This window comes from Pseudoxanthomonas sp. CCNWLW251 (genome assembly GCF_037402255.1).
Taxonomy (GTDB): domain Bacteria; phylum Pseudomonadota; class Gammaproteobacteria; order Xanthomonadales; family Xanthomonadaceae; genus Pseudoxanthomonas_A.
Genome location: NZ_JBBEGA010000002.1, coordinates 506144 through 562184 on the forward strand (window position 1 = coordinate 506144; position 56041 = coordinate 562184).

59 protein-coding genes and 5 tRNA genes (2 of these 64 cut by a window edge) are annotated in these 56041 nt (G+C 65.2%); 5 read left to right on the plus strand and 59 right to left on the minus strand.

What is annotated here, in order from left to right; translation table 11 throughout:
- Positions 1-1164, plus strand: partial view of a M14 family zinc carboxypeptidase gene (locus WBN46_RS09310; RefSeq protein ID WP_337731284.1) — the 3' portion only. 234 nt of this gene lie to the left of the window's left edge; the window shows 1164 of its 1398 coding nt (coding positions 235-1398); its start codon lies beyond the left edge, outside the window; the stop codon is at positions 1162-1164.
- 6 nt (positions 1165-1170) lie between these two features.
- Here the strand turns inward: WBN46_RS09310 and prpE are convergent, their stop codons facing one another.
- The 5 genes from prpE to WBN46_RS09335 form a co-directional block, all read right to left on the minus strand.
- Complete coding sequence (prpE, locus tag WBN46_RS09315; RefSeq protein WP_337731285.1) at positions 1171-3072, minus strand: propionate--CoA ligase; 1902 nt, start codon at positions 3070-3072, stop codon at positions 1171-1173.
- Between the two features lie 150 nt (positions 3073-3222).
- Complete coding sequence (locus WBN46_RS09320; protein WP_337731286.1) at positions 3223-4209, minus strand: malate dehydrogenase; 987 nt, start codon at positions 4207-4209, stop codon at positions 3223-3225.
- A gap of 79 nt (positions 4210-4288) precedes the next feature.
- On the minus strand, positions 4289-5491 hold the full coding sequence (locus tag WBN46_RS09325; protein ID WP_337731287.1) for a pyridoxal phosphate-dependent aminotransferase: 1203 nt from the start codon (positions 5489-5491) through the stop codon (positions 4289-4291).
- Positions 5492-5619: 128 nt separating this feature from the next.
- Positions 5620-6399, minus strand: a complete 780-nt coding sequence (locus WBN46_RS09330) for a hypothetical protein (RefSeq protein ID WP_337731288.1) — start codon at positions 6397-6399, stop codon at positions 5620-5622.
- Positions 6400-6453: 54 nt separating this feature from the next.
- Entirely contained in the window at positions 6454-6951 is a 498-nt protein-coding gene (locus WBN46_RS09335; RefSeq protein ID WP_298126628.1) for a peptidylprolyl isomerase, read from the minus strand.
- A 344-nt stretch (positions 6952-7295) separates the two neighbouring features.
- Here WBN46_RS09335 and typA point away from each other — a divergent pair, with 344 nt between their 5' ends.
- From typA to WBN46_RS09355, 4 genes are all read left to right on the plus strand, one after another.
- Positions 7296-9125 carry a translational GTPase TypA gene (gene typA / locus WBN46_RS09340; protein WP_192201761.1) on the plus strand — a complete coding sequence of 610 codons (1830 nt, stop codon included), beginning with the start codon at positions 7296-7298 and terminating at the stop codon, positions 9123-9125.
- Between the two features lie 15 nt (positions 9126-9140).
- On the plus strand, positions 9141-9611 hold the full coding sequence (locus WBN46_RS09345; RefSeq protein WP_337731289.1) for a DUF2127 domain-containing protein: 471 nt from the start codon (positions 9141-9143) through the stop codon (positions 9609-9611).
- 51 nt (positions 9612-9662) lie between these two features.
- Positions 9663-11264: an amidase gene (locus WBN46_RS09350; RefSeq protein WP_337731290.1), complete on the plus strand. Its 1602-nt coding sequence runs from the start codon at positions 9663-9665 to the stop codon at positions 11262-11264.
- Between the two features lie 102 nt (positions 11265-11366).
- Positions 11367-14888 carry an EAL domain-containing protein gene (locus WBN46_RS09355; RefSeq protein WP_337731291.1) on the plus strand — a complete coding sequence of 1174 codons (3522 nt, stop codon included), beginning with the start codon at positions 11367-11369 and terminating at the stop codon, positions 14886-14888.
- A 21-nt stretch (positions 14889-14909) separates the two neighbouring features.
- Here WBN46_RS09355 and WBN46_RS09360 read toward each other — a convergent pair whose 3' ends face one another.
- The 54 genes from WBN46_RS09360 to WBN46_RS09625 all read right to left on the minus strand — a co-directional run.
- A complete protein-coding gene (locus WBN46_RS09360; RefSeq protein ID WP_337731292.1) occupies positions 14910-16304 on the minus strand; it encodes a 3-deoxy-7-phosphoheptulonate synthase class II in 1395 nt (464 codons plus the stop codon).
- Positions 16305-16355: 51 nt separating this feature from the next.
- Positions 16356-16871, minus strand: a complete 516-nt coding sequence (locus WBN46_RS09365) for a disulfide bond formation protein B (RefSeq protein WP_337731293.1) — start codon at positions 16869-16871, stop codon at positions 16356-16358.
- Between the two features lie 161 nt (positions 16872-17032).
- Positions 17033-17407, minus strand: a complete 375-nt coding sequence (gene rplQ / locus WBN46_RS09370; RefSeq protein ID WP_192201773.1) for a 50S ribosomal protein L17 — start codon at positions 17405-17407, stop codon at positions 17033-17035.
- A 188-nt stretch (positions 17408-17595) separates the two neighbouring features.
- Positions 17596-18594, minus strand: a complete 999-nt coding sequence (gene rpoA / locus WBN46_RS09375; RefSeq protein ID WP_142124588.1) for a DNA-directed RNA polymerase subunit alpha — start codon at positions 18592-18594, stop codon at positions 17596-17598.
- A gap of 50 nt (positions 18595-18644) precedes the next feature.
- Entirely contained in the window at positions 18645-19274 is a 630-nt protein-coding gene (gene rpsD, locus WBN46_RS09380; protein ID WP_055941309.1) for a 30S ribosomal protein S4, read from the minus strand.
- 15 nt (positions 19275-19289) lie between these two features.
- The gene (rpsK, locus tag WBN46_RS09385; protein WP_055941307.1) at positions 19290-19682 is read right to left on the minus strand and encodes a 30S ribosomal protein S11; all 393 of its coding nucleotides are present in this window, start codon (positions 19680-19682) and stop codon (positions 19290-19292) included.
- A gap of 12 nt (positions 19683-19694) precedes the next feature.
- The gene (rpsM, locus tag WBN46_RS09390; RefSeq protein WP_062352394.1) at positions 19695-20051 is read right to left on the minus strand and encodes a 30S ribosomal protein S13; all 357 of its coding nucleotides are present in this window, start codon (positions 20049-20051) and stop codon (positions 19695-19697) included.
- Between the two features lie 342 nt (positions 20052-20393).
- On the minus strand, positions 20394-21755 hold the full coding sequence (gene secY / locus WBN46_RS09395; protein WP_192201776.1) for a preprotein translocase subunit SecY: 1362 nt from the start codon (positions 21753-21755) through the stop codon (positions 20394-20396).
- Positions 21756-21762: 7 nt separating this feature from the next.
- Positions 21763-22206 (minus strand): 50S ribosomal protein L15, encoded by a 444-nt coding sequence (gene rplO / locus WBN46_RS09400; protein WP_185742067.1) that lies wholly within the window; start codon positions 22204-22206, stop codon positions 21763-21765.
- A complete protein-coding gene (gene rpmD / locus WBN46_RS09405; protein WP_142124590.1) occupies positions 22206-22397 on the minus strand; it encodes a 50S ribosomal protein L30 in 192 nt (63 codons plus the stop codon). The genes rplO and rpmD overlap by 1 nt, the downstream gene beginning before the upstream one ends.
- Positions 22390-22932 (minus strand): 30S ribosomal protein S5, encoded by a 543-nt coding sequence (rpsE, locus tag WBN46_RS09410; RefSeq protein WP_055941300.1) that lies wholly within the window; start codon positions 22930-22932, stop codon positions 22390-22392. The genes rpmD and rpsE overlap by 8 nt, the downstream gene beginning before the upstream one ends.
- Positions 22933-23088: 156 nt before the next feature.
- Positions 23089-23445, minus strand: coding sequence for a 50S ribosomal protein L18 (rplR, locus tag WBN46_RS09415; RefSeq protein ID WP_192201777.1), 357 nt, complete (start codon positions 23443-23445; stop codon positions 23089-23091).
- A gap of 29 nt (positions 23446-23474) precedes the next feature.
- Entirely contained in the window at positions 23475-24002 is a 528-nt protein-coding gene (gene rplF, locus WBN46_RS09420; protein WP_192201780.1) for a 50S ribosomal protein L6, read from the minus strand.
- A 16-nt stretch (positions 24003-24018) separates the two neighbouring features.
- On the minus strand, positions 24019-24417 hold the full coding sequence (gene rpsH, locus WBN46_RS09425; RefSeq protein ID WP_162109785.1) for a 30S ribosomal protein S8: 399 nt from the start codon (positions 24415-24417) through the stop codon (positions 24019-24021).
- A gap of 206 nt (positions 24418-24623) precedes the next feature.
- Entirely contained in the window at positions 24624-24929 is a 306-nt protein-coding gene (rpsN, locus tag WBN46_RS09430; protein ID WP_192201782.1) for a 30S ribosomal protein S14, read from the minus strand.
- Between the two features lie 20 nt (positions 24930-24949).
- Positions 24950-25492 (minus strand): 50S ribosomal protein L5, encoded by a 543-nt coding sequence (rplE, locus tag WBN46_RS09435; RefSeq protein WP_055941290.1) that lies wholly within the window; start codon positions 25490-25492, stop codon positions 24950-24952.
- Positions 25493-25500: 8 nt separating this feature from the next.
- Entirely contained in the window at positions 25501-25818 is a 318-nt protein-coding gene (gene rplX, locus WBN46_RS09440; protein WP_142124593.1) for a 50S ribosomal protein L24, read from the minus strand.
- A 15-nt stretch (positions 25819-25833) separates the two neighbouring features.
- On the minus strand, positions 25834-26202 hold the full coding sequence (gene rplN, locus WBN46_RS09445) for a 50S ribosomal protein L14 (protein ID WP_013535986.1): 369 nt from the start codon (positions 26200-26202) through the stop codon (positions 25834-25836).
- 15 nt (positions 26203-26217) lie between these two features.
- The gene (gene rpsQ, locus WBN46_RS09450) at positions 26218-26484 is read right to left on the minus strand and encodes a 30S ribosomal protein S17 (RefSeq protein WP_055941286.1); all 267 of its coding nucleotides are present in this window, start codon (positions 26482-26484) and stop codon (positions 26218-26220) included.
- 12 nt (positions 26485-26496) lie between these two features.
- A complete protein-coding gene (gene rpmC / locus WBN46_RS09455; RefSeq protein ID WP_055941284.1) occupies positions 26497-26682 on the minus strand; it encodes a 50S ribosomal protein L29 in 186 nt (61 codons plus the stop codon).
- Complete coding sequence (rplP, locus tag WBN46_RS09460) at positions 26682-27095, minus strand: 50S ribosomal protein L16 (protein WP_056878822.1); 414 nt, start codon at positions 27093-27095, stop codon at positions 26682-26684. Before rplP ends, rpmC begins: the two co-directional genes overlap by 1 nt.
- A 6-nt stretch (positions 27096-27101) precedes the next feature.
- Positions 27102-27821, minus strand: a complete 720-nt coding sequence (rpsC, locus tag WBN46_RS09465) for a 30S ribosomal protein S3 (protein WP_142124596.1) — start codon at positions 27819-27821, stop codon at positions 27102-27104.
- Positions 27822-27823: 2 nt separating this feature from the next.
- The gene (rplV, locus tag WBN46_RS09470) at positions 27824-28159 is read right to left on the minus strand and encodes a 50S ribosomal protein L22 (protein ID WP_055943295.1); all 336 of its coding nucleotides are present in this window, start codon (positions 28157-28159) and stop codon (positions 27824-27826) included.
- A gap of 11 nt (positions 28160-28170) precedes the next feature.
- Positions 28171-28446 (minus strand): 30S ribosomal protein S19, encoded by a 276-nt coding sequence (rpsS, locus tag WBN46_RS09475; protein WP_055941277.1) that lies wholly within the window; start codon positions 28444-28446, stop codon positions 28171-28173.
- Positions 28447-28452: 6 nt separating this feature from the next.
- A complete protein-coding gene (rplB, locus tag WBN46_RS09480; protein WP_093296347.1) occupies positions 28453-29280 on the minus strand; it encodes a 50S ribosomal protein L2 in 828 nt (275 codons plus the stop codon).
- Between the two features lie 11 nt (positions 29281-29291).
- Entirely contained in the window at positions 29292-29591 is a 300-nt protein-coding gene (gene rplW / locus WBN46_RS09485) for a 50S ribosomal protein L23 (protein ID WP_192201784.1), read from the minus strand.
- The gene (gene rplD / locus WBN46_RS09490; protein ID WP_093296344.1) at positions 29588-30193 is read right to left on the minus strand and encodes a 50S ribosomal protein L4; all 606 of its coding nucleotides are present in this window, start codon (positions 30191-30193) and stop codon (positions 29588-29590) included. Before rplD ends, rplW begins: the two co-directional genes overlap by 4 nt.
- 11 nt (positions 30194-30204) lie before the next feature.
- On the minus strand, positions 30205-30858 hold the full coding sequence (rplC, locus tag WBN46_RS09495) for a 50S ribosomal protein L3 (RefSeq protein ID WP_192201786.1): 654 nt from the start codon (positions 30856-30858) through the stop codon (positions 30205-30207).
- An 11-nt stretch (positions 30859-30869) separates the two neighbouring features.
- The gene (rpsJ, locus tag WBN46_RS09500; protein WP_027070119.1) at positions 30870-31181 is read right to left on the minus strand and encodes a 30S ribosomal protein S10; all 312 of its coding nucleotides are present in this window, start codon (positions 31179-31181) and stop codon (positions 30870-30872) included.
- 521 nt (positions 31182-31702) lie between these two features.
- Positions 31703-32893 (minus strand): elongation factor Tu, encoded by a 1191-nt coding sequence (gene tuf, locus WBN46_RS09505; protein ID WP_056879796.1) that lies wholly within the window; start codon positions 32891-32893, stop codon positions 31703-31705.
- A 100-nt stretch (positions 32894-32993) separates the two neighbouring features.
- Positions 32994-35084 carry an elongation factor G gene (gene fusA, locus WBN46_RS09510; RefSeq protein WP_337731294.1) on the minus strand — a complete coding sequence of 697 codons (2091 nt, stop codon included), beginning with the start codon at positions 35082-35084 and terminating at the stop codon, positions 32994-32996.
- A gap of 175 nt (positions 35085-35259) precedes the next feature.
- Positions 35260-35727 (minus strand): 30S ribosomal protein S7, encoded by a 468-nt coding sequence (gene rpsG / locus WBN46_RS09515; RefSeq protein WP_192201789.1) that lies wholly within the window; start codon positions 35725-35727, stop codon positions 35260-35262.
- Positions 35728-35739: 12 nt separating this feature from the next.
- Positions 35740-36114: a 30S ribosomal protein S12 gene (rpsL, locus tag WBN46_RS09520; RefSeq protein ID WP_055945224.1), complete on the minus strand. Its 375-nt coding sequence runs from the start codon at positions 36112-36114 to the stop codon at positions 35740-35742.
- A 234-nt stretch (positions 36115-36348) separates the two neighbouring features.
- Complete coding sequence (rpoC, locus tag WBN46_RS09525; RefSeq protein WP_337731295.1) at positions 36349-40581, minus strand: DNA-directed RNA polymerase subunit beta'; 4233 nt, start codon at positions 40579-40581, stop codon at positions 36349-36351.
- 92 nt (positions 40582-40673) lie between these two features.
- Positions 40674-44825, minus strand: a complete 4152-nt coding sequence (gene rpoB / locus WBN46_RS09530) for a DNA-directed RNA polymerase subunit beta (RefSeq protein ID WP_337731296.1) — start codon at positions 44823-44825, stop codon at positions 40674-40676.
- A 236-nt stretch (positions 44826-45061) separates the two neighbouring features.
- Positions 45062-45433 carry a 50S ribosomal protein L7/L12 gene (rplL, locus tag WBN46_RS09535; RefSeq protein WP_142126299.1) on the minus strand — a complete coding sequence of 124 codons (372 nt, stop codon included), beginning with the start codon at positions 45431-45433 and terminating at the stop codon, positions 45062-45064.
- 60 nt (positions 45434-45493) lie between these two features.
- A complete protein-coding gene (rplJ, locus tag WBN46_RS09540; RefSeq protein ID WP_192201795.1) occupies positions 45494-46030 on the minus strand; it encodes a 50S ribosomal protein L10 in 537 nt (178 codons plus the stop codon).
- Positions 46031-46399: 369 nt separating this feature from the next.
- Positions 46400-47098, minus strand: a complete 699-nt coding sequence (rplA, locus tag WBN46_RS09545) for a 50S ribosomal protein L1 (RefSeq protein WP_142126301.1) — start codon at positions 47096-47098, stop codon at positions 46400-46402.
- Between the two features lie 3 nt (positions 47099-47101).
- The gene (gene rplK / locus WBN46_RS09550) at positions 47102-47530 is read right to left on the minus strand and encodes a 50S ribosomal protein L11 (protein WP_055945202.1); all 429 of its coding nucleotides are present in this window, start codon (positions 47528-47530) and stop codon (positions 47102-47104) included.
- Positions 47531-47730: 200 nt separating this feature from the next.
- Entirely contained in the window at positions 47731-48288 is a 558-nt protein-coding gene (gene nusG / locus WBN46_RS09555) for a transcription termination/antitermination protein NusG (RefSeq protein ID WP_142126302.1), read from the minus strand.
- Positions 48289-48301: 13 nt separating this feature from the next.
- Positions 48302-48691 carry a preprotein translocase subunit SecE gene (gene secE / locus WBN46_RS09560; protein WP_337731297.1) on the minus strand — a complete coding sequence of 130 codons (390 nt, stop codon included), beginning with the start codon at positions 48689-48691 and terminating at the stop codon, positions 48302-48304.
- Positions 48692-48751: 60 nt separating this feature from the next.
- Positions 48752-48827, minus strand: a tRNA-Trp gene (locus WBN46_RS09565).
- A 99-nt stretch (positions 48828-48926) separates the two neighbouring features.
- Positions 48927-50117: an elongation factor Tu gene (tuf, locus tag WBN46_RS09570; protein WP_056879796.1), complete on the minus strand. Its 1191-nt coding sequence runs from the start codon at positions 50115-50117 to the stop codon at positions 48927-48929.
- Between the two features lie 35 nt (positions 50118-50152).
- Positions 50153-50228: transfer RNA gene (locus WBN46_RS09575), tRNA-Thr, on the minus strand.
- A gap of 52 nt (positions 50229-50280) precedes the next feature.
- Positions 50281-50354, minus strand: a tRNA-Gly gene (locus WBN46_RS09580).
- A 39-nt stretch (positions 50355-50393) separates the two neighbouring features.
- A tRNA-Tyr gene (locus tag WBN46_RS09585) sits at positions 50394-50479 on the minus strand.
- 108 nt (positions 50480-50587) lie between these two features.
- Entirely contained in the window at positions 50588-51679 is a 1092-nt protein-coding gene (ychF, locus tag WBN46_RS09590; RefSeq protein ID WP_337731298.1) for a redox-regulated ATPase YchF, read from the minus strand.
- 76 nt (positions 51680-51755) lie between these two features.
- Positions 51756-52337 carry an aminoacyl-tRNA hydrolase gene (gene pth, locus WBN46_RS09595; protein ID WP_337731299.1) on the minus strand — a complete coding sequence of 194 codons (582 nt, stop codon included), beginning with the start codon at positions 52335-52337 and terminating at the stop codon, positions 51756-51758.
- A gap of 51 nt (positions 52338-52388) precedes the next feature.
- Entirely contained in the window at positions 52389-53042 is a 654-nt protein-coding gene (locus WBN46_RS09600) for a 50S ribosomal protein L25/general stress protein Ctc (protein ID WP_337731300.1), read from the minus strand.
- A gap of 111 nt (positions 53043-53153) precedes the next feature.
- Positions 53154-54113 (minus strand): ribose-phosphate diphosphokinase, encoded by a 960-nt coding sequence (locus tag WBN46_RS09605; RefSeq protein ID WP_192201803.1) that lies wholly within the window; start codon positions 54111-54113, stop codon positions 53154-53156.
- A gap of 36 nt (positions 54114-54149) precedes the next feature.
- Positions 54150-54225 (minus strand) — tRNA-Gln (locus tag WBN46_RS09610).
- Positions 54224-55114, minus strand: a complete 891-nt coding sequence (gene ispE, locus WBN46_RS09615; RefSeq protein WP_337731301.1) for a 4-(cytidine 5'-diphospho)-2-C-methyl-D-erythritol kinase — start codon at positions 55112-55114, stop codon at positions 54224-54226. Before ispE ends, WBN46_RS09610 begins: the two co-directional genes overlap by 2 nt.
- A complete protein-coding gene (lolB, locus tag WBN46_RS09620) occupies positions 55111-55761 on the minus strand; it encodes a lipoprotein insertase outer membrane protein LolB (protein WP_337731302.1) in 651 nt (216 codons plus the stop codon). Before lolB ends, ispE begins: the two co-directional genes overlap by 4 nt.
- Positions 55758-56041: the 3' portion of a hypothetical protein gene (locus tag WBN46_RS09625; RefSeq protein ID WP_337731303.1), read on the minus strand. Its footprint extends 1399 nt past the window's final position; the window shows 284 of its 1683 coding nt (coding positions 1400-1683); its start codon lies off the right edge, out of view; its stop codon occupies positions 55758-55760. The genes lolB and WBN46_RS09625 overlap by 4 nt, the downstream gene beginning before the upstream one ends.

Here is a 56041-nt window from a genome sequence, read left to right on the forward strand (position 1 = left end):
CGGCGACGCGGCTTCCGCGTGGACGGGATCGGCCGCAGCGTGGAGGACCGTCCGCTGCAACATGTTCGTTGGGGCCAGGGCAAGAAGACGGTACTGCTGTGGTCGCAGATGCACGGCGACGAGAGCACGGCGTCGATGGCGCTCGCAGACCTGTTCCGCTTCCTCGGCGAACACCCCGACCATCCGTTGGTGAAGCAGCTGCAGGCGAATACCACGCTGCACGTCTTTCCCATCGTCAATCCCGATGGTGCCGCCCGCTTCCAGCGCCGCAACGTACAGGGCATCGACATCAACCGTGATGCGCGGATGCTGGCAACACCCGAAGCGCGCGCGCTGAAGGCGCTGCACGACCAGGTGAGGCCGATGTACGGCTTCAACCTGCACGACCAGCGCGTGGGCTATCGTGCCGGCGATTCCGACCGCGGCACCGCCATCGCGCTGCTGTCGCCGCCGTACAACCACGCAGCCGATGTCAACGATGTGCGTACGCGCGCCATCGAGGTGGCCGGCGTCATCCGCTCCGCGCTGGAGCCCTATCTCGCCGGCCACATCGCGCGCTGGGATGAAACGTTCGATCCACGGGCGTTCGGCGACCTCACCACGCAGTGGGGCACCAGCACCGTGCTGATCGAGGCCGGCGGCATCGAAGGCGATGTGCAGAAGCAGCGCCTGCGCAAGCTGTACTTCCTCGGCCTGGTCGCGGCATTGGACAGCATCGCCAGCGGCAGCCATGCCGGCGTGCCGCCCGCGCTGTACCGCGACCTGCCGGAGAATGGCGATGTATGGCCGGACCTGCTGGTGCGCGGCGGTACGTTATCCGTACCGGGACGCCCACCCGCCCGCGCCGACCTGCTGGTCAATTTCCGCAATCCCCTGACGGAAACCGACGGTGCCGTTGCCGATGTGGGCGACCTCGGCACGAAGAAGGCACGTCGCAGCATCGACGCGCGCGGGCTGTTCATCGTGCCGATCCCGGGGCATGCCGGCGACCGCACGGTCATCGAAGCCAACGACGACGATGCCGAAGAGGCGCGGTCACCGTTGCCGCTCACGCCCGGCGCGACCGCACGCTTCGTGCTGAGTCGCGACCCGCAGGGCCGCGACGTGGTGTGGACACTGGATGGCAGCGTGGATCCGGCGACGCCTGCGCCGCCGGCCCGCTGACCTGCATCAGCTGCCGACCTCGGGCCCGCGCAGCAGCGCGCGCTTCACCTCTTCCAGCGCATTCGGGTCATCCAGCGTGGAAAGATCGCCGGGATCGGCGCCCTGCGCCAGCGCCTGCAGCGAGCGCCGCAACAACTTGCCCGACCGTGTCTTCGGCAACGCGTTGACGATGTAGACCCGCGCCGGACGCGCGACCGCGCCGAGGCTCTGCTCCACCATGCGACGCATGCCGTCGGCCGCCTGCACGCGCTCGTGCGGCTCGTCGGTGGCCTGCCGCAGCGTGGCGAACACCACCGGCACCTGCCCTTTCAGTTCATCCGCGACACCGATCACCGCAGCCTCCGCGACCGCGTGGAACCCGGAGACGGACTCCTCGATCTCGCGCGTGCCCAGCCGATGGCCAGCCACGTTGATGACATCGTCGGTGCGGCCAAGGATGAAGGTGTAGCCGTCCTCATCGCGGATCGCCCAGTCCAGCGAGCTGTACAACAGTTCCTTGAAATGACTGAAGTAGCTGGACAGGAATCGCGCGTCGTCGTTCCAGATCGTCGTCATGCACCCCGGCGGCAGCGGGGGTTGCATCACCAGCACGCCCTTCTGGCCCGGCCCCACTTCTTCCCCCGTGGCCTCGTCGATCACCTTCATCCTGTAGCCGAGGTTCGGGAACCCGGGCGAACCGAAACGCACCGGTCTCATGTCCAGCCCGGGCAGCAACGTCAGCGCCGGCCAGCCGGTTTCGGTCTGCCAGTAGTTGTCGATCACCGGCTTGCCGATCGCATCGGTGATCCAGTGCGCCGTCGGCTCGTCCAGCGGCTCGCCCGCCAGGAACAGGTACTTCAGCTCGGACAGGTCGTGCCGCTTGATGAAGTCGATGTCGTGCTTCTTCAGCACGCGCACTGCCGTCGGCGATGAGAACATCGTGCGTACACCGTACTGTTCGCACAAGGCCCACCAGATGCCGGCGTCGGGATTGATCGGCAGGCCTTCGTAGAGCACCGAGGTGGCGCCTACGATCAGGGGACCATACACGTTGTAGGAATGGCCGACGGCCCAGCCGACATCGGAGGTGGAGAACATCACCTGTCCCGGCCCGACATCGAACACGGTACGCATCGACAACGCCATCGCCACCGCATAGCCACCCACATCGCGCTGCACGCCCTTCGGCTTGCCGGTCGTGCCGGAGGTGTACAGCAGGTAGCTCGGCTCGTTCGACTCCAGCCACTCCACCGGTACGTCGACGTCGCCGACCTCGGCGCGCAACACGGCGTAGTCTTCGTCGCGGCCCGCCACCTTCGGTTCGGCGGCATCCAGCCCGCGCGAGACGATCAGCACCTTGGCCGGCGGCGTGGCCGCCTTCGCGCAGGCTTCATCGACCAGCGCCTTGTACGGAATGACCTTGCCACCGCGGCTGCCGGCATCGGCGGCGATCAACAGCCTGGGGCGCGCGTCGTCGATCCGCAGCGCCAGGTTATGCGCGGCGAATCCTCCGAACACCACCGAATGCACCGCGCCGATACGTGCGCACGCCAGCATCGCGAAGACCGCTTCAGCCATGTTGGGCATGTAGATGACCACGCGATCGCCACGCCCGACTTCGAGCCTCTTCAGCACGGCGGCGAACGCGTTCACTTCGCGATGCAGTTCGCGATAGGTCAGTTCACGCGTGACATCGGTTTCGGTGGACACCGCCACCAGCGCCAGCTGGTCGCCACGCTCGGCGAGATGCCGGTCCACCGCGTTGTAGCAGAGGTTGGTCTGCCCGCCGACGAACCAGCTCCGGAATGGCGGACGGGAATAGTCGAGGATCTGCTGCGGCGGCACGTGCCAATGGATGGCCTTCGCCTCCTCGCCCCAGAAGGCCTCGGGCTGCTCGATCGAGCGCCGGTAGACGTCTTCGTATGCCATGCGATCCTCCCAGATCCGACAGCCGGGACCAGCATAGACCCGCCCTGCCGCGGCCACCTTCCTACCTTGGTCGCATGGGACATTCCGTCGCATCCAAAAGAAAACGCCGGGCATGGGCCCGGCGTTTTCGGCACTGCGTGCGGCCTGCGGTCAGCCCAGCAGGTGCGCCACGCCGCTGCGCTCTTCTTCCAGCTCGCCCAGCGTCTTGTCGATGGCGGCCTGGCTGAAAGCGTCGACCGGCAGGTCCTTCACCATGGTGTACTTGCCGTTCTCGGTGGTGACGGCGAAGCCGAACATCACGCCTTCCGGGATGCCGTAGCTGCCGTCGGACGGGATGCCCATCGTCACCCACTTGCCGTTGCTGCCCAGTACCCAGTCGCGCACGTGGTCGATGGCGGCGTTGGCGGCCGAGGCGGCCGACGACAGGCCGCGCGCTTCGATGATCGCGGCGCCGCGCTTGCCGACCTGCGGGATGAAGGTGTTCGCGTTCCAGTCGGCGTCGTTGATCTTGTCCTTCAGCGACTGGCCGTTGACGGTCGCGAAGCGGTAGTCCGGGTACATGGTCGGGCTGTGGTTGCCCCACACGACCAGCTTGTCGATGTCGCCGACGGCCACGCCGGCCTTGTTGGCCAGCTGCGACAACGCGCGGTTGTGATCCAGGCGCAACATGGCGGTGAAGTTCTTCGACGGCAGGTCCGGCGCGGACTTCATCGCGATGTAGGCGTTGGTGTTGGCCGGGTTGCCGACCACCAGCACCTTGACGTTGCGGCTGGCGACCTTGTTCAGCGCGGCGCCCTGGGCAGTGAAGATCTTGGCGTTCTCCAGCAGCAGGTCCTTGCGCTCCATGCCCGGGCCGCGCGGACGCGCGCCGACCAGCAGGGCCACGTCGACGTCCTTGAACGCGACCTCCGGATCGTCGGTGCCGACGACGCCGGCCAGCAGCGGGAACGCGCAGTCTTCCAGCTCCATGATCACGCCCTTCAGCGCGGCCTGGGCCTTCTCCAGCGGCAGCTCGAGCAGCTGCAGGATGACCGGCTGGTCCTTGCCCAGCATTTCGCCGGAAGCGATGCGGAACAGCAGCGCGTAGCCGATCTGGCCAGCAGCGCCGGTGACGGCAACACGGACGGGGGTTTTCATGATGCGGATCCTCGGGGTTACGTAGGGCGGGCCCAGGCCCGCCGCGTGGGGAAAGGGTGGGCCAAGGCCCACGCGACGATTACTTCAGTTCGGCAAAGAATTCCTGGAAGCGTTGCAGGCCCGGCGCCAGCTGCGGCGTCGGGCAGGTGTAGCTGATGCGCAGCGCGCGCGGCTCGCCGAACGCCGAGCCCGGCACGCAGGCCACGCCCTTGGCGTCGAGCAGCGCGTTGCAGAAGTCGACATCGTTCTCGATCTTCACGCCGTTGTGCGATTTGCCGAACGCGCAGCTGATGTCCGGGAACACGTAGAACGCGCCCTGCGGACGCGGGCAGACCACGCCCGGGATCGCTTCCATCGCCGCCAGCACCTGGTCGCGCTTGGCCTGGAACTCGGCGTTCTTTGCGACCGGCACGTCCTGCGGACCGGTCAGCGCGGCGATCGCCGCGGCGGTGACGACTTCCGGCACGTTGGTGATGTGGTTGGAGTTCATGGTCGTCAGCGCCTTGGCGACCGCTTCGGGGCCGGCCATGAAGCCGACGCGCCAGCCCGGCATGCCGTACGTCTTCGACAGCGAATCCACGAACACCGTGCGCTCGCGCAGTTCCGGCCGCGCCTGCACGAAATTGGTATAGGCCAGTCCGTCGAACAGCATGCGGTTGTAGATGTCGTCGGTGACGATCCAGGTGTCCGGATACTTCACCAGCACGTCGGCCAGCGCGGCCACTTCCTCGCGCGTGTAGACCATGCCCGTCGGGTTGGACGGGTTGTTGAACAGGAACACCTTGGGCGCGTGGACCGTCAGCGCTTCGTCGAGCTGCGCGGGCGTCAGCTTGTAGTCCTGGCTGGCCGGGCACGGCAGCGGCACCGCCTTCGCGTTGACGATGTCGGCGATGTCGGCATACGTGGTCCAGTACGGGGACGGATAGACGATGGTGTCGCCCTCGTCCAGCAGCGACTCGGCCAGGTTGTACAGGATGTGCTTGGCACCGATGCCGGTGGACACGTTGGCGCGCGTGTAGCCGGTCAGGCCCAGTGCTTCGATGTGCTGCAGGAAGGCGTCGAGCAGCGCATCGGTGCCGCGGTTGCTGCCGTACTGTCCGGAGTCTTTCGCCAGCGCATCGCGTGCGGCCTGATAGACATGGTCGCCGGGCAGGAAATTGGGGACGCCGATCGAGAAGCTGATGATGTCGCGGCCTTCGGCCTTGAGCTTCTTGGCCTTCTCGGCCACCGCCATGATCGCACTTGGCTTGGCGCGACCGATGCGCCGGGCAAGCAGGGGCATTGCACAACCTCGCGTGGAAACGGTTAGGGAGCGTCGCCGCCGTCTTTTTGCGGCGCAAAATGGTATCACGCCACCCCACTTTGACCGACTAGCCCATGGTCTACGTCGGCCGGGTCAGCACCCCGGCGTCATTGGTAGTCCACCACGTCGCCCAGGTCGTAGTTCTCGTCGAAATAGGCCTGCCACTGCGCGTAGGCGCCGCGCAGGCAGGCGGGGGTCTGGCAGGCGTCGAGTTGCCGGGTGGCGGCTTGGACCGTGCGGTCGCCGTCGGGGTAGCGATCGGCCAACTCCTTGAACTGCCGGCGCATGCCGGCATCCAGGGCACCGAACTCCTCGTGCCCGCAGACCAGCGCAGCGCGGACACTGCCGGCCGACGCGTCGGTATCGCACTCGGCGGGCGCGGGTGGCGCGTGGGCAGCCTCCACGGCCGCGGCGAGCTCGCTGCGATCGCGTTCGGTCAGCCGACGCACGAAGCCCAGATCATCGGTCTGGCCCGCGCCCCAGGTGATGCGCAGGGTGAAGCCATTTCCGCCCGGATCCGCCACCTTGCGCAGGGTCACCGTCTCGCTGGGCCCGGTGTCGGAGGTCAGGTGCAGGGCCAGCGTGCCGTTGTCCAGGTCGACATCCTCGACCTTTCCATCCAGCCACGCACCGTCGCGTGCGATCCGCAGGCCCGTGTCCGGCTGCCACGCGATGGCGTACAGGGTTTCGGCATCGTCGCCTTCGCTGTGATCCGTGCTCCAGAGGCCTTCCAGGCTCTGCTGGAAGCTCTCCGCCGATGCGTCGACGGCGGTCGCTGCGGCCGGATCGGTGGGCGGGATTGTGTCGTCGTTCTTGCAGGCGCCCAGCCCCAGGACGGTGGCAAGCAGCAGGACCATGCGCGTTGCGCGCCGGCGGCGATCCTTCATCTGGAGCTCCTAACGGGGAAAGGGCCGGCCCATGTGGGCCGGCCCTTCATTCCATCACGCCGACAGGACGCGGTTCCACTCCGCCACGCGCTCGGCCTTGGCGGCCAGCACGGCATCGGCGTCGCCGTCGATGGTGACCTTGGTGATCAGGTCGCCCTGCTTCACCGCATCGACCACGTCCAGGCCCTCGGTGACCTTGCCGAACACGGTGTGCTTGCCGTCCAGCCACGGGGTGGGCACGTGGGTGATGAAGAACTGGCTGCCGTTGGTGCTCGGGCCGGCATTGGCCATCGACAGCACGCCGCGCTCGTGGCGCACGCCGTTGGTGGTCTCGTCCTCGAAGCGGTAGCCCGGGCCGCCGCGACCGGAACCTTCCGGGCAGCCGCCCTGGATCATGAAGTCCGGGATCACGCGGTGGAAATTCAGCCCGTCATAGAAGCCACGCTTGGCCAGGTTGACGAAGTTGGCCACCGTCAGCGGGGCCTTGTCGGGATACAGCTCGATCGTGATCGGGCCGCGCGAGGTGTCGAAGGTGGCGGTCAGCTGACTCATGGAACGGTTCTCCAGGGGTGAAATGAGGAAACGGCAGGGTCCCGGCGCGGTCTCGCTCCGTGCCCACCCCGCGCTCAGGCGGCGGTGGCACAGGGAGGGGAAGCGCCAGGCCTGCCGCCCCAGCCAATAGTGGTCGGGGCTGCCAGGCGTGAAGCCGGCCCCCGTCATGCGGGTCCGGCCCTGTTGCCAGATCACGGCGCCGGGCGGGGATTTCAAGGGCAGGCCCCGGCGGCGGCGTTCATTCTGGCGTTTTTCGATAAATCAGGTGCTTAGCGCAACGCAGCCCGCTATAATACGCCGCTTCCTTTCCCCACTCTGAGCGCGCACGTTCGCGCCCCTTCGGCATGTCCATCCAAAACCTCCGCAATATCGCGATCGTCGCTCACGTCGACCACGGCAAGACCACCCTCGTCGACCAGCTGCTGAAGCAGTCCGGCACCCTCTCCGAGCGCACCGTGCTGGCCGAGCGCGTGATGGACAGCAACGACCAGGAAAAGGAACGTGGCATCACGATCCTGGCCAAGAACACCGCCATCACCTGGAATGGCAACCGCATCAACATCGTCGACACCCCGGGCCACGCCGACTTCGGTGGTGAGGTCGAGCGCGTGCTGTCGATGGTGGACACCGTGCTGATCCTGGTCGACGCGATGGACGGCCCGATGCCGCAGACCCGCTTCGTGACCCAGAAGGCCTTCGCGATGGGCTTCAAGCCGATCGTGGTGATCAACAAGGTCGACCGCCCCGGCTCGCGCCCCGAGTGGGTCGTTGAGCAGGTGTGGGACCTGTTCGACCGCCTCGGCGCCACGCCCGAGCAGATGGATTTCCCGATCGTCTACGCCTCGGCGCTGAACGGCTATGCCGGGCTGGAAGACACCGTCCGCGGCGGCGACATGACGCCGCTGTACGAAGCCATCATGAAGCACGCGCCGAAGCCGGAAGTGGACCCGGATGGCGCCTTCCAGATGCGCATCAGCCAGTTGGACTACAACAACTTCGTCGGTGTGATCGGCATCGGCCGCATCCAGCGCGGCACGTTGAAGAAGAACATGCCCGTCGCCGTCATCGACCGCGAAGGCAAGAAGCGCCAGGGCAAGGTGCTGCAGGTGCTCGGCTTCCTGGGCCTGGAGCGCATCGAGCAGGACAGCGCCGAGGCCGGTGACATCGTCGCCATCTCGGGCATCCAGGACCTGACGATCTCCGACACCGTCTGCGCGCTGGACACCCCGGAAGCGCTGCCGGCACTGACCGTCGACGAGCCCACCATCTCGATGACCTTCCAGGTCAACAACTCGCCGTTCGCCGGCCACAAGGACCTGTCGGGCGGCAAGTTCCTGACCAGCCGCCAGCTGAAGGAGCGCCTGGAGCGCGAGACCGTGCACAACGTGGCACTGAAGGTCGAGCAGCTGGAAGACGCGGACAAGTTCCTGGTCTCCGGCCGTGGCGAATTGCACCTGTCGGTGCTGATCGAGAACATGCGCCGCGAGGGCTACGAGCTGGCCGTGTCGCGCCCGGAAGTGATCATCAAGGAAATCGACGGCCAGCTGATGGAGCCGATCGAGCAGCTCGTCGTGGACGTGGAAGAGACCCACCAGGGCGGCGTGATGGAGAAGCTCGGCGTCCGCAAGGGCCAGTTGAAGAACATGGAACCGGACGGCAAGGGCCGCGTGCGCCTGGACTACCAGATCCCGGCGCGTGGCCTGATCGGCTTCCAGAACGAGTTCAAGACCCTGACCCAGGGTTCGGGCCTGCTGTTCCATGTGTTCGACCATTACGGTCCGAAGGAACAGGGCGCCATCGCCAAGCGCCTCAATGGCGTGATGATCGCCAATGCGCCGGGCGCCACGCCGGCCTACTCGCTCGGCCCGCTGCAGGAACGCGGCAAGCTGTTCGCCGCCGAGGGCGACAACGTGTACGAAGGCCAGCTGATCGGCATCCACTCCAAGGACAACGACCTGACCGTCAACGCGATCAAGACCAAGCCGCTGACCAACATGCGCGCCTCGGGCAAGGACGATGCCATCCAGCTGACCCCGGCGATCAAGTTCTCGCTGGAACAGGCGCTGGACTTCATCGATGACGATGAGCTGGTGGAAATCACGCCGAAGGAAATCCGCCTGCGCAAGAAGTTCCTGACCGAGAGCGACCGCAAGCGCGCCTCGCGCGCCGCCTGATCGTCGCACCGCGCCTTGGAGACATCCGCGTACAACCCGGATCCCAGGGCGCACCCCGGCCTGCACGCCATCGCCCTGTTCGAGGGCGCCAAGGGCGTGCTGGCCCTGGCCTTCGCCGGCGGTCTGCTGGCGGTGGGTCCTGACCGCCTGCGCGAGAGCGTGCAGGCGGTGGTCACCCGCTTCATTCCCGACGCCGGCCCCGGCGTGGTGAGCCAGTGGCTCGACCGCATCAATCCCGAATCGATCCACGTCACCGTGCTGATCATCGCGGTGTACGCCGGCATGCGCCTGCTGGAAGGCTGGGGCTTGTGGCGCGCCCGCGCCTGGGCCTCGTGGCTGGGCTGCATCGGCTCGGCGGCCTACCTGCCGCTGGACATCTATGCCCTCTACCACCACCCCGGCTGGCACACCTGGGCGCTGCTGATCGTCAACCTAGTGATCGTCTGGGTGCTGTGGCGCGATATCCGGCGCCGCAAGCGGATTTGACGCGCGGGCCAGCGCCTGCGTAGCCTGCGGCAACTCCGTGAAGGTGTCCGCATGCGTCGATCCCTGCTGCCGCTTGGCCTGATGCTCGCCCTGGCAGCCTGCCAGCCGGCGACGCCGCCGGATGCAGCGGCACCGACCGCGCCCACCGATTTCATCTACGCCGAACTGGACATCGCCGACCTGCAGGCGCGCATGCAGTCCGGTGAACTGGACAGCCGCCGCCTGACGCAGGCCTACCTGGACCGTATCGCCGCCATCGACAAGGCGGGGCCGCAGTTGAACGCGGTGATCGAACTCAACCCCGATGCGTTGAAGGAAGCCGCCCTCCGCGATGTGGAGCGTCGCGCGAATGCGGCGCGCGGGCCCCTGCACGGTATCCCGGTGCTGCTGAAGGACAACATCGATGCGGTGCCGATGGCCACTTCCGCCGGCTCCCTGGCGCTGAAGGATTTCCGCCCCGGGAAGGATGCGTTCCTGGTGCGCCGCCTGCGTGAGGCAGGCGCCGTCATCCTGGGCAAGGCCAACCTGAGCGAATGGGCCAACTTCCGATCCATGCATTCCACCTCCGGCTGGAGCGGACGCGGCGGCCAGACCCGCAACCCGTACGCGCTGGACCGCAATCCGTGCGGCTCGAGCTCCGGCAGTGCCGTGGCGGTATCGGCCAACCTGGCGGCGATCAGCGTGGGCACCGAAACCGATGGCAGCATTCTCTGCCCTGCCGCGATCAATGGCGTCGTGGGGCTGAAACCCACGGTCGGCCTGGTCAGCCGGCAGGGCATCCTGCCGATCTCGCACAGCCAGGACACCGCCGGTCCGATCGCCCGCAGCGTTGCGGATGCGGCCCTCCTGCTGGCCACACTCGCAGGCCGGGATCCGGAAGACGCCGCCACGATGCAGGCCGCCTGGAACACCACGCTGGATTACAGCGCACGCCTCACGCCCGGCGCACTGAAGGGCGCGCGCATCGGCGTGCTGCGCAGCAAGGCAGCGATCCATCCCGACGCCGCAGCAGCCCTGGAAAGCGCCATCGAGGTGATGCGCGAAGCCGGTGCCATCGTGGTCGATGCGGAGATTCCCACCGACGGGCAGTGGAACGCGGACGAACTGGAACTGATGCTCTACGAGTTCAAGCATGGCGCGGAGCGCTACCTCGCCGAACGCAATGCTCCGTTGACCACGCTGACCCAGCTGATCGGCTACAACGAGCAATACCGGTTGTCCGAGATGCCCTATTTCGGCCAGGACCTGTTCGAGCGGGCCAACGCAAAGGGCGGCCTGGGTGAAGCCGCCTACATTGCCGCCCGCAGTCGCGCACGCCGGCTGGCGGGGCCGGAAGGCATCGACGCCGCGCTCAAGGCGCAGCAACTGGATGTGCTGGTGGCACCGACGACGGGGCCTGCCTGGCTGACCGACCACAAGGCCGGCGATCATTTCCCGGGGGCCGGGTACGGCGCCGCCGCCGTGGCGGGCTACCCCAGCCTCTCCATTCCCATGGGCCACAGCGATGGCTTGCCGTTGGGGATCGTGTTCATGGGCCCCGCATGGAGCGAAGCGCGCCTGATTGCCCTGGGATACGACTACGAGCAGCGCACGCGGGCCCGCAAGCCACCGGAATACTGGCCTTCGCTGCCGCCCCGCACGACCCGTCGCTGAGGCGCATGCTGCCAATGTGAGTCATTCCGGACGCGAGAGTGCTTGCAGGCGCTCCGGGTTCGTGGCGTCATAGCCATCAACCAGCAGGCGGGGATTGCACGCGTGGAGTCAGGCGCGGACCGGGTATCGGAGCTGCGGGCCTTCAGTGGATCGGGATCCACGGCCCGCAGGCGGCAGCGCAACCTGAATTCGCTGGCGTGGGGCGTGCTGGTCATCGCCTGCCTGCTCTCGTTGTGGTCCGGGACGACAGCGTGGCAACAGGCACGCGACCACGCGCATGCCCGGTTCGACGCACGGGCCGACGCCGTCGCCACCGCCGTGTCCACCCACATGAACGCCTACGAAGACACCGTGCGTGCGGCGGCCGCCGTGCTGGAGGGGCGGCAGGACATCGAACAGGACAGCTTCTATGCCTTCGTCGAGAAGCTGCAGGTGCCCACCCGGCAATCGGGCGTGCATGGGCTTGGCTTCGCACGCCGCGTGCGGATGGAAGAACGCGAGGCCTACGTCGCCGATCAGCGCACGCGCTACGGGGATGCGTTTGCGATCCATCCCGCCGGGGACCGCAGTGAATACGTCGTGATCGACCTGCTGTATCCCGATGTGCCTGGCATGCGCCCCCTGCTGGGCAAGGACGTGATGGCGGAGACCGTGCGCCGGGGCGCCATCGAAGCCGCGCGCGACACCGGCGAACTGGCCGCCGCCCCGCTGGTTGCACTGGGCGATGCCTCGAAGGGAAATACCGGACTGCCGGGCTTCCTGCTGTATGCCCCGGTTTATGCCGATTCTGTCGCCGCTCGCGGCGGTGTGGAGGCGCGCCGCAACCTGCTGCGCGGCTACGCCACCGCCGGCTTCGGCTGGCAACGGGTCATGGAGGACGCCATCGGTCGAACCGACGGAGACGAGTTCGACCTGCAGCTCCTCGCACTGGACCACGGCGACGAACCGATCTTCCAGACCCGTACGTTGAGGGAGCGCTACGGAGAGGCGTGGAAACCCGCTTTCACCGCCCAGCGCGATCTCCATCTGCTGGGCAACGAATGGCGCCTGGTCCTGCATTCGCCGCCGCTGCGCGAGGCGCTGCCCGGCCAGGCATCCATCCTGCTGCTGACCCTGTGCGGGATCGGGCTGGGCTTGCTGCTCTTCCTGCTGCTGCACAACCTCGCACGCACCGAGCGTCGAAGCCGGGCACTGCTGGACGCCGTTGCCGATCACCTGCCCGCACTGATCGCCTACATTGGCGGCGACGGCCGCTACGGCTTCGCCAATCGCGCATGCCGCGCCTGGTCAGGCACGCACGAAGCATGGAGCGAACGGCACGTGGAAGACGTGCACGCGACCGATCCCGAGTTCCTCGCATCGCTCACGCGCGCCATGCAGAGCTGCACGCCGGACCGTTGGATCGCGTGGGACGCCGACCTGGGGCAACCCCCGCGCCCGGTGCACCTGTACCTGGTACCCGACGTCGAGTCCGGTTCGAAGATCGCCGGCTGGTACCTGATGGGCAATGACGTCAGCGAGCAGCGCCAGGCGCATCGCGAACTGGCGATGGCGCGCGACCACCTGAAGCGCGTCACCGACCGCCTGCCGGCGCTGATCGCGCAGTTCGATACGCAGCATCGCCTGGTCTTCCGCAACCGTGCGTTCGCCGAACAGGTCCGCTGGCGGATACCGCCACAGGCCGGCGTGCACATGCGGGACCTCTTCGGTGAGGAGGCGTACCTGCGGCGGATGCCGCAGATCGATGCCGCGCTGGCTGGGCGCGATGGCGAGTTCGAAAGCAGTTTCGCCACCGTCGATGGCACGCGGAGCATGCACAGCTTCTACACGCCCGACATCGACGAGACCGGCAAGGTGTGCGGTTTCTTCGTCATGGCAATCGACATCACCGAGAAGGCGCGGCTGGAGCACGCGCTGCACAACGCGAACGAACTGGCCGAAGTGACGCTCACCGCCATCAGCGAGGCGGTCATCACCGTCGACGTCGAGAACCAGGTGACCTACATGAATCCCGCGGCGCAGTCTCTCTGCGCGTGGAGCCTGGAACAGGCGCTCGGCCAGCCGCTGGAACGCATCGCCCCGCTGGCGCTGGTGGAAACGCAGGATGCGCCCGACGAAGGGGCGCAGCCGCTGGGCCAGCCGGGCGATCTGCAGGTGCTGCGCCAGGACGGCACCCGCATGCTGGTGGAACGTTCGTTGTCCGCCATCCGCGACCGCGACGAGCGGCTGGTGGGCACCGTCATGGTGTTGCGCGACATCACCGAATCGCGTGCGTGGAGTTCGCGCATGACCTACCTCGCGCACCACGACGCGCTGACCGGGCTGCCGAACCGGCTGCAGCTCAACGAACGACTGAACCAGGCAATCACGCATGCGACCAACCACGGCAATGGCATTGCCGTGCTGTTCCTCGACCTGGACCTCTTCAAGCACGTCAACGACGCACTGGGGCATCACACGGGCGATGAACTGCTGCAGCAGGTGGCCCGTCGCATCCAGCGCAACATCGGCAACCTCGGCACGGTGTACCGCACGGGCGGTGACGAATTCGTGGTGCTGCTGCCCAACGTGGCCGCCCGGGACAATGTGCTGCAGGTCGCCGACCGTCTGCTCGCACTCGGCGGCACGCCCTACACCGTGGCCTCGCACGAACTGCACCAGGCCTTCAGCATCGGCATCAGCCTGTTCCCGGAAGATGGCTACGACGCCGCCACCCTGATGATGCGCGCCGACGCCGCCATGTACCTGGCCAAGCGCAACGGCCGCAACGCGACCCGCTTCTACACACGCGAGCTGGCGTCCAGCGTGGATGCTCGCATCGAACTGGAGAACAGCCTGCGCCGCAGCCTGCGCAACGGCGATCTCTCCCTGCACTACCAGCCACAGATCGATCGCATCAGCGGCCGCATCGTGGGCGTGGAAGGCCTTGCGCGCTGGCAACGCGGCGAGCGCCTCATGATGCCCGGCGAATTCCTGCCGATCGCCGAAGAGACCAACCTCATCGTCGACATCGATCAATGGGCCATCCGCGCCGCGTGCCGGCAGAACCGCATCTGGCAGCAGTCCGGCCTTCCGCCCATCCGGGTGTCGGTCAACATCGCCGCCGCCAATTTCGACACCGATGAGCTCGTGGACACCGTGACCGAGGCGCTCAAGGACAGCGGGCTGGCTGCCGAATTCCTCGAACTCGAGGTCACCGAAACCACGCTGATGCGCGACGTGCAGCGGACCGACCGCACGTTGCGCGCGCTGAAGGCATTGGGCGTGCGGATTGCCATCGACGATTTCGGCACCGGCTTCTCGAGCCTGAGCTACCTGGGCAACTATGGCTTCAACGTGCTGAAGATCGATCAGTCGTTCGTCCGCGACGTGGCGGAGCCCAACCAGGCCGCCATCACGCGCGCGATCATCAGCCTGGCCGCGCAATTGCAGTGCCGCACGATCGCCGAAGGCGTGGAAACACCGGAACAGGCGGCATGGCTGGCCGCCAACGGTTGCGACGAACTGCAGGGCAACTACTTCAGCAAGCCGGTGCCCGCTGCGGAGTTCGCACGCCTGTACGCGCGCGGCAAGACCTGGCACATCCCGCAGGTGGCGCCCGCCATCCACGCCCACTGGTCGTGATGGCGGACGACGGCGGCTGGCCTATCGCGCCGTTGGCGTCGCCAGCTGGTTCTGCTTGCGCACGATGCACATCGCGATCTCCAGCGACTGCTCGTAGTTCAGGCGCGGATCGACAGTGGAACGATAGGCGCGCTCCAGATCCACGTCCGTGAGCTCCCGCGCACCCCCGGTGCATTCGGTGACGTCCTCGCCGGTCAGTTCCAGATGCACGCCGCCCAGGCGCGTGCCGGCCGCCGCATGCAGGTCGAACGACTGTTCCACCTCGCCACGCACATTGTCGAAGCGACGCGTCTTGAACCCGTTGCTCGTGCTTTCGGTATTGCCATGCATGGGATCGCAGACCCAGAGCACGCGACGGCCGTCGCGACGGACCGCGTCCAGCAAGGGTGGGAGCTTCTCGGCGATCTGCGCGGCGCCCATGCGATGGATGAAGGTCAGGCGACCCGCTTCGTCTTCCGGATTCAACACGTCGATGAGGCGCAGCAGCTGATCCGGCGTGACCGACGGACCGACCTTGATCGCGATCGGATTGCGCACGCCACGCAGGTACTCCACATGCGCGCCATCCACCGCCGCCGTCCGCATGCCGATCCACGGATAATGGGTGCTGAGGTTGAACCAGCCCCACTGGCGGGGCACTTCGCGTGTCAGCGCTTCCTCGTAAGGCAGCAGCAGCGCTTCGTGCGAGGTGTAGAAGTCGATGCGGTTGAGGTTGTGCACCTCGGCGCCCGACAACGTCTCCATGAACCGTACCGCGTCACCGATCGAGGTGACCATGTGCTGGTATTCGTTGGCCAGCGGCGAATAGCCCACCCAGTTGAGGTTCCAGTACTCCGGGTGGTGCAGGTCGGCGAAACCGCCGTCGATCAGCGCCCGCACGAAGTTCATCGTCATCGCCGAGCGCGCATGCGCCTTGATCATGCGGCGCGGATCGGGGCGGCGCGCTTCGGCCGTGAAGTCGGGTGCATTGACCACGTCGCCACGATAGCTCGGCAAGCTGACGCCGTCGCGCGTTTCCATGTCGGCCGAACGCGGCTTGGCGTACTGGCCGGCGAAGCGGCCCACGCGCACGACTGGCAGGCGCAGGCCGTGCACCAGTACCAGGCTCATCTGCAGCAGCACCTTCAGCCGGTTGGAGATCAACCCGGATTCGCAGTCGCTGAAGTTCTCCGCGCAGTCGCCACCCTGCAGCAGGAAGCGCTTGCCTTCCTGCGCCTCGGCCAACTGCTTTTTCAGCGAGAAGATCTCCCACGACGTCACCAATGGCGGCAACTGGCGCAACTCGCCGAGCGCCGACTCCAGCGCGTCGGCGTCCGGGTAGGTCGGCATCTGCATCGCCGTCCGCGCGCGCCAGCTGTCCGGCGCCCAATGGGGCGGCAAGGTGACGGCGCGCAGGTTGCGGTCGGTCGGATTCATGGCGGACTCCTGGGGGCCCACCATCGTGCCAGATTGGTGCGCCGCGTCAAATCAGCGGAAGGTCGAGGTCCTGCGCGCGCGGAATCCGATCCATAGCGCCCACACGGCCAGCAGCACGAACCACACCAGGCTCCACATCGGCATGGTCAGCCCAAGGAAACTCCAGTCGATGGTGCTGCAGTCTCCCTTGGCGGAGAGCACTTTCTGCACGACACCCAGCCAGGTGTTGTTCTCGATCATGTAGTCCCAGCCGGGACCGCAGCTTGGCATCAACGGCGGATACAACTGCACCCACACGTGCTTGCCCGCAATCCCGATGCCGGTGGCAGCACCGAGGAACGCCAGGAACCCGTAGACGCGCCGTCCCGTCGGGCGGCGGGGGCCATGCAGCGCGCCAAGCAGGAACAGTACGCCGGTCGCTGCAAAGGCGAGTCGCTGGAAGATGCAGAACGGACACGGTTCCAACTGGTGGACGAACTGCACGTACAGGGCATAGCCGAGCAGGCCCGCACAGATCGCGAAACCCAGGAAGCACTGCGCGCGGAAACTCCAGCGGAGAGGATTCATCGGCACCCATGACGTGAGGTCGTGCCCGCATTATCCATGCCCGCCGCCCCGCACGTCACCCTGCGACGTCCTGCCGCATCCGCGCCGGGTACGAAATGGCGCCTCAAAAACAAAAACCCCGGCGCTGGCCGGGGTTTTTGGTGTCCTGCAGGACGCGAAGCTTACTCGGCCGCCGCTTCCGGACGGTCGACCAGCTCGACGTACGCCATCGGGGCGTTGTCGCCAGCGCGGAAACCGCACTTCAGGATGCGCAGGTAGCCACCCGGACGCGACTGGTAGCGCGGGCCGAGCGTGGTGAACAGGGTGCCGACGGCTTCCTTGTCGCGCAGGCGGGCGAACGCCAGACGACGGTTGGCAACGCCATCGATCTTGCCGAGGGTGATCAGCGGTTCCGCGACGCGGCGCAGTTCCTTGGCCTTCGGCAGGGTGGTACGGATCAGGCCGTGCTTGATGAGCGAAGCAGCCATGTTGCGGAACATCGCTTCGCGATGGGCGCTGGTGCGGCTGAACTTGCGGCCGGCTTTCTGGTGGCGCATGGGTTGGATTCCTGGTGAATGTTGGGACGTTGGACTTCGTTGTCGCCATCCAGGCGCTGGAACAGTGGACTGCGGTTGGTCCTGACCGGCCATCCTTGACCGGAGTGCCGCGAGCCTTCAGGCCCGTCGACGAGGGTGCTGCTTCAGGGAGACTCCCGCGCGGACGCGGGAGCTCCGTATTGCTTCGATCAGCCGAGCATGCCGTGCTGGGCGACACCGGCCGGCGGCCAGTTCTCCAGCTTCATGCCCAACGACAGGCCGCGCTGCGCCAGGACTTCCTTGATCTCGGTGAGCGACTTCTTGCCGAGGTTGGGGGTCTTGAGCAGTTCGACTTCCGTCTTCTGGATCAGGTCGCCGATGTAGTAGATGCTCTCTGCCTTCAGGCAGTTGGCCGAACGCACCGTCAGTTCCAGGTCGTCGATCGGGCGCAGCAGCACCGGATCCACGCCGCTGGCAGCCTGCTTCGGCGCGCCGCGATCGCGGTGCGTGAAGTCGCCGAACACCGACAGCTGGTCGCTGAGGATGTCGGCGGCGGTGCGCACGGCTTCCTCGGCGTCGATCGTGCCGTTGGTTTCGATGTCCAGGACCAGCTTGTCCAGGTCGGTACGCTGCTCGACGCGTGCGGCTTCCACCGCATACGCGACGCGACGGACCGGCGAGAACGAGGCGTCCAGCACCAGGCGACCAATCGCACGGGTTTCTTCATCCGGACGACGGCGGGCGGCGGCCGGCTGGTAGCCGAAGCCGCGCTCGATCTTCAGGCGCATGTTCAGCGCCGTGTCCTTGGTCAGGTTGCAGATGACCAGTTCCGGGTTGAGGATCTCGACGTTGTGGTCGGTCTTGATGTCGCCGGCGGTGACCACGCCCGGGCCCTGCTTGGCCAGGCTGAGCGTGGAGGAGTCGCCGCTATGGATGCGGATGGCCACATCCTTCAGGTTCAACAGCACTTCCAGCACGTCTTCCTGCATGCCTTCGATGGTGCTGTATTCGTGCAGCACGCCATCGATCTCGACTTCGGTGATCGCGAAGCCGGGAATCGACGACAGCAGCACGCGGCGCAACGCATTGCCGAGCGTATGACCGTAACCACGCTCCAGCGGTTCGATGACCACTTTTGCACGATTGCCGCTCAGGCGCTCGATCTGCGGGCCGCGGGGGCGCAGCACTTGCTGAGTAATACCCGTCATGTTGCTTTGTCTCCTGCGGTCCCCCGGTCGCCCGGGGGTGCGTGAATGAATTACTTCGAGTACAACTCGACGATCAGCGCTTCGTTGATGTCGGCGGGCAGGTCCGAACGCGCCGGCACTGCCTTGAACACGCCGCTGAACTTCTTCGCATCGACTTCGACCCACGAGGGGTTCAGGTCGAGCTGCTCGGCGACCGTCAGCGACTCCTGCACGCGGAGCTGCTTCTGGGCCTTCTCCGACAGCGCGATCGCGTCACCGGCCTTGACCTGGTAGGAAGGCAGGTTGACCGGCTTGCCGTTGACCAGCACGCCACGGTGCGAGACCAGCTGGCGAGCGGCCGGACGGGTCACGGCGAAGCCCATGCGGTAGATGACGTTGTCGAGACGGGTCTCGAGCAACTGCAGCAGGTTCTCGCCGGTGTTGCCCTTCTTGGTCGAGGCCTTCTTGTAGTAGTTGCGGAACTGACGCTCCAGCAGACCGTAGATACGCTTGACCTTCTGCTTCTCGCGCAGCTGGGTGGCGTAGTCGGACAGCTTGCCCTTGCGGGCGGTCGCGCCATGCTGGCCGGGCTTCTGCTCCAGCTTGCACTTGGAGTCCAGCGCACGGGCCGGGCTCTTGAGCGACAGGTCGGCGCCTTCGCGGCGCGCGAGCTTACAGGTAGGACCGATATAACGAGCCATTTCTTATCGCCCCCTTTAGACGCGACGCTTTTTCGGCGGACGGCACCCGTTGTGCGGGATGGGCGTCACGTCGATGATGTTGGTGATCTTGTAGCCGACGTTGTTCAACGAACGCACGGCCGACTCGCGGCCCGGACCCGGACCCTTGATGCGCACTTCCAACGACTTCACGCCGTAGTCCAGCGCGGCACGGCCGGCCTTTTCGGCGGCGACCTGGGCAGCGAACGGAGTGGACTTGCGCGAACCACGGAAACCCGCGCCGCCCGACGTGGCCCACGACAATGCGTTGCCCTGACGGTCGGTGATGGTGACGATGGTGTTGTTGAAAGAAGCGTGGACGTGGGCGACGCCGTCGGTGATGACGCGCTTGATCTTCTTCTTGACTTTGGCAGCAGCTGGCTTGGCCATGATGGTCGCCCCTTACTTCTTGATGGCTTTGCGCGGACCCTTGCGGGTGCGTGCATTGGTGCGGGTGCGCTGGCCACGCAGCGGCAGGCCGCGGCGATGACGCAGACCGCGATAGCAACCCAGATCCATCAGGCGCTTGATCGCGATGCCGACTTCACGGCGCAGGTCGCCCTCGACCACGTACTTGCCGACTTCGGCGCGCAGGCGCTCGACTTCCGGCTCCGACAGGTCGCGGATCTTGGTGGTCGAGGCGACGCCGGCGGCTTCGCAGACCTTCTTGGAACGGGTACGGCCAATGCCGAAAATGCTTTGCAAACCGACCCAGACATGCTTCTGGGCAGGCAGGTTGACACCTGCAATACGCGCCATGACGCGGTTCTCCAACTGTGAGTATTGGCCCGTGTACGGTCGTCCCTTGCGGGATTCGCGCAGACAGGCGGAGTGAACTGGAAATTGTAACAAGATCCGGTGTTTGCGGGAAGCCCGTGCCGGCAGAGCCGAGCACGAACCGGCATGGGGAGTGTGCCCATGCTCCGGCGCCGGAACCTGCCTGGTGCGGGACCGGGGTTTCCCCCTGCCCCGCCCCGCCCGCGCTACTCTGGCGCAGGGACTGGCTGGTTCGCACCCCCGCACCGGATCGCTGCGGGGGCCGCCCATCTAAGTCAGCCGGCCATGAGGGCCGGGCTGGTGCGGTAAGCCCGCGATTATACCTCAGCCACGGGGGGCAAGACCGCCCCGCGAACCGCCCTTCAGATTGGCCTTCTTCAGCAGGCTCTCGTACTGGTGGGACATCAGGTGCGCCTGGATCTGCGCAATGAAGTCCATCACCACCACCACCACGATCAGCAGCGACGTGCCGCCGAAGTAGAACGAGGTGCCCAGCTGGGTGCGCATCACTTCCGGCAGCAGACAGACCGCCACCAGGTAGAGCGAACCGATCGCCGTCAGCCGGGTCAGCACGCCGTCGACGTAGTCGGCGGTAGCCTTGCCAGGACGGATGCCGGGAATCAGCGCACCCGACTTCTTCAGGTTCTCGGCCGTTTCCTGCGAGTTGAACACCAGCGCCGTGTAGAAGAAGGCAAACCCGATGATCATCGCCGCGAACACGATCATGTGCAGCGGTTCACCCGGGGCGAGCGCATTGGAAATACGTTGCAGCCACGTGGTGGCTCCGCTGTTCTGGCCGGACCACATCGCCAGCGTGGCCGGGAAAGCCAGGATGCTGGACGCGAAGATCGGCGGGATCACACCGGCCATGTTGAGCTTGAGCGGCAGGAACGAGGTCTGGTTCATGTACGCGTTGCGGCCACCTTGGCGGCGCGCGTAGTTCACCGTGATCCTGCGCTGCCCGCGTTCCACGAAGACCACGAGGAACGTGAAGCCCAGCACCACCACCGCAATGACCAGCAGCGAGATGAAGCTCAGCGTGCCGTCGCGGAAGGCGCCCACGGTCTGGATGACCGCACCCGGCAGGCCTGCCACGATGCCCGCGAAGATGATCAGCGAAACACCGTTGCCGATGCCGCGCTCGGTCACCTGCTCGCCCAGCCACATCAGGAAGATGGTGCCTGCCGTCAACGCGACCACGGCGGTCAGCACGAAACCCATGCCCGGCGCGTACACCACCGGCATGCCGCCCGGAGCGACCTGATTCTGCAGCGCAGTGGCAATGCTGCCGCCCTGCACGACCGCCAGCAGCACCGCGCCGATGCGCGAGTACTGGGTGATCTTGCGGCGACCGGATTCGCCTTCCTTCTGCAGCGCCTTGAGGCTGGGGAAGATGTGCACGCCCAGCTGCATCACGATCGACGCCGAGATGTAGGGCATGACGTTCAGTGCGAAGATGCTGAAACGGTGCAGGGCGCCGCCCGAGAACATGTTGAACATGTCCACGATGCCGCCTCCCTGCGCCTGCATCATCGCAAGCATGGCATCGGGATTGACGCCCGGAACCGGGATGAAACAGCCGATCCGGTAGACAATCAGCGCGCCCAGCACGAACAGCAGGCGCTGGCGGAGTTCGGTGAACTTGCCTGCGCCTGCCAGCGCACCGGCGGCATTACCCTGCGCCATGCGTCCGTTACTCCTGCACGCTGCCGCCGGCAGCCTCGATGGCGGCCTTGGCACCGGCCGTGGCGGCCACGCCCTTCAGCACGAACTTCTTGGTCAGTTCGCCTTTCTTGACGATCTTGGCGCGCTTGGCAGTGCTGGGCACCAGCTTGGCGGCGCGCAAGGCGGCGAAGTCGATCTCACCGGCTTCCAGCTTTTCCAGCTGGTACGACAGCACTTCGGCGCAGTCCAGCTTCAGCTTGGAGCGGAAACCGACCTTCGGCAGTCGCTTGATCAGCGGCATCTGGCCGCCTTCGAACTTCGCCTTGATCTTGCCCTTGCCCGAGCGCGCGAACGAGCCCTTGTGGCCGCGACCGGCCGTCTTGCCCAGGCCGGAACCGATGCCGCGGCCGACGCGGGTGCGTTCGGTGCGGGCGCCGTCGGCGGGCTTCAATGTATTGAGACGCATCTGAATTACTCCTCGACCTTGACGAGGTAGTGAACCTTGTTGATCAGGCCGCGTACCTGCGGGCTGTCCTTCAGTTCACGCACATCGTTCAACTTGTTCAGGCCCAGTGCCTTCACCGACAGGCGGTGCACGGCCCGGGAACCACGCAGGCCACGCACCAGGCGCACCTTGACGGTCTTGTTGGACTCGTTAGCCATTGAGGAGTTCCTCCACCTTCTTGCCGCGCTTGGCCGCGATGCGGGTCGGCGACTGCATGTCGCTCAGGCCCTTCAGCGTGGCGCGCACCAGGTTGATCGGGTTGCGTGAACCGACGGCCTTGGCCAGCACGTTCTTCACGCCCACCGCTTCGAGCACGGCACGCATGGCGCCGCCGGCGATCACGCCCGTACCTTCCGAGGCCGGCTGCATGAACACGCGCGCCGCACCGTGGCCGGCCTTCACCGGGTGCCACAACGTACCGTTGTTCAGATCGACGTTCAGCATGCCCTTGCGGGCGTATTCCATCGACTTCTGGATGGCGACCGGCACTTCGCGTGCCTTGCCGTAACCGAAACCGATCTTGCCGTTGCCGTCGCCCACCACCGTCAGCGCGGTGAAGGTGAACTGGCGACCGCCCTTGACCGTCTTGCTGACGCGGTTGACCGCGACCAGCTTCTCGATCATGCCGTCGTCGACTTTCTCTTCGCGGTTGCGGTCGCGATCACGACCCCGCGGTTGACGTTCTTCTGCCATTGCTTGAATTCCTTGGTTGATGAGGTATGTACGGCTTGGCCGCTTATGGTTGTGGTATGGAACGGTGACGCTACGGTCGCTGCAGAAGAGCGACCGCGCCCGGCGCAGCCCGCGCCGACAGGTCAGGGCATGGGGTTGCCCCCATGCCTTTCAAGATTAGAACTGCAGGCCGCCTTCGCGGGCCGCATCTGCCAGGGCCTTGATGCGGCCGTGGTAGCGGTAGCCCGAACGATCGAATGCAACCTTCTCGATGCCCTCGGCCTTGGCGCGCTCGGCGATGAACTTGCCCACGCGGGCAGCGGCATCGCTGTTCTTGCCGTTCTTCAGGCCATCCTTGACATCGGACTGCAGCGTGTTCGCCGATGCGATGACCTTGGAGCCATCTGCGGTGAACAGCTGGGCGTAGATGTGCTGGCCGGTGCGCAGCACCGACAGGCGCGGCACGCCGAGTTCGCGGATATGCGCGCGGGTCGACTTGGCGCGGCGCAGGCGGGCGGTGTTCTTGATGCTCATGATCTGGTTCCTCGAAGCCGAAAGCCCGGTTAGGCCTTCTTCGCTTCCTTGCGGATGATGGTTTCGTCGGAGTACTTCACGCCCTTGCCCTTGTAGGGCTCCGGCGGACGGAAACCGCGGATCTTGGCGGCGACTTCACCCACGCGCTGCTTGTCGGCGCCCTGCACCAGGATTTCGGTCTGGGTCGGGGTGGCGATGGTGATGCCTTCCGGCGTCTTGAACAGGATCGGGTGGGAGAAACCCAGCGACAGGTTCAGGTCCTTGCCCTGCATCGCGGCGCGGTACCCCACGCCGACCAGCTCGAGCTTGCGCTCGAAACCGTCCGACACGCCCTTGACCATGTTGGCCAGGATCGCGCGGATGGTGCCGGTGATGGCGTCGTCGGCCGGGGTGACCGGCGACAGGTTCACCGTACCGTTGTCGACGTTGAGTTCGACGCCGGCCGGCTTGGCGATGGACAGGGTGCCCTTCGGGCCCTTGACGTTGAGGGTTTCACCCTGGGCATTCAGTTCGACGCCCTTGGGGAGATTGATCGGCTTCTTGGCTACGCGGGACATGTCTGGGCTCCTTCGCTTAGGCCACGAAGCACAGGACTTCACCACCAACGCCGGCCGCACGGGCCTGCGCATCGGTCATGATGCCCTTGGAAGTGGAGATGATGGCAACGCCGAGGCCACCGAGGACCTTCGGCAGTTCCGCCTTGCCACGATACTGGCGCAGGCCCGAACGGGACACGCGGCTCAGCTTCTCGATGACCGGCTTGCCTTCGAAGTACTTCAGGACGATCTCGAGCTCGGCCTTGTTGTTCTCGGTCTTCGTCACGCGGACGTCGCCGATGTAGCCTTCCGCCTTGAGGACGTTGGCGATCGAGGTCTTGATCTTGGAGGACGGCATCTTCACCGTCGGCTTGCCAACAGCGGCGGCATTGCGAATGCGCACCAGCATGTCGGCGATGGGATCAGTCATGCTCATTAGAGTCTGCCTTATGAGTAGCACCGATATCCGCTTTCGCGAAAATCTTGCATTGTCCCTGGAAACCCCCAGGCGGGCGGCCGGTTCCCCAGCCCTCCCCCAGCCTGGCTGCGGGAGCCGAACATTGTACAACAACGAGTCCGGCATGTGCCGGACTCGTCATTCAAGCCACTGGGACACCCTTTCTAGAAAGCGTCCCGGGCGGATTACCAGCTGGCCTTGCGCAGACCGGGCACGTCGCCGTTCATGGTGGCCTTGCGCAGCATGTTGCGGCCGAGGCCGAACTTGCGGTACACGCCACGCGAACGACCGGACAGCTCGCAACGGTTGCGCTGGCGGCTCGGCGAGGAGTCGCGCGGCAGCTTCTGCAGCTTGATGACCGCGTCGGCCTTCTCTTCGTACGACGCGTTCTGGCTGGAGATGATCTTCTTCAGCGCGTCGCGCTTGGCGGCGTACTGCTTGGCCAGCTTTTCCCGCTTGATGTCGCGGTTGACCATCGAGGTCTTTGCCATGATGTCGGTTTCCTAGCGAATCAGTTGCGGAACGGGAACTTGAACGCTTCGAGCAGCGCCTTCGCTTCGGCGTCGTTCTTGGCGGTCGTCGTGATGGCGATATCCATGCCGCGGATCGCGTCGACGGCGTCGAAGTCGATTTCCGGGAAGATGATCTGTTCCTTCACGCCCATGTTGTAGTTGCCGCGACCGTCAAACGAACGGCCGGACACGCCACGGAAGTCGCGGACGCGCGGCAGCGAGATGCTGATCAGGCGATCCAGGAACTCGTACATCTTGGCGCGACGCAGCGTGACCTTGCAGCCGATCGGCCAACCGTCGCGGATCTTGAACGAAGCCACCGAGACGCGGGACTTGGTCGTGATCGGCTTCTGGCCGGTGATCTTGGCCAGGTCGGCCACGGCGTTTTCCAGGATCTTCTTGTTGGTCGCCGCTTCACCCACACCCATGTTGATGGTGATCTTGGTGATCTTCGGCACTTCCATCGGATTGGTGTAGCCGAACTTCTTCATCAGAGCCGGCGCCACTTCTTCCTTGTAGATTTTTTCGAGACGGGTGGTCATAACATTCCTCAGGCGTCGAGCGCCTCACCGCTGGAGCGGAACACACGCAGTTTGCGTCCATCCTCCAGCACCTTGAAACCGATACGCTCGCCCTTGCCCGTTGCCGGGTTGAACAGCGCGACATTGGAAATGTGGATCGAGGCTTCGCGCTCGACCACGCCACCAGCCACGCCGGCCTGGGGGTTCGGCTTGGTATGGCGCTTGACGACGTTGACGTTGGAGACGACCACACGGTCACCATCCACGCGCACCACGTCGCCCTTCTTGCCCTTGTCCTTGCCGGCGGTGACGACTACCTGGTCGCCCTTCTTGATACGGTTTGCCATTTCTATGTCCTCCGCTCAGAGCACTTCAGGCGCGAGCGAAACGATCTTCATGAACTTCTCGGAACGCAGCTCGCGGGTCACAGGCCCGAAGATGCGGGTACCGATCGGCTCCTGCTTGTTGTTGAGCAGCACGGCGGCGTTGCCGTCGAAGCGGATCAGCGAACCGTCGGGGCGGCGGACGCCCTTGCGGGTACGCACGACCACGGCGTCGTAGACTTCGCCCTTCTTGACCTTGCCGCGCGGAATGGCGTCCTTGACGGTCACCTTGATGATGTCACCGATGCCGGCGTAACGGCGCTTCGAGCCGCCCAGCACCTTGATGCACATCAGTTCCTTGGCGCCGGAATTGTCGGCCGCGTCAAGGTAGCTCTGCATCTGGATCATGATTCAGATCTCCTCTTATTCAGCCGCGCGGGTGATGATTTCCACCACGCGCCAGTTCTTGGTCTTGGACATCGGGGCGATCTCGGTCACACGCACCACGTCGCCTTCCTTGCAGCTGTTGTCCGCGTCGTGCGCGTGCAGCTTGGTGGAACGCTTGATGTACTTGCCGTACAGGGCGTGCTTGACCTGACGCTCCACCAGGATGGTGACCGTCTTGTCCATCTTGTTGCTGACGACGCGGCCTTCGATGGTGCGTTGCGCTTTGTCTTTGTTATCGCTCATCTTGGGCGCTCCTTACTTCTGGCTGCCGAGCAGCGTCTTGACGCGAGCGATCTCGCGGCGGACACGGCGGGTTTCGTGGGTCTTCGGCAGCTGGCCGGTGACCTTCTGCATGCGCAGGGAAAATTGCTCCTTGCGCAGCTCGGTCAGGTGGGCCTTCAGTTCGTCAGCCGACTTCTCGCGGAGTTGCTTGAGTTCCATTAGCGCACCGTCCGGGTCACGAAAGTAGTGGTGACGGACAGCTTGGCGGCGGCCAGGCGGAACGCCTCGCGCGCGATGTCCTCGCTGACGCCTTCGATTTCATAGATCATGCGGCCCGGCTGGATCTGGGCGACCCAGTATTCGACGTTGCCCTTACCGGAGCCCATGCGGACTTCGATGGGCTTCTTGGTGATCGGCTTGTCGGGGAACACACGGATCCACATCTTGCCGCCACGCTTCACGTAACGGCTGATGGAACGACGCGCTGCTTCGATCTGGCGCGCGGTCAGCTGACCGTGCGCCGTGGCCTTCAGGCCGTACTCGCCGAAACTGACGAGGTTACCGTTCCAGCTCAGGCCTTCATTACGGCCCTTGTGCATCTTGCGGTATTTGGTTCGCTTGGGTTGCAACATGACTGATTACCTCGCGTCGCGGTCACGGGCCGGGCGCGACGGACGTTCGCTGCGCTCGGGGCGCGCGTCGTCCTGCTTCTCCTGACCCACCTGGCTGAAATCGAAGATTTCGCCCTTGTAGACCCACACCTTGATGCCGATGATGCCGTAGGTGGTCTTCGCCTCGGCAAAACCGTAATCGATGTCGGCACGCAGCGTGTGCAGCGGCACGCGGCCTTCGCGGTACCACTCGGAACGGGCGATTTCCGCACCGTTCAAGCGGCCGGCCACGTTGACCTTGATGCCCAAGGCACCCAGGCGCATCGCGTTGCCGACAGCGCGCTTCATGGCGCGGCGGAACATGATGCGGCGTTCCAGCTGCTGCGCGATCGATTCGGACACCAACTGCGCGTCCAGCTCGGGCTTGCGCACCTCGGTGACATTGATGTGCGCCGGGACGCCCATCAGGTCGCTCACTTCCTTGCGCAGCTTCTCGATGTCCTCACCGCGCTTGCCGATCACCACGCCCGGACGGGCAGTGTGGATGGTCACGCGGGCGGTCTTGGCCGGGCGCTCGATCAGGATTTTGGAAATGCCTGCCTGCGCCAGCTTCTTGCGAAGCATCTCGCGTACCTTGAGGTCCGCGGCCAGGTATTCGGCGTAGTCACGCTTGTTGGCGAACCACTTCGAATTCCAGTCCTTGGCGATGCCCAGGCGGATACCGGTCGGATGAACTTTGTGACCCATATTTATTTACCCTCGCCCACGACCACGGTGATGTGGCTGGTGCGCTTCAGAATGCGGGTACCACGACCCTTGGCACGGGCCATGAAACGCTTCAGCATCGGACCTTCGTCGACCATGATGGTCTTGACCTTCAGCTCGTCGACGTCGGCGCCCTGGTTGTTCTCGGCGTTGGCGATGGCGGACTCCACGACCTTCTTGATCAGGTGGGCAGCCTTCTTGTCCGAGAACTTCAGCAGGTTGACGGCGCGCTCGGCCGGCAGGCCCCGCACCTGGTCAGCGACCAGGCGGGCTTTCTGGGGGGAGATGCGCGCGGTGCGCAGGATGGCTTTCGCTTCCATGGTCATCTCCCTTACTTCTTGCCGCCGGCTTTCTTGTCGCCACCGTGACCCTTGAAGGTCCGGGTGACGGCAAATTCGCCGAGCTTGTGGCCGACCATGTTCTCGTTGACCAGCACCGGAACGTGGTTCTTGCCGTTGTGGATGGCGATCGTGAAGCCCACCATTTCCGGCAGGATCATCGAACGGCGCGACCAGGTCTTGATCGGCTTCTTGCTGCCGCCCGCGGCCTCCACCTTCTTGACGAGGTGGTGATCGACGAACGGGCCCTTCTTGAGTGAACGTGCCATGGTCGATTAGCCCCTACGATCGCGGACGATGAATTGCTGCGTGCGCTTGTTCTTGCGCGTCTTGTAACCCTTGGTCGGCACACCCCACGGGGTGACCGGATGCGGGTTGCCCTGGCCGGCCTTGGCCTCACCACCACCGTGCGGGTGGTCGACGGGGTTCATGGCCGCACCGCGGACGGTCGGCTTGACGCCGCGCCAGCGCTTGGCGCCGGCCTTGCCGAGCTTCTCCAGGCTGTGTTCGTCGTTGCCGACTTCACCGACGGTGGCGCGGCACTCGACCTGCACCTTGCGCATTTCGCCGGAGCGGAGGCGCAGCGTGGCGAAACCCTGCTCGCGAGCGACCAGCTGCACGGCGGCGCCGGCGGCACGGGCAATCTGCGCGCCCTTGCCCGGCTTCAGCTCGATGCCGTGGATCGTCGTACCGACCGGGATGTTGCGCAGCGGCAGCGTGTTGCCTGCCTTGATCGGCGCGTCGCTGCCGGCGATGACCTGGTCACCTGCCTTCAGGCCCTTGGGGGCGATGATGTAGCGACGCTCGCCATCGACGTAGCACAGCAGCGCGATGTGCGCGGTGCGGTTGGGATCGTATTCGATCCGCTCCACGCGCGCCGGGATGCCTTCCTTGTCGCGCTTGAAGTCGATGAGGCGGTAATGCTGCTTGTGGCCACCGCCGATATGACGGGTGGTGATGCGACCATGGTGGTTGCGACCGCCGGTCTTGCTCTGCTTCTCCAGCAGCGCAGCATGCGGGGCACCCTTGTGCAGGTCAGGCGTCACCACGCGGACCGCCGAACGGCGACCGGGAGAGGTGGGTTTGAATTTCATCAATGGCATGTGGGTCTACCTCAGGCCTTGGCCGACACGTCGATGGCTTGGCCATCGGCAAGACGCACGTACGCCTTGCGCCAGTCGCCGCGACGGCCGGCGCGGTTGCGGAAGGACTTGTTCTTGCCCTTCACGTTCACCACGTTGACCGCCTCGACCTTGACGTCGAACAGCTGCTCGACCGCGGCTTTGACATCGGCCTTGGTGGCTTCGTTCGAGACTTCGAAGACGTATTGGTTGGAGAGTTCCTGCAGGCGCACGGTCTTTTCGGAGACACGCGGAGCACGCAGCACGGCAAAAATCTTTTCGTTGCTGATCATGCCAGCCACTCCTCGATCTTCTTGACGGCATCGGCCGTGATCAGCACGGAGTCGGCACCCACCAGCGCAGCCGGGTCCAGGCCCTGCACGTCACGCACTTCCACGTAGGGAAGGTTGCGGGCCGACAGGTACAGGTGCTCGGAGGCATCCTCGGTGACGATCAGCGGGCGCTGACCCAGGTCCAGGCCCTTCAGCTTTTCGATCAGGGCGCTGGTCTTGGTGGCGTCCACATCGAACGCTTCCACGACCTTCAGGCGGTTCTGGCGGTTCAGCTCGGACAGGATCGAGCTGATGGCCGCGCGGTACATCTTGCGGTTCACCTTCTGCGCGAAGCTGCGCGGCTTGGCCGCGAAGGTCACGCCGCCGCCGACGAAGATCGGCGCGGTCAGGGCACCGTGACGGGCACCGCCACCTTTCTGCTTTTTGGACTTCTTGGTGGTGCCGTTGACTTCGGCGCGCGTCTTCTGCGCCTTGGTGCCGGCACGACCGGCGTTGCGGTAGGCAACGACGACCTGGTGGACCAGATCCTCGCTGAATTCGCGGCCGAACACGTCGTCGGAGACCGACAGCTTGTTGGCGCTACCTGTAATGGCTAGTTCCATGGTCGTTCTCCTCAACCCTTGCTCGCCGGACGGACGATCACGTCGCCACCCGGCGCACCCGGCACGGCGCCGCGGACGGCGATCAGGCCGCGCTCGGCGTCCACGCGGACGACTTCCAGGTTCTGCGTGCTCTGCTGCGCGGCACCCATGTGGCCGGACATCTTCTTGCCCGGGAACACGCGGCCCGGCGTCTGGCGCTGACCCAGCGAACCCGGCGCGCGATGCGACAGCGAGTTACCGTGGGTGGCATCACCCATGCGGAAGTTCCAGCGCTTGATGGTGCCCTGGAAGCCCTTGCCCTTGGTGACGCCCTGGACGTCGACGATCTGGCCGACTTCAAAGATGTCGGCCTTGATCTCGCCGCCGACACTGAAGTCGCCCAGCTTGTCGGCTTCCACGCGCAGCTCCCACAGGCCACGACCGGCTTCGACCTTGGCCTTGGCCAGGTGACCGGCGACAGGCTTGGTGATCAGCGAGGCACGACGGGTGCCCACGGCAACCTGCACGGCGCTGTAGCCATCGACTTCGGGGGTCTTGATCTGGGTGATGCGGTTCGGGGTTGCTTCGATCAGCGTCACCGGAATGGACTTGCCGTCCTCGGTGAACACCCGGGTCATGCCAGCCTTGCGGCCGACGAGACCCAACGAATATTTCTTCGCGGTCATGGTCGTTGGCCTCAGGTCAGCTTGATCTGGACGTCGACGCCAGCCGCCAGCTCGAGCTTCATCAGCGCGTCCACGGTCTTGTCGTTGGGGTCGACGATGTCGAGCACGCGCTTGTGCGTGCGGGTTTCGTACTGGTCACGCGCGTCCTTGTCGACGTGCGGGGAAACCAGGATGGTGTAGCGCTCGATCTTGGTCGGCAGCGGGATCGGGCCGCGCACTTGCGCGCCGGTCCGCTTTGCCGTCTCGACGATCTCGCTGGCCGAGCGGTCGATCAGACGATGATCGTACGCCTTGAGCCGGATTCGGATCTTTTGGTCCGCCATGACGGAATTTCCTTCGTTAAAGAGCGACGGGCGCGGCCTCTGGGATGCCTTGCCCCGGTTAGTCCAAGCTGTTCCAGTTCCCCACCGGCCGCGAGGACTCCACGGACGGGCAGCACCGGAATCGGCTGGGGATTCTTCCTGAAAAACTAGGCAGGCCGGTAAACCGGCCCGCCCAGACATGAAAGTATAGAGCGCGTGACATATCCCGTCAACAACCGGGATACCCTGCCCGACCCGAAGGCCTTGCAGGCAGGCACGCGACACTCCGTGTCTGGCGAACACGAGGCGCTTCCTGCACCTCTTTTCGCGGTAGAACCAGCGGCCTCCCAGGGGGCGCTGGCGGATCATGCGATTCCCATCCAGCCAAGCGGCTATCAAGGGGCGCGCATCATAGCGCAGGTCTTGCTGTTTTGCAGCAACCCATCGCATAAAACCATGGAATTTCTGCAAAAAAGAGGCGGACCGAGGTTCCGGTCCGCCCTTGTCGCTGTCCGGCGAGTCCTCGCCGGGACCGCAGGGGCTTACTTGATGATCTTGGCCACCACGCCGGCGCCGACGGTACGGCCGCCCTCGCGGATCGCGAAACGCAGGCCTTCGTCCATCGCCACCGGGTTGATCAGGGTGACCACCATCTTGATGTTGTCACCCGGCATCACCATTTCCACGCCTTCCGGCAGGGTCACGGCGCCCGTGATGTCGGTCGTGCGGAAGTAGAACTGCGGACGGTAACCCTTGAAGAACGGGGTGTGACGGCCGCCTTCGTCCTTGCTCAGCACGTAGACTTCGGCTTCGAACTCGGTGTGCGGGGTGATCGAACCCGGCTTGGCCAGCACCTGGCCACGCTCCACGTCGTCACGCTTGGTGCCGCGCAGCAGCAGACCGGCGTTGTCGCCCGCCTGGCCCTGGTCCAGCAGCTTGCGGAACATTTCCACGCCCGTGACCGTGGTCTTCTGGGTCGGACGGATACCGACGATCTCGATTTCCTCGCCCACCTTGATCACGCCGCGCTCGATACGGCCGGTCACCACGGTGCCGCGGCCCGAGATCGAGAACACGTCTTCCACCGGCATCAGGAACGGCTTGTCGACGTCACGCTCCGGGGTCGGGATCCAGGTGTCCAGCGCGTCCACCAGCTTCAGGATCGCCGGCACGCCGATCTCGCTCTGGTCGCCTTCCAACGCCAAGCGGGCCGAGCCCGAGATGATCGGGGTGTCGTCGCCCGGGAACTCGTACTTGCTCAGCAGTTCGCGGACTTCCATCTCCACCAGCTCCAGCAGCTCGGCGTCGTCCACCATGTCGGCCTTGTTCAGGAACACGACGATGTACGGCACGCCGACCTGACGCGAGAGCAGGATGTGCTCGCGGGTCTGCGGCATCGGGCCGTCAGCGGCCGAGCACACCAGGATCGCGCCGTCCATCTGGGCGGCACCGGTGATCATGTTCTTCACGTAGTCGGCGTGGCCCGGGCAATCCACGTGCGCGTAGTGGCGCGCGGCAGATTCGTATTCCACGTGCGCGGTCGAGATCGTGATGCCGCGCGCCTTCTCTTCCGGCGCTGCGTCGATCGCGTCGTACGCCTTGAACTCGCCACCGAAACGCTCCGCGCCGATCTTCGTCAGCGCCGCCGTCAGCGTCGTCTTGCCGTGGTCAACGTGACCAATCGTGCCCACGTTCACGTGGGGCTTGGTGCGTTCGAACTTACCCTTTGCCATTGTCTTTACCTCTGTGATTCATGATTCGTGATTAGTGATTGGCTTGAAGCGGGATCCGTGCTCTTGCGAATCACGGATCCCGAATCACCAATCACGGCTTTTAGTTCTTCTTGACGACCGCGTCGGCGATGTTGGCCGGCGCTTCCGCGTAGTGGTCGAACTCCATCGAGAACGTGGCGCGACCCTGCGACATCGAACGCAGCGTGGTGGCGTAGCCGAACATTTCGCCCAGCGGCACCATCGCGGCGATCACCTTGCCGGACGGACTGTCGTCCTGACCCTGCAGGATGCCGCGACGACGGCTCACGTCGCCCATCACGTCGCCCAGGTAGTCTTCCGGGGTCACGATCTCGACCTTCATCATCGGCTCCAACAGGACCGGCTGGGCCTTGCTGAAAGCTTCCTTGAAGGCCATCGAGCCGGCGACCTTGAACGCCATTTCGTTCGAGTCGACGTCATGGAACGAACCGTCGACCGCCTTGATGGCGATGTCGACCACCGGGAAGCCGGCCAGCGGACCGCTCTTCAATGCGTCCTCGATGCCCTTGCCTGCCGCAGCGACGTATTCCTTCGGCACCACGCCACCGACGATGGCGCTTTCGTACGAGAAGCCGACACCACGCTCGACCGGCGACATCTCGATGACGATGTGGCCGTACTGGCCGCGACCGCCCGACTGGCGCACGAACTTACCTTCCTGCTTGACCGCCTTGCGGATGGTCTCGCGGTAGGCCACCTGCGGTTTGCCGACGTTGGCTTCCACGTTGAACTCGCGCTTCATGCGGTCCACCAGGATTTCCAGGTGCAGCTCGCCCATGCCGGAGATGATCGTCTGGCCGGATTCCTCGTCGGTCTTGACGCGGAACGAGGGATCTTCCTGCGCCAGGCGGCCCAGGGCCAGACCCATCTTCTCCTGGTCGGACTTGGTCTTCGGCTCCACTGCCATCGAGATGACCGGCTCCGGGAACACCATGCGCTCCAGGGTGATGATGTGGTCGAGCGAGCACAGGGTGTCGCCAGTGGTGACGTCCTTCAGGCCCACGGCGGCGGCGATGTCGCCCGCGCGCACTTCCTTGATTTCGTCACGCTGGTTGGAGTGCATCTGCAGGATGCGGCCCACGCGCTCCTTCTTCGACTTGACCGGGTTGTACACCGCATCGCCGGAATTCAGCACGCCCGAGTAGACGCGGAAGAACGTCAGCGAACCCACGAACGGGTCGGTCATGATCTTGAACGCGAGCGCGGAGAACGGCTCGTTGTCACCGGCCTTGCGGGTGTCTTCCTTCTCGTTCTCGTCGATGCCCTGCACCGGCGGACGATCCGTCGGCGACGGCAGCAGCTGGATCACGCCGTCCAGCATGGCCTGCACGCCCTTGTTCTTGAACGCGGAGCCGCAGTAGACCGGGATCACTTCCACCTTCAGCGTGCGCTCGCGCAGACCGGCGATGATTTCGGCCTCGGAGAGGTCGCCTTCGTTGAGATACTTGTCCATCAGCGCTTCGCTGGCTTCGGCCGCAGCCTCCACCATGAAGGCACGATCCGCCGCCGCCTTGTCAGCCAACTCGGCGGGGATGTCGCGGTACTCGAACTTGGTGCCCTGCGATGCCACATCCCAATGGATGTACTTCATCTTCAGCAGGTCGATGACGCCCTCGAAGCCATCTTCGGCGCCGACCGGGACCTGCATCGGCACCGGGTAGGCGCCCAGGCGCGACTTCAGCTGGTCGACGACCTTGGCGAAATCGGCACCGGTACGGTCCATTTTGTTGACGAACGCGAGGCGCGGCACGGCGTACTTGTTGGCCTGGCGCCACACGGTCTCGGACTGCGGCTGCACGCCACCGACGGCGCACAGCACGAACACCGCGCCATCGAGCACGCGCAGCGAACGCTCGACTTCGATGGTGAAGTCGACGTGGCCGGGGGTATCGATGATGTTGAAGCGGTGCTGCGGCAGGGACTTGTCCATGCCCGTCCAGAACGCCGTGGTCGCGGCGGACGTGATGGTGATGCCGCGCTCCTGCTCCTGCTCCATCCAGTCCATGGTCGCGGCACCATCATGCACTTCACCGATCTTGTGGCTGACGCCGGTGTAGAACAGGATGCGCTCGGACGTGGTGGTCTTGCCGGCGTCGATGTGCGCCATGATGCCGAAATTGCGGTAACGCTCGATGGGAGTGGTGCGAGCCACGACAGTCTCTCTTTTCTGATGGAGGGCCGGCGGGATGCCTGGGCCTTCCGTGGAGGGCGGATCTTCAGATGGCCGAATGCCGCCTTTCGGCGGCCTTCGGGGAGGAGCGCGGGAGCGCGCTCCAAGGGCACCTACATGGTGCCAAAGGCCCTTGTTCGCAAGGGCCCGGAGGCCGTTACCAGCGGTAGTGCGCGAACGCCTTGTTCGCTTCCGCCATGCGGTGGGTCTCTTCACGCTTCTTGATGGCGCCGCCGCGGTTCTCGGAGGCATCCAGCAGTTCGGCAGCCAGCTTGCGCGGCATGGAGTTCTCGCCGCGCTTGCGGGCGGACTCGATCAGCCAGCGCATCGCCAGGGCCATGCGGCGCGAGGAACGCACTTCGACCGGCACCTGGTAGGTGGCGCCACCGACGCGACGCGACTTCACTTCGACCGCCGGGGACACATTGTCCAGCGCCTTCTCGACCAGCTCGAGGGCATTGGGGTTCTTCTCGCCGATGACGTCCATGGCACCGTAGACGATCTTCTCGGCAACGGACTTCTTGCCGCTCAGCATCACCATGTTGATGAAGCGGGCGATCGTCTGGCTGCCGTGCTTGGGATCCGGCAGGACTTCACGTTGGGGGGCAGAGCCTTTACGCGACATGATTCTTTTTCCTTAAGCCTTGGGACGCTTGGCGCCGTACTTGGAACGGCCCTGGCGGCGCTTGGCGACGCCGGAGGCGTCGAGCGAACCGCGCACGGTGTGGTAGCGCACGCCCGGCAGATCCTTCACGCGACCGCCGCGCACGAGCACCACGGAGTGCTCCTGCAGGTTGTGGCCTTCACCGCCGATGTAGCTGATGATTTCTTCCTGGTTGGTCAGGCGCACCTTGGCGACCTTGCGAAGGGCCGAGTTGGGCTTCTTCGGGGTGGTCGTGTAGACGCGGGTGCACACGCCGCGACGCTGCGGGCAGTTGTCCAGCGCGGGCGACTGGCTCTTGTACGTGGGGGCCTGCCGCGGCTTGCGGACCAGCTGATTGACGGTTGCCATAGTGGGTTCTTCGTGTGAAGGCCGGAGCCTTGTTTGACATGAAAACGAAGGCAGGCCGCAATACGGCCCACCTAGACGGAAAAGTATAGCCGGCAACCTGCCCGACCGTCAACGCGACGGCGGCAAGTGCCTGCCAACTGACTGCGATCCCGCCCATCCTGGGCCGAAAACGAGGCGCATCCTGCGCCTCTTTTCGTGGTCTGGGACGGCCCGGAGGCCGTCGGGTAGTACGGTTTAGCTGGCGCTGGACTCCTCGCCCGCTTCGTCGGTGGTGGTCACGGCGGCGGCCGGAGCGGCCTCGACGCTGCCACCCGACAGGGCGTTCACTTCGGCCTCGGTCAAGCCGGAGGCATTGCGGCGGCGCTGGTTGTGGTACGCCAGACCGGTGCCGGCCGGGATCAGTCGACCCACGATGACGTTCTCCTTCAGGCCGCGCAGGGTGTCACGGGTGCCGCGGACGGCCGCCTCGGTCAGTACACGGGTGGTCTCCTGGAAGGAGGCCGCTGAGATGAACGACTCGGTCGCCAGCGAGGCCTTGGTGATGCCCAGCAGCACCGGATCGTACTTCGCGAGCAGTTCGTTGCGGGCCGCCAGCTTGGCGTTTTCTTCGATCAGGCGCTGCTTCTCCACCTGCTCGCCGGCCAGGAACTTGCTGTTGCCGGCGTCGGTGATCTCGACCTTGCGCAACATCTGGCGGGTGATCACCTCGATGTGCTTGTCGTTGATCTTCACGCCCTGCAGGCGGTAGACGTCCTGGATTTCCTTGACCAGGTAGGCCGCCAGCGGCTCGACGCCCAGCAGACGCAGGATGTCCTGCGGGCTCGGCTCGCCGTCCACGATGGTTTCGCCCTTGGCCACGTGCTCGCCTTCGAACACGATGATCTGGCGGAACTTCGGGATCAGCTCTTCGTGCTCCGAACCATCGGTGTCCTTGATGATCAGGCGCTGCTTGCCCTTGGTGTCCTTGCCGAAGCTGATGATGCCGGAGCGCTCGGCCAGGATCGCCGGATCCTTCGGCTTGCGGGCTTCGAACAGGTCGGCGACGCGCGGCAGACCACCGGTGATGTCGCGGGTCTTGGACGCTTCCTGCGGCACCTTGGTGACCACGTCGCCCACGCCGACGGGCGCGCCGTCCTGCAGGTTGACGATCGAGCGCGGCGGCAGCAGGTACTGCGCCGGCAGGTCGGTACCCGGGATGCTCAGGTCCTTGCCGTCCTTGTCCACGATGCGGACGATCGGGCGCAGGTCCTTGCCCTGCGAACCGCGACGCTTCGGATCGGTGATCTCGCGCGAGGCCAGGCCGGTCAGGTCATCGGTCTTCTCGATGACGGTGACGCCATCGACGAAGTCGACGAAGCGCACGAAGCCGGCCACTTCCGACACGATCGGGTGGTTATGCGGATCCCAGTTCGCCACGGCCTGGCCGGCCGTGATCTGGTCGCCGTCCTTGACGTTGATGGTGGCGCCGTAGGGCAGCTTGTAACGCTCGCGCTCACGGCCGTGGCCATCGAGCACCGACAGTTCGCCCGAGCGCGAAACCGCGACCAGGCTGCCATTGGCGTGTTCGACGAACTTGAGGTTGTTGAACTTGATCGAGCCGGTGGTCTTGACGGTGATGTTGTCGACCGCCGCCGCACGCGATGCCGCACCACCGATGTGGAACGTACGCATGGTCAGCTGGGTGCCGGGCTCGCCGATCGACTGCGCGGCGATGACGCCGACCGCTTCGCCGATGTTGACGATGTGGCCACGGGCCAGGTCACGGCCATAGCAGTGCGCGCAGACGCCGAAATCGGATTCGCAGGTGATGGTGGAGCGCACCTTCAACGCCTGCACGCCGGCATCTTCCAGCTTCTGCACCCAGGCTTCGTCCAGCAGCGTGTTGCGGGTGACGATCGGATCCTCGTCGTTGCCCGGCAGGAACACGTCCTCGGCCACGATGCGGCCCAGCACGCGGTCGCGCAGCGGCTCGACCACGTCGCCGCCTTCCACGATCGGGGTCATCATCAGGCCTTCCGACGTACCGCAATCGACCTCGGTGATCACCACGTCCTGCGCCACGTCGACCAAGCGACGGGTCAGGTAACCGGAGTTCGCCGTCTTCAGCGCGGTATCGGCCAGGCCCTTTCGGGCACCGTGGGTGGAGTTGAAGTATTCCTGGACGTTCAGGCCTTCGCGGAAGTTCGCCTTGATGGGCGTCTCGATGATCGAACCGTCGGGACGGGCCATCAGGCCGCGCATGCCGGCCAGCTGGCGGATCTGCGCCTGGCTACCACGGGCGCCGGAGTCGGCCATGATGTACAGCGAGTTCATCGACTTCTCGTTGATGGTCTCGCCCTTGGCGTTCTGCACCTTGTCGGTACCGATGGTCTCCATCATCGCCTTGGCGATGCGCTCATTGGTGCGCGACCAGATGTCGACCACCTTGTTGTAGCGCTCGCCGGCGGTGACCAGGCCACTCTGGTACTGCTCCTGGATCTCCAGCACTTCCTGCTCGGCTTCGCCCAGGATGCCCTTCTTCTCGGCCGGGATCAGCATGTCGTCGATGCCGATGGAGACGCCGGCGCGCGTGGCGTACGCGAAGCCGGTGTACATCAGCTTGTCGGCGAACACGACCGTGTCCTTCAGGCCCAGCATGCGGTAGCTGGAGTTGATCAGGCGGCTGATGGCCTTCTTGTTCAACTCGGTGTTGACCAGGGCGAACGGCAGGCCTTCCGGCAGGATCTCGGCCAGCAGGGCGCGGCCGATCGTGGTGTCCACGATATTGGTCTGCTTGCTGCGGCCACCTTCCTCGTCGATCACGGTACCGCTGATGCGGACCTTGACCTTCGCGTGCAGTTCGACGGCGCGGTTGTCGTAGGCGCGCTTGACCTCGGCGATGTTGGCGAAGGCCATGCCCTCGCCCTTCTTGTTCTCCAGCGCGCGGGTCATGTAGTACAGGCCCAGCACGACGTCCTGCGACGGCACGATGATCGGCTCGCCGTTGGCCGGCGACAGGATGTTGTTGGAGGACATCATCAGCGCGCGTGCTTCCAGCTGCGCTTCCAGCGACAGCGGCACGTGGACGGCCATCTGGTCACCGTCGAAGTCAGCGTTGAACGCAGTACAGACCAGCGGGTGCAGTTGGATGGCCTTGCCTTCGATCAGGACCGGCTCGAACGCCTGGATGCCCAGGCGATGCAGCGTCGGCGCGCGGTTCAGCAGAACCGGGTGCTCGCGGATGACTTCTTCCAGGATGTCCCAGACTTCGGCTTCTTCGCGCTCGACCAGCTTCTTGGCGGCCTTGATGGTGGTGGCCAGGCCGCGACGCTGCAGCTTGGCGAACACGAACGGCTTGAACAGCTCCAGCGCCATCTTCTTCGGCAGGCCGCATTCGTGCAGGCGCAGGGTCGGGCCGACCACGATGACCGAACGGCCGGAGTAGTCGACGCGCTTGCCCAGCAGGTTCTGGCGGAAGCGGCCCTGCTTGCCCTTGATCATGTCGGCCAGCGACTTGAGCGGGCGCTTGTTGGTGCCGGTGATGGCGCGGCCACGACGGCCGTTGTCCATCAGGGCGTCAACGGACTCCTGCAGCATGCGCTTTTCGTTGCGCACGATGATGTCCGGCGCATTCAGTTCGAGCAGGCGGCGCAGGCGGTTGTTGCGGTTGATGACGCGACGGTACAGGTCATTCAGGTCGGAGGTCGCGAAGCGGCCGCCGTCCAGCGGTACCAGCGGACGCAGGTCCGGCGGCAGCACCGGCAGCACGGTCATGACCATCCATTCCGGACGGTTGCCCGATTCCAGGAACGCTTCCATCAGCTTGATGCGCTTGGTGAGGCGCTTGAGCTTGGTCTCCGAACCGGTGCTGGCGATTTCCTCGCGCAGGTTCACCATCTCGGCCTGCAGGTCGATCGTGCGCAGCAGGTCGTAGACGGCCTCGGCGCCCATGGCGGCGTCGAAGTCGTCGCCGTGTTCCTGGCGCGCCTGCATGAACTGCTCTTCGGTCAACAACTGGCGGCGTTCGAGCGAGGTCAGGCCCGGCTCGGTGACCACGTAGGCTTCGAAGTACAGCACGCGCTCGATGTCGCGCAGGGTCATGTCCAGCATCAGGCCGATGCGCGACGGCAGCGACTTGAGGAACCAGATGTGCGCGACCGGGCTGGCCAGGTCGATGTGGCCCATGCGCTCGCGGCGCACCTTGGCCAGCGTCACTTCCGTGCCGCACTTCTCGCAGACCACGCCACGGTGCTTCATGCGCTTGTACTTGCCGCACAGGCACTCGTAATCCTTGATCGGCCCGAAGATGGCCGAGCAGAACAGACCGTCGCGTTCCGGCTTGAAGGTACGGTAGTTGATGGTTTCCGGCTTCTTCACTTCGCCGAAGGACCACGAACGGATCAGGTCCGGCGAGGCCAGCGCGATCTTGATCGCGTCGAAGTCCAGCGTCTGGCGCTGCTGGTTGAAGAGGTTGAGCAGGTCTTTCATTTTGTTTCTCCGTCAGGAGGAATCTTTGTCGAGGGCGGGTTGACCGTGTTCGGAAGGCGCGGAGGCCGTTGAGTGCCGCCGCGCCGTTGCGATCAGTCTTCCAGTTCCATGTTGATGGCGAGCGAGCGGATTTCCTTCACCAGCACGTTGAAGGATTCCGGCATGCCCGCGACCATCTCGTGGGCACCATCGACGATGTTCTTGTACATCTGGTTGCGGCCCTGCACGTCGTCCGACTTGACCGTCAGCATTTCCTGCAGGGTGTGCGCCGCGCCATAGGCTTCCAGCGCCCAGACTTCCATTTCACCGAAGCGCTGGCCACCGAACTGCGCCTTGCCGCCCAGCGGCTGCTGGGTGACGAGCGAGTACGGACCGGTGGAACGCGCGTGCATCTTGTCGTCCACCAGGTGGTTCAGCTTCAGCATGTGCATGTAGCCGACCGTGGTGTGGCGGTCGAACGCCTCGCCGGTACGGCCGTCGTACAACTGGGTCTGGCCGCTGATCGGCAGGTCCGCGAGTTCGAGCATGTGCTTGATCTCGGTTTCCGCCGCGCCGTCGAACACCGGGGTGGCCATCGGCACGCCGTCGGTCAGGTTCTCGGCCAGCGCGATCAGCTCCTTGTCGCTGAACTGGTCCAGGTCCACGCGGTCCTCGCCCAGCTTCTGGTCGTGGTTGTAGATCTGGGTCAGGAACTTGCGCAGGTCGGCGACCTTGGCCTGGGCTTCCAGCATGTTCTGGATCTTGCGACCCAGCCCCTTGGCGGCCCAGCCCAGGTGCACTTCCAGCACCTGGCCGATGTTCATGCGCGACGGCACGCCCAGCGGGTTCAGCACGATGTCCACGGTCTCGCCGGTGGCCATGTAGGGCATGTCCTCGACAGGAACGATCGTCGACACGACACCCTTGTTGCCGTGGCGGCCGGCCATCTTGTCGCCCGGCTGGATGCGGCGCTTCACGGCCAGGTACACCTTGACCATCTTCAGCACGCCCGGGGCGAGGTCGTCGCCGGCGGTGATCTTGCCGCGCTTGTCGGCGAAGCGACGCTCGAACTCCTTCTCGTGCGCCTGGATCTGCATCTGGGCGCGCTCGATGGCGTCGGACGCATCATCGTCCTTCATGCGCAGGGTGAACCACTCGGACTTCTTCAGGCCGTCCAGGTAGGCGTCGGTGATCGCATCGCCCTTCTTCAGCGTGCCCGGACCACCGTTGGCGACCTTGCCGACCAGCTGCGAACGCAGGCGGGCGTAGATGGCGCCTTCGAGGATGCGGAACTGGTCGTCGAAGTCCTTCTTGACGCGCTTGATCTCGTTTTCCTCGATCTGGCGCGCACGCTTGTCCTTCTCGATGCCGTCACGGGTGAAGACCTGCACGTCGATGACGGTGCCGTCCATGCCCGGCGGCACGCGCAGCGAGCTGTCCTTCACGTCCGAGGCCTTCTCGCCGAAGATCGCGCGCAGCAGCTTCTCTTCCGGGGTCAGCTGGCTCTCGCCCTTCGGCGTGACCTTGCCCACCATGATGTCGCCGGCGCGCACTTCCGCACCGATGTACACCACGCCACTCTCGTCGAGGCGGTTCAGTGCCTGCTCGGAGACGTTCGGGATGTCGGCGGAGATTTCCTCCGGTCCCAGCTTGGTGTCGCGCGCGACGCAGGTCAGCTCTTCGATGTGGATCGTGGTGTAGCGATCCTCTTCCACCACGCGCTCGGAGAGCAGGATGGAGTCTTCGAAGTTGTAGCCGTTCCACGGCATGAACGCGATCAGCATGTTCTGGCCCAGCGCCAGCTCGCCGATGTCGGTCGAGGGACCGTCGGCCAGCACGTCGCCGCGCGCGACCACATCGCCCACGTTCACCAGCGGACGCTGGTTGATGCAGGTGTTCTGGTTCGAGCGCGTGTACTTGATCAGCGAATAGATGTCGACGCCGGCATCGGTTTCGCCGGAGATCTCGACTTCATTGACCTTGACCACGATGCGGCCGGCGTCGATCTGCTCGACCACGCCGCCACGACGCGCGTTCACGGTCACGCCCGAGTCGCGCGCCACGGCGCGCTCGATGCCGGTACCGACCAGCGGCTTCTGCGCGCGCAGCGTGGGCACAGCCTGGCGCTGCATGTTGGCGCCCATCAATGCGCGGTTGGCGTCATCGTGCTCCAGGAACGGGACCAGCGCCGCGGCGACCGACACGGTCTGCATCGGCGAGACGTCCATGTAGTCGACTTCGCTCGGCGGCTTCAGCAGCGATTCGCCCTGGTAACGGCACGGCACGAACTGCTCGGTCAGGCGGCTCTTGGCGTCATGCAGCGCGTTGGCCTGCGCGATGACGTACTCGTTCTCCTCGATCGCCGACAGGTACTCGATCTCGTCGGTGATCATGCCGTCCACGACCTTGCGGTACGGCGTCTCGAGGAAGCCATAACCGTTGGTGCGGGCGTACACGGCCAGCGAGTTGATCAGGCCGATGTTCGGGCCTTCCGGCGTCTCGATGGTGCAGACGCGACCGTAATGGGTCGGGTGCACGTCGCGGACTTCGAAGCCGGCGCGCTCGCGGGTCAGGCCGCCCGGGCCGAGGGCCGAGACGCGACGCTTGTGCGTGACTTCCGACAGCGGGTTGTTCTGGTCCATGAACTGCGACAGCTGCGAGGAGCCGAAGAACTCCTTGATCGCGGCGGCCACCGGCTTGGCGTTGATCAGTTCCTGCGGGGTCAGGCCTTCGGACTCGGCCATCGACAGGCGTTCCTTCACGGCGCGCTCGACGCGGACCAGGCCCACGCGGAACACGTTCTCGGCCATTTCGCCGACCGAACGCACGCGACGGTTGCCCAGGTGGTCGATGTCATCGACGGTGCCGCGGCCGTTGCGGATCTCGGTCAGGACCTTGATGACGTCCAGGATGTCCGAGGTCTCGCCCAGGCTGGCGACCAGGCGCTTGGCTTCTTCATCGTTGCGCGCGCCGAAGTACTTCTTGTCGTACAGCACGGCTTCGCCGGTGGTTTCCTTGCGGCCCACGCGACGGTTGAACTTCATGCGGCCGACGTTGGAGAGGTCGTAGCGCTCGAAGGTGAAGAACAGGTTGTGGAACAGGTTCTGCGCAGCGTCCTTGGTCGGCGGCTCGCCGGGACGCATCATGCGGTAGATCTCGACCAGCGCTTCCAGCTGGGTCTTGGTCGGATCGATGCGCAGCGTGTTGGACAGGTACGGGCCGCGGTCCAGGTCGTTGACCCACAACGTACCCACGGCGTCCACGCCGGCCTTGCGGAACTTGGCCAGCTGGTCGTCGGTGATTTCGTCGTTGGCGGAAGCCAGCAGCTCGCCGGTGTTGGCGTCGATCACGTCGTGCGACAGGATGCGGCCGACCAGGTATTCATCGGGCACGGCCAGTGCGGCGATGCCCGACTGTTCCAGCTGCTTCACGTGGCGCGCGGTGATGCGCTTGCCGGCTTCCACGATGACCTTGTCGCCATCGGCCAGGTCGAAGTTCAGCGTTTCGCCGCGCAGGCGCTCGGCGACCAGCTCCAGCTGCACGCCTTCCGGCAGGATGTGGAACGTGTTGACATCGAAGAACTCGTTGAGCATTTCCTCGTTGGAGTAGCCCAGCGCACGCAGCAGGATCGAGACCGGCAGCTTGCGGCGACGGTCGATACGCGTGAACAGCGCGTCCTTCGGGTCGAACTCGAAGTCCAGCCAGGAGCCGCGGTAAGGAATGATGCGTGCGCTGTACAGCAGCTTGCCCGAGCTGTGGGTCTTGCCACGGTCGTGGTCGAAGAACACACCCGGCGAGCGGTGCAGCTGCGAGACGATGACGCGCTCGGTGCCGTTGACGATGAAGGTGCCGTTGTCGGTCATGAGCGGGATCTCGCCCAGATAGACCTCCTGCTCCTTCACGTACTTGATGGCCTTGGTGGACGACTCGCGGTCGTAGATCACCAGGCGGACGGTGACGCGCAGCGGTGCGCCGTAGCTCAGGCCACGGTTGCGGCACTCGCGCTCGTCGAACACCGGCTCGCCGAGCTTGTAGCCGACATATTCCAGCGCGGCGTTGCCGCTGTAGCTGGCGATCGGGAAGACCGACTTCAGCGCGGCATGCAGGCCACGGTCTTCGCGCTTGGCGGCGTCGGTGTGCTCCTGCAGGAACTCGCGGTAGGAGTCGACCTGGATGGCGAGCAGGAACGGGACCTCGAGGATCGACCGCTGCTTGCCGAAATCCTTGCGGATGCGCTTCTTTTCGGTGAACGAATATGTCGTCATGTGACTGTGCCTTTGGCAGCGTGGGGCGCGCGTCCGCGACCACACGGGGGACATTCTTTCGAACGGGGGAATTTTCAGTTGGAAGTCGCTGGTATTGCCGGCACCAGCACGCCTTCTGCCGCTACTTCCAACTACAAACTCGCGTTTACATCGCTACGTCTTGAAACGACCGAAGGCCAGGGGCTTTCGCCCCCGGCCTCGGGTTGTCGCCTGGGTGAACCGGCGACGGATACGACTTACTTGACTTCGACGCTCGCACCAGCGGCTTCGAGGTCCTTCTTGAACTTCTCGGCATCTTCCTTCGACACGCCTTCCTTCAGCACGCCGCCGGCCTCGGTGAGGTCCTTGGCTTCCTTCAGGCCCAGGCCGGTGATGGCGCGGACAGCCTTGATGACGTCGACCTTCTTGGCACCGGCGTCCTTCAGGACGATGGTGAACTCGGTCTGCTCTTCGACCGGGGCGGCGGCGGCGGCCGGACCGGCAGCGGCGACGACCGGGGCGGCGGCGGAGACGCCGAACTTCTCTTCGATGGCCTTGACCAGCTCCATCACTTCCATCAGGGTCTTGCCGGCAATGGCGTCGACGATCTGTTCGTTGGAAAGGGACATTGTGTTTACCTTTGGAAATTATCTGGGATTAGGGTTCGTAGAACCGTAAAGACGTCGAACTCAGGCTTCAGCCGGGGCTTCCGCGACGGCTTCCGCCGGCGCTTCGCCACCACCCTGCTTGTCGGCCACGGCCTTGACGGCACGGGCGAACATCGCGGCGGGCTCGGCCAGCACGCGGGCCAGCATGGCCAGCGCCTGATCGCGGGTCGGCAGCGATGCCAGGACTTCCACATGGCTGGCCGGATACAGCTGGCCACCCACGGAGACGACCTTCGGCTGCAGCTTGTCGTTGCCCTTGGCGAATTCCTTGATCAGGCGACCGGCGGCGCCGGGCTCCTCGGTCGAAAACGCATACAGCAGCGGACCGACGAGCTTGTCCTGGACAACCTCGAACTCGGTACCGGCCACGGCACGCACGGCCAACGTGTTCTTGACAACTTTCAAGTACACGCCGGTCTCGCGGGCCTTCTTGCGCATCGCGGTCATCTGACTGACCGTGGTGCCTGCGTATTCGGCGGCGACCAGGGAGTGCGCCTTGGCGGCGACGTCTGCCAGTTCGGCGACTACTTCTTGCTTCTGGGACAGATTGAGAGCCATACACTCCTCACTAATTGACTCCGCTTGCGGCTCCTGCCGCTCGCGGTCCTGGACGGCATCCGTCCTGGATGCCGGGGACGCAGAGGTCCCGGCGGTGGCCTGTCTGACTGGCGACCTTGCGGTCGGACTCCAGAAAACTTCCAGAAGGCGGCACCATCTACGCAGGCGCATTCCCGGGGGAATGGATTAAGCGATCCCGCTAGCCACGACGGCGATTCCCTGCCAACACGAGCCTCCGTGCCCGTCGTCATGGCGCGCTGACCGCACCTGCGGTCTTTGACGGCTGTCGCTTGCACCGTTATCCGGCCTGGGCGACTGCCCTCAAAATTCGTTGCGCCCTGCCCCGCGTCGCGGGACAGGGTGATGCGATTACTTCAGGGACAGCGAGGACTGGTCCACGGTCACGCCGGGGCCCATGGTCGAGCTGACCGAGATTTTCTGCAGGTACTGGCCCTTGGAGGTGGCCGGCTTGGCCTTCACCAAGTCGATCAGCAGCGCCTGCAGGTTGGACTTCAGCGCTTCGTCGTCGAAGCTGGCCTTGCCGATGGTGCAGTGGATGATGCCGGCCTTGTCGGTGCGGTAGCGCACCTGGCCCGACTTGGCGTTCTTCACCGCCTCGGCCGGGTTCGGCGACACGGTGCCGACCTTCGGGTTCGGCATCAGGCCGCGCGGGCCCAGGACCGTACCCAGCTTGCCGACCACGCGCATCGCGTCCGGCGTGGCGATGACCACGTCGTAGTTGATGTCGCCGGCCAGCATCTTCTCTGCCAGGTCGTCCATGCCAACGGCTTCGGCGCCGGCAGCAGCGGCTTCGTCAGCCTTGGCGCCAGCCGGGGCGAACACCGCCACGCGGACCGACTTGCCGGTACCGGCCGGCAGCACGGTGGAACCGCGCACCTGCTGGTCGGACTTCTTGGCATCCACGCCCAGGCGCACGGCAACGTCGACGGACTCGACGAACTTCGCCTTGGTGGCGGTCTTGACGATCTTCAGGGCCTCGTCAATGGCGTACGCCTTGCCGGGCGTCACGGCGGCCAGGATGGCCTTCTGTCGCTTGTTCTGTGCCATCTCTTAACCCTCTACCGTCAGGCCCATGGAGCGGGCGGAACCCGCGATCGTACGCACCGCAGCGTCCAGGTCGGCCGCGGTCAGGTCGGGTTCCTTCGCCTTGGCGATGTCCTCGAGCTGCTTGCGGGTGACCTTGCCCACCTTCTCGGTGTTCGGGCGCTTGGAGCCGGACGTGATGCCGACGGCCTTCTTCAGCAGGATCGACGCCGGGGGCGTCTTCGTGATGAAGGTGAAGGTACGGTCGGAATAGGCCGTGATGACCACCGGAATCGGCAGACCCGGCTCCAGCTTCTGCGTGGCGGCATTGAACGCCTTGCAGAATTCCATGATGTTCAGGCCGCGCTGACCCAGCGCAGGACCGACCGGCGGCGAGGGGTTGGCCTGACCGGCCTTCACCTGCAGCTTGATGTAACCGACAACTTTCTTTGCCATGTGAGTACTCTCCGGGTGCTAGCGCCTGGGTAACAGGCTCCCCATCGGACCGGGAAAATCACGCGTCCCGGCATCGCGTTTTCTTGAACGCGCCAATGGCCACCCGAGGGCGGCCATGGCTCCTGCCCGGCGTCGCCGTCAGGGAGCCGCGCAGTATATCAGGGTTTCACAGGGCCGGCTGAATGCGCCGGACCGCCGGATCAGGCCTTCTCGACCTGCCCGAACTCCAGCTCTACCGGGGTGGAACGGCCGAAGATCAGCACCGCCACGCGCAGGCGGCTCTTCTCGTAATTGACTTCCTCGACCACGCCGTTGAAATCGTTGAACGGGCCGTCGGTGACGCGGACCATCTCGCCGGGCTCGAACAGCACCTTGGGCCGGGGCTTCTCGACGCCTTCCTGGACGCGGTCGAGGATGGCGGCCGCCTCCTCGTCACGGATCGGCAGCGGACGGTCAGCGGTGCCACCGATGAAGCCGAGCACCTTGGACGTATCCTTCACCAGGTGCCAGCTCTCGTTGTCCATGCGCGGGATGCCACCCTCGTCGTGGGTCTCGATCTGGACCAGCACATAACCGGGGAAGAACTTGCGCTCGGAACGGCGCTTCTGGCCGGAGCGCATTTCCACGACCTCTTCGGTCGGGACCAGCACGTCGCCGAACTTCTCCTGCATGCCGTCGCGGACGATGCGGTCGCGCAGGGCCTGGGCTACCGACTTCTCGAAGCCAGAATAAGCATGGACGACATACCAGCGCTTCACTGAGCGACTCTCCTCAACGGCCAAAATTCAGAAACCATTCGATCAGCGCCTGGATGGCGAAGTCGAAACCGGCCAGGATCAAGCTAAGCACGATCACCACGATGATCACCACCCACGTCGTGCGGGTAGCCTCTTCGCGGGTCGGCCACACGACCTTGCGCAACTCGAAGCGGGATTCCGCCAGGAACTCGCGCGTGTCACGGCCCTTGCCCGTCTGCAGGAATACCAGCGCACCCAGCACCAGGCCGGCAACGACCGCCAGCGAACGCAGCGGCGTGGCCCACTGGCCATTGAACCACCACCATGCGACCAGGCCAGCCACGACCAGCGCCAGCGCCAGGACGTACTTGGCGATGTCGCCCGCGGAAGTGGCGGCTTTCGATTGTTCGACCTTGCTGTTCACGTCAGTGTCGCTCTTTGCTCTGGGGGAGTGCCGGAGATCCGGACTCCGCGAGGAAGGAAGTGGCACGCCAGGAGGGACTCGAACCCCCAACCTGCGGTTTTGGAGACCGCTGCTCTGCCAATTGAGCTACTGGCGTATCGATTTGCTACAACCTTCCCTTAGACGGCGAAGGCGGACCGAGGTTCCGGTCCGCCCTTGTCGCTGTCCGGCGAGTCCTCGCCGGGACCGCAGGGGCTTACTTGATGATCTTGGCCACCACGCCGGCGCCGACGGTACGGCCGCCCTCGCGGATCGCGAAACGCAGGCCTTCGTCCATCGCCACCGGGTTGATCAGGGTGACCACCATCTTGATGTTGTCACCCGGCATCACCATTTCCACGCCTTCCGGCAGGGTCACGGCGCCCGTGATGTCGGTCGTGCGGAAGTAGAACTGCGGACGGTAACCCTTGAAGAACGGGGTGTGACGGCCGCCTTCGTCCTTGCTCAGCACGTAGACTTCGGCTTCGAACTCGGTGTGCGGGGTGATCGAACCCGGCTTGGCCAGCACCTGGCCACGCTCCACGTCGTCACGCTTGGTGCCGCGCAGCAGCAGACCGGCGTTGTCGCCCGCCTGGCCCTGGTCCAGCAGCTTGCGGAACATTTCCACGCCCGTGACCGTGGTCTTCTGGGTCGGACGGATACCGACGATCTCGATTTCCTCGCCCACCTTGATCACGCCGCGCTCGATACGGCCGGTCACCACGGTGCCGCGGCCCGAGATCGAGAACACGTCTTCCACCGGCATCAGGAACGGCTTGTCGACGTCACGCTCCGGGGTCGGGATCCAGGTGTCCAGCGCGTCCACCAGCTTCAGGATCGCCGGCACGCCGATCTCGCTCTGGTCGCCTTCCAACGCCAAGCGGGCCGAGCCCGAGATGATCGGGGTGTCGTCGCCCGGGAACTCGTACTTGCTCAGCAGTTCGCGGACTTCCATCTCCACCAGCTCCAGCAGCTCGGCGTCGTCCACCATGTCGGCCTTGTTCAGGAACACGACGATGTACGGCACGCCGACCTGACGCGAGAGCAGGATGTGCTCGCGGGTCTGCGGCATCGGGCCGTCAGCGGCCGAGCACACCAGGATCGCGCCGTCCATCTGGGCGGCACCGGTGATCATGTTCTTCACGTAGTCGGCGTGGCCCGGGCAATCCACGTGCGCGTAGTGGCGCGCGGCAGATTCGTATTCCACGTGCGCGGTCGAGATCGTGATGCCGCGCGCCTTCTCTTCCGGCGCTGCGTCGATCGCGTCGTACGCCTTGAACTCGCCACCGAAACGCTCCGCGCCGATCTTCGTCAGCGCCGCCGTCAGCGTCGTCTTGCCGTGGTCAACGTGACCAATCGTGCCCACGTTCACGTGGGGCTTGGTGCGTTCGAACTTACCCTTTGCCATGGCTGCTGGTTCTCGAGTGGATCAATGGATGGAAGTGGTGCTCACGAAAGGAATCGAACCTTCGACCTCCTCCTTACCAAGGAGGTGCTCTACCGACTGAGCTACGTGAGCGTGAAACCGGTTGTGCTGCCTGGATCGCTGCAGACCCCGTGCTGGTGTTCAGTGGAGCGGGAGACGGGAATCGAACCCGCACTAGTAGCTTGGAAGGCTACAGTTCTACCATTGAACTACTCCCGCACCGGGAGACCACTACAACTCAAAACAACAACGAAAACGTGGTGGAGGGAGGTGGATTCGAACCACCGAAGGCGTAAGCCAGCAGATTTACAGTCTGCCCCCGTTGGCCGCTTGGGTATCCCTCCGGGATCACCGGACTGACTGGGCCGGGGCCAAATCAAACCAGGGTGAAACAGCCCGAGATTTTGGCGCGTGCCGACCCTTCTGTCAACGCGCCAGCCATATTTTTTTTCTCAGACGTTGAACCGGAAATGCAGGACATCGCCTTCCTGCACGCGATATTCCTTGCCTTCCAGCCGCAGGCGCCCCGCGTCCCGGGCACCGGCTTCGCCCTTGTACTTGAGGAAGTCGTCGAAGGCGATGGTCTCGGCGCGGATGAAGCCCTTCTCGAAATCCGTATGGATCACGGCCGCCGCCTGGGGCGCTGTGGAGCCCGCCCGTACGGTCCAGGCACGTACTTCCTTCACGCCCGCCGTGAAGTAGGTCTGCAGACCCAGCAGCTTGTAGGCCGCCCGGATGACCCGGTTCAGCCCCGGCTCGTCCAGGCCGAGGTCCGCCAGGAAGGCGTCCCGGTCCGCGTCGTCCAACTGGGACAGCTCCTCCTCGATGGCCGCGGACACCGGCACCACCTCGGCACCCTCGGCGGTGGCGCGAGCACGCACGGCTTCCAGGTGCGGATTGTTCTCGAAACCGTCCTCCAGCACGTTGGCCACGTACATCACCGGCTTCAGGGTCAGCAGGAACAGGTCGCGGACCAGCGCCTTCTCCTCGTCGTCCAGCCCCAACGCGCGGCCCGGCTTGCCGTCATTCAACCCTGCCTGCAGCTTCTGCAGCACCGGCTTGCGGGCGATGGCGTCCTTCTCGCCCGCCTTGGCGGAGCGCTCGGCCCGGTTGAGCGCCTTTTCGACGCTCTCGAGGTCGGCCAGTGCCAGTTCGGTGTCGATGGTGTCGATGTCCGAGAGCGGGTCGATCCGGTTGTTGACGTGGATGACGTCATCGTTCTCGAAGCAGCGCACCACGTGGGTGATCGCATCCACTTCACGGATGTGGGCCAGGAACTTGTTGCCCAGGCCTTCACCGCTGGCGGCGCCCGCCACCAGACCGGCGATGTCGACGAATTCCACTGCCGTCGGGATGACCTTCTGCGGCTTGACGATCTCGGCGAGCTGCCCCAGGCGCGGATCCGGCACGGGTACCACGCCCACGTTCGGTTCGATGGTGCAGAACGGGAAGTTGGCCGCGGCGATGCCCGCCTTGGTCAGCGCGTTGAACAGGGTGGATTTGCCGACGTTCGGCAGGCCCACGATGCCGCATTTGATGCCCATGTCTACATCCGGGATTCGTGATTCGTGATTGGTGATTCGCGGCCCGATCCGTGCCCTGCAAATCACCAATCACCAATCACGGCTTCTGCGTGTGCAACCGCGTCATCGCATCCATGAAGTTGCCCGCCACCGCCAGCGGCAGCACATCCAGCGCATCGTCGATCGCCCGCGCGATCAGGATCTCGTCGTCCTTGCCCGGCTTGCCCAGCACCCAGCTGGTCACCCGGTCCTTGTGGCCGGGATGGCCGATGCCGATCCGCAACCGATGGAACTTGCCGTGCCCAAGATGCTGCATGGTGTCGCGCAAGCCGTTCTGTCCGCCGTGGCCGCCATCGAACTTCAGGCGCGCCGCGCCCGGGGCCAGGTCGAGCTCATCATGCGCCAGCAACGCCTCTTCGGGGGCGATCTTCCAGAAACGCAGCGCCGCCGCGACCGACTTGCCACTCAGGTTCATGTAAGTGGCGGGCTTCAACAACCAGACCGGTTGCCCGGCCACCACCACTTTGGTGGTCTCTCCGAACAGCTTGCTCTCCAGCCCGAAGCGCTCACCCTGCCGTTCCGCCAGGGCATCGACAAAATGGAACCCGGCATTGTGCCGGGTTCGGGCATGTTCGGTACCGGGATTGCCCAGTCCGACGATGAGGCGCAAGCCTGCCATGGGGACGCATCGCATACCCTCGCCCGCCAGAGCGGGCGAAGGCTCATGCGATTACTTGTCGTCCTTCTTGGCGACCTTGGCCGCCGGCACTTCCGCCGACTCCACCGGAGTTTCCTCGGCCTCTTCCTTGCCGTGCTTGGCGATCACGACGGCGACGTCGTGTTCCTTGCCCAGCTTCAGCTCGGGGATGACCACGCCGGCCGGCAGCTTGACGTCGGACAGGTGGACCACCGCGCCGATGGCCAGGTCGGCCAGGTCGATCTCGATGAATTCCGGCAGGTCCTTCGGCAGGCACTCGACGACGACTTCGTTCAGCTCGTGGGTGACCACGGCTTCGGCGGACTTGCCGGCCGGCGACTTGTCTTCGTTGAGGAAGTGCAGCGGCACCGCGGTGCGCAGCGTCTCGTTCTCGTTCACGCGCTGGAAGTCCAGGTGCATGATCTGCTGCTTGAACGGATGGCGCTGCATGTCACGCAGCAGTACCTTCTGGATGTCGCCATTGAGGCTCAGGTCCAGGATCGACGAGTAGAACCAGTCGTGCTGGGAGGCCAGCCAGACTTCGTTGTGGTTCAGCTGGATGCTGACCGGCTTCAGTTCGCCACCGTAGACGATGGCAGGCACGGTGCCCGCGTGACGGAGGCGGCGGCTCGCACCCTTACCCTCGTCTTCGCGGCGCTCGACCTTGATTTCATGTGTCTTAGCCATTTGCTTCACTACCTAGGTTGTAGACCGTCTCGCGACGGCTGATGAAAGGTTCACCCGCGACCAGATGAACCCGGAGAGCCGCGCGCCGGTGTCCCGGCGTGCGGCGGAGAATCAATCCACGTACAGCGAGCTGACCGACTCGCCGAAGGCGATGCGGCGGATCGTTTCCGCCAGCAGTTCCGCCACCGACAGCTGGCGGATCTTGCTGCAGCCCTGCGCCTGCGGCGAGAGCGGGATGGTGTCGGTGACGACGAGCTCGTCGAGCACCGAATTGTTCAGGTTGTCCACCGCCGGGCCGGAAAGCACGGGATGGGTGCAGTACGCCGCCACCTTGTTGGCACCGTGCTGCTTCAGCGCGGCCGCAGCGGCACAGAGCGTACCGGCGGTGTCCACGATGTCGTCCACCAGCACGCAGTCCTTGCCTTCCACGTCGCCGATGATGTTCATCACCGTGGCGACGTTGGCGCGCGGGCGGCGCTTGTCGATGATCGCCAGGTCCGCGTCGTCGAGGCGCTTGGCCACCGCACGGGCGCGCACCACGCCGCCGACGTCCGGCGACACGACCAGCAGGTTCTCGGTGCCGTAGGCGCGCCAGATGTCGGCCAACAGCAGCGGGGACGCGTACACGTTGTCCACCGGGATATCGAAGAACCCCTGGATCTGGTCGGCGTGCAGGTCCACCGTCAGCACGCGGTCGGCACTGACCGCGCTGAACATCTTGGCCGCCACCTTGGCCGTGATCGGCACGCGCGAAGAACGCATGCGGCGATCCTGGCGGGCGTAGCCGAAGTACGGCACCACGGCGGTCACGCTGCTGGCCGAGGCGCGCTTCAGCGCGTCGATCAGCACCAGCAGCTCCACCAGGTTCTCGGCACTCGGCGCGCAGGTCGGCTGCACGACGAACACCTCCTGCCGGCGCACGTTCTCCTGGATCTCGACCTGCACTTCGCCGTCGGAGAACCGGGACACCAGCGCCTTGCCGGGACGCACGCCCAGCTCGCGGCAGATGCTGTTCGCCAACGGCTTGTTGGCGTTGCCGGAGAAGACAAGCAGGTTGCGTTCGTCTTGCATGGTCGTCTCGGCAGATGCAGCTAGGACACAGTGAATTGGCAGGGGCGGAAGGATTCGAACCTACGAATGCCGGGATCAAAACCCGGTGCCTTAACCACTTGGCGACGCCCCTAGGCGTATTTCTCCGTTCCGCAATACTGCTCAAGCGTGCGTAGCAGTGGCGAGCGCGCGGCGCCCTCCACCACCCAGGCACGCAGCCCGGCAGGCAAGGTCGCCAGCGCCGCCTCGGCAGAGGCCTTGTCGGCGAACTCCACGAAGCAGCCGCCGCCAGAACCGGTCAAGCGTGGCGCACCGACGCGTGAGAGCACCTGGAAGACCGCCTCGATGGCGGGTTCCCGGCGACGCACGACCGGCTCGAACGCATTGCCGAGCAGTGATCCCGTAACGAAGTCCGATATTTTCGCGGGTGCAGCATCACGCGTCAAATCCTGTGATGCGAAAAGTGCCGCCGTGGGCACGTGGACGCCGGGATCGACCAGCAGATACCACGCCGGCGGCAGCACCAGCGGCGTCAGAACCTCGCCCACCCCCTCCGCCCAGGCATTCCCGCCGCGGACGAAGACAGGGACGTCCGCCCCCAGCCGCAGCCCCAGGGACGCCAGCCGACCCGGGTCCAGACCACACTCCCAAAGCCGATCCAGAGCCACCAATACCGTGGCAGCGTCCGACGACCCTCCACCGAAACCGCCACCGGCAGGAATGCGTTTTTCGACGCCAATGTCCGCTCCTTTGGCGACATTGGCTTCTTTTTTCAATAATTTTGCCGCGCGAACAACGAGATCATCCGCCTCGGAGACGCCCGGAACGGACTCCCCCACCCGCCTGATATCGCCATCTTCGCGGGAGCGCACATGGATCGTGTCTCCCCACTCCAGCAGCCGGAACACGGTCTGCAGCAGGTGGTAGCCATCCGCACGGCGACCGGTGATTTGAAGGGCCAGGTTCAGCTTGGCCGGTGCCGGCCAGGCCGACCAGCCCTCGTCGACCGCAAACGCGGTCATTGCGGTGCCAACTGCCACTGATCGACGGCGACCTTCACCGTCGCGCCCTGCCGTCGCGCCTCCATGCGGCGCGGCATGAACGGCTGGGAGCCCTCGGCTGGAAACCAGTCCAGATAGTCCACTCGCCAACCCTCCTGGGTCAGGGTCCGCAGCCGGCCGTCGGCATCGTATTCCACGCCTTCCGTGGCGGCGGAGGGATCGGCGACACCGCGGGCCCAGTGCACCATCGAGGCCACCGGGATGTCCCAGCCGGTGGCCTCGCGCAGCAGGCGGTCGGCATCGGCCCCTTCGCGCAGCCCGCCCTCCAGCCCTTCCAGTCGGGCGGCCCGGGTCTGCAGGTCACCGCCCAGGCGCCAGCTCTGCCGGGTAACCGGGGCACTCAGCGCGACCAGATAACCGGTGCCCGTCTGCTGCCAGTCGATCCGGCCGCTGCCGCCCTTCCCGTTCGCATTGACCGCCACGCGGCCGGCGAACGACCAGTCCGGCTGCGAGGCGAGCCACGCCGCGCGGGTGGCCTGTGCCGCCTGCGCCGCCGCCACTGCCTCGGGGTCGCGCAGGGCCGGCGAATCCACGGCCGGACCGCGTGTGGCACAGCCCACCATCGACAGGGCCACGAGCCCCGTCAACAGGAATCCTGAAACCTTCATGCGCCTGTCTTCTCCAGCGCCCGCAGCAGCGAGCGGTTGTCGGGGTCGAGCTTGCGGGCTTCGTCGAAATAGCGGCGCGCCTCGTCCTTCTGCCCCATCACCCACAGCACTTCCGCCACATGGGCCGCGATCTCCGGGTCCTTCTGCAGCGTGAACGCGCGACGCAGTTCCACCAGCGCCTCCGCATTGCGCCCCAGCCGGTAGAGCACCCAGCCATAACTGTCGATGATGGCCGCGTCTTCCGGGGCGGCGGTGCGCGCCCGATCGATCAGTTCCAGCG

Bases quoted from the DNA above. Each gene is read 5' to 3' on its own strand.
- prpE (WP_337731285.1), bottom strand. From the start codon at position 3,072: ATGGCATACGAAGACGTCTACCGGCGCTCGATCGAGCAGCCCGAGGCC.
- WBN46_RS09320 (WP_337731286.1), bottom strand. From the start codon at position 4,209: ATGAAAACCCCCGTCCGTGTTGCCGTCACCGGCGCTGCTGGCCAGATC.
- WBN46_RS09325 (WP_337731287.1), bottom strand. From the start codon at position 5,491: ATGCCCCTGCTTGCCCGGCGCATCGGTCGCGCCAAGCCAAGTGCGATC.
- WBN46_RS09330 (WP_337731288.1), bottom strand. From the start codon at position 6,399: ATGAAGGATCGCCGCCGGCGCGCAACGCGCATGGTCCTGCTGCTTGCC.
- WBN46_RS09335 (WP_298126628.1), bottom strand. From the start codon at position 6,951: ATGAGTCAGCTGACCGCCACCTTCGACACCTCGCGCGGCCCGATCACG.
- typA (WP_192201761.1), top strand. From the start codon at position 7,296: ATGTCCATCCAAAACCTCCGCAATATCGCGATCGTCGCTCACGTCGAC.
- WBN46_RS09350 (WP_337731290.1), top strand. From the start codon at position 9,663: ATGCGTCGATCCCTGCTGCCGCTTGGCCTGATGCTCGCCCTGGCAGCC.
- WBN46_RS09360 (WP_337731292.1), bottom strand. From the start codon at position 16,304: ATGAATCCGACCGACCGCAACCTGCGCGCCGTCACCTTGCCGCCCCAT.
- WBN46_RS09365 (WP_337731293.1), bottom strand. From the start codon at position 16,871: ATGAATCCTCTCCGCTGGAGTTTCCGCGCGCAGTGCTTCCTGGGTTTC.
- rplQ (WP_192201773.1), bottom strand. From the start codon at position 17,407: ATGCGCCACCAGAAAGCCGGCCGCAAGTTCAGCCGCACCAGCGCCCAT.
- rpoA (WP_142124588.1), bottom strand. From the start codon at position 18,594: ATGACGGGTATTACTCAGCAAGTGCTGCGCCCCCGCGGCCCGCAGATC.
- rpsD (WP_055941309.1), bottom strand. From the start codon at position 19,274: ATGGCTCGTTATATCGGTCCTACCTGTAAGCTCGCGCGCCGCGAAGGC.
- rpsK (WP_055941307.1), bottom strand. From the start codon at position 19,682: ATGGCCAAGCCAGCTGCTGCCAAAGTCAAGAAGAAGATCAAGCGCGTC.
- rpsM (WP_062352394.1), bottom strand. From the start codon at position 20,051: ATGGCGCGTATTGCAGGTGTCAACCTGCCTGCCCAGAAGCATGTCTGG.
- secY (WP_192201776.1), bottom strand. From the start codon at position 21,755: ATGGCGCAGGGTAATGCCGCCGGTGCGCTGGCAGGCGCAGGCAAGTTC.
- rpmD (WP_142124590.1), bottom strand. From the start codon at position 22,397: ATGGCTAACGAGTCCAACAAGACCGTCAAGGTGCGCCTGGTGCGTGGC.
- rpsE (WP_055941300.1), bottom strand. From the start codon at position 22,932: ATGGCAGAAGAACGTCAACCGCGGGGTCGTGATCGCGACCGCAACCGC.
- rplR (WP_192201777.1), bottom strand. From the start codon at position 23,445: ATGAGCATCAAGAACACCGCCCGCCTGCGCCGCGCCAAGTCGACCCGC.
- rplF (WP_192201780.1), bottom strand. From the start codon at position 24,002: ATGTCCCGCGTAGCCAAGAAGCCGATCAATCTCCCCAAGGGCGTCGAA.
- rpsH (WP_162109785.1), bottom strand. From the start codon at position 24,417: ATGAGCATGACTGATCCCATCGCCGACATGCTGGTGCGCATTCGCAAT.
- rpsN (WP_192201782.1), bottom strand. From the start codon at position 24,929: ATGGCAAAGACCTCGATGGTCAACCGCGACATCAAGCGGGAAAAGCTG.
- rplE (WP_055941290.1), bottom strand. From the start codon at position 25,492: ATGACCACCCGTCTCGAAAAAATCTACAAGGAAGAAGTGGCGCCGGCT.
- rplX (WP_142124593.1), bottom strand. From the start codon at position 25,818: ATGGCAAACCGTATCAAGAAGGGCGACCAGGTAGTCGTCACCGCCGGC.
- rplN (WP_013535986.1), bottom strand. From the start codon at position 26,202: ATGATCCAGATGCAGAGCTACCTTGACGCGGCCGACAATTCCGGCGCC.
- rpsQ (WP_055941286.1), bottom strand. From the start codon at position 26,484: ATGAGCGATAACAAAGACAAAGCGCAACGCACCATCGAAGGCCGCGTC.
- rpmC (WP_055941284.1), bottom strand. From the start codon at position 26,682: ATGGAACTCAAGCAACTCCGCGAGAAGTCGGCTGACGAACTGAAGGCC.
- rplP (WP_056878822.1), bottom strand. From the start codon at position 27,095: ATGTTGCAACCCAAGCGAACCAAATACCGCAAGATGCACAAGGGCCGT.
- rpsC (WP_142124596.1), bottom strand. From the start codon at position 27,821: ATGGGTCACAAAGTTCATCCGACCGGTATCCGCCTGGGCATCGCCAAG.
- rplV (WP_055943295.1), bottom strand. From the start codon at position 28,159: ATGGAAGCGAAAGCCATCCTGCGCACCGCGCGCATCTCCCCCCAGAAA.
- rpsS (WP_055941277.1), bottom strand. From the start codon at position 28,446: ATGGCACGTTCACTCAAGAAGGGCCCGTTCGTCGATCACCACCTCGTC.
- rplB (WP_093296347.1), bottom strand. From the start codon at position 29,280: ATGCCATTGATGAAATTCAAACCCACCTCTCCCGGTCGCCGTTCGGCG.
- rplW (WP_192201784.1), bottom strand. From the start codon at position 29,591: ATGATCAGCAACGAAAAGATTTTTGCCGTGCTGCGTGCTCCGCGTGTC.
- rplD (WP_093296344.1), bottom strand. From the start codon at position 30,193: ATGGAACTAGCCATTACAGGTAGCGCCAACAAGCTGTCGGTCTCCGAC.
- rplC (WP_192201786.1), bottom strand. From the start codon at position 30,858: ATGACCGCGAAGAAATATTCGTTGGGTCTCGTCGGCCGCAAGGCTGGC.
- rpsJ (WP_027070119.1), bottom strand. From the start codon at position 31,181: ATGGCGGACCAAAAGATCCGAATCCGGCTCAAGGCGTACGATCATCGT.
- tuf (WP_056879796.1), bottom strand. From the start codon at position 32,893: ATGGCAAAGGGTAAGTTCGAACGCACCAAGCCCCACGTGAACGTGGGC.
- rpsG (WP_192201789.1), bottom strand. From the start codon at position 35,727: ATGTCGCGTAAAGGCTCTGCCCCCCAACGTGAAGTCCTGCCGGATCCC.
- rpsL (WP_055945224.1), bottom strand. From the start codon at position 36,114: ATGGCAACCGTCAATCAGCTGGTCCGCAAGCCGCGGCAGGCCCCCACG.
- rpoC (WP_337731295.1), bottom strand. From the start codon at position 40,581: ATGAAAGACCTGCTCAACCTCTTCAACCAGCAGCGCCAGACGCTGGAC.
- rpoB (WP_337731296.1), bottom strand. From the start codon at position 44,825: ATGACGACATATTCGTTCACCGAAAAGAAGCGCATCCGCAAGGATTTC.
- rplL (WP_142126299.1), bottom strand. From the start codon at position 45,433: ATGTCCCTTTCCAACGAACAGATCGTCGACGCCATTGCCGGCAAGACC.
- rplJ (WP_192201795.1), bottom strand. From the start codon at position 46,030: ATGGCTCTCAATCTGTCCCAGAAGCAAGAAGTAGTCGCCGAACTGGCA.
- rplA (WP_142126301.1), bottom strand. From the start codon at position 47,098: ATGGCACAGAACAAGCGACAGAAGGCCATCCTGGCCGCCGTGACGCCC.
- rplK (WP_055945202.1), bottom strand. From the start codon at position 47,530: ATGGCAAAGAAAGTTGTCGGTTACATCAAGCTGCAGGTGAAGGCCGGT.
- tuf (WP_056879796.1), bottom strand. From the start codon at position 50,117: ATGGCAAAGGGTAAGTTCGAACGCACCAAGCCCCACGTGAACGTGGGC.
- ychF (WP_337731298.1), bottom strand. From the start codon at position 51,679: ATGGGCATCAAATGCGGCATCGTGGGCCTGCCGAACGTCGGCAAATCC.
- pth (WP_337731299.1), bottom strand. From the start codon at position 52,337: ATGGCAGGCTTGCGCCTCATCGTCGGACTGGGCAATCCCGGTACCGAA.
- WBN46_RS09600 (WP_337731300.1), bottom strand. From the start codon at position 53,042: ATGGCTAAGACACATGAAATCAAGGTCGAGCGCCGCGAAGACGAGGGT.
- WBN46_RS09605 (WP_192201803.1), bottom strand. From the start codon at position 54,113: ATGCAAGACGAACGCAACCTGCTTGTCTTCTCCGGCAACGCCAACAAG.
- ispE (WP_337731301.1), bottom strand. From the start codon at position 55,114: ATGACCGCGTTTGCGGTCGACGAGGGCTGGTCGGCCTGGCCGGCACCG.
- lolB (WP_337731302.1), bottom strand. From the start codon at position 55,761: ATGAAGGTTTCAGGATTCCTGTTGACGGGGCTCGTGGCCCTGTCGATG.